Origin of the sequence: Rothia nasimurium, assembly GCF_928381705.1 — a bacterium.
Lineage (GTDB): Bacteria > Actinomycetota > Actinomycetes > Actinomycetales > Micrococcaceae > Rothia > Rothia nasimurium_G.
The window spans coordinates 1-57,671 of sequence record NZ_CAKMSR010000010.1; the positions used below are offsets into that span (position 1 = coordinate 1).

Annotated in this window: 48 protein-coding genes, 1 CRISPR repeat array and 2 riboswitches (1 of these 51 running past the window's edge); of the genes, 17 read left to right on the top strand and 31 right to left on the bottom strand. The window is 61.1% G+C overall.

The window, feature by feature from the left end; all coding sequences use genetic code 11:
* Positions 1 to 21: 21 nt before the first annotated feature.
* Positions 22 to 183, bottom strand: coding sequence for a hypothetical protein (locus L6762_RS12080; protein WP_423817110.1), 162 nt, complete (start codon positions 181 to 183; stop codon positions 22 to 24).
* Positions 184 to 188: 5 nt separating this feature from the next.
* A CRISPR array of direct repeats spans positions 189 to 765; the repeat unit is 28 nt; unit sequence GTGTTCCCCGCGTGTGCGGGGATGAGCC.
* A 273-nt stretch (positions 766 to 1,038) separates the two neighbouring features.
* On the opposite strand from L6762_RS12080, the gene L6762_RS08870 reads away from it, so the two are divergent.
* Entirely contained in the window at positions 1,039 to 2,178 is a 1,140-nt protein-coding gene (locus L6762_RS08870; RefSeq protein WP_237186899.1) for a pirin family protein, read from the top strand.
* 402 nt (positions 2,179 to 2,580) lie between these two features.
* The gene (locus L6762_RS08875) at positions 2,581 to 3,402 is read left to right on the top strand and encodes an NlpC/P60 family protein (RefSeq protein WP_237186900.1); all 822 of its coding nucleotides are present in this window, start codon (positions 2,581 to 2,583) and stop codon (positions 3,400 to 3,402) included.
* A gap of 95 nt (positions 3,403 to 3,497) precedes the next feature.
* On the opposite strand, the gene L6762_RS08880 is transcribed toward L6762_RS08875, so the two are convergent.
* Positions 3,498 to 5,720 carry a ZmpA/ZmpB/ZmpC family metallo-endopeptidase gene (locus tag L6762_RS08880; RefSeq protein WP_237186901.1) on the bottom strand — a complete coding sequence of 741 codons (2,223 nt, stop codon included), beginning with the start codon at positions 5,718 to 5,720 and terminating at the stop codon, positions 3,498 to 3,500.
* Positions 5,721 to 6,020: 300 nt separating this feature from the next.
* Here L6762_RS08880 and L6762_RS08885 point away from each other — a divergent pair, with 300 nt between their 5' ends.
* Genes L6762_RS08885 through L6762_RS08900 form a run of 4 tightly spaced genes read left to right on the top strand, consistent with a single transcriptional unit; the run spans position 6,021 to position 9,506 of the window.
* Positions 6,021 to 7,157, top strand: a complete 1,137-nt coding sequence (locus L6762_RS08885) for a trans-sulfuration enzyme family protein (protein WP_237186902.1) — start codon at positions 6,021 to 6,023, stop codon at positions 7,155 to 7,157.
* Between the two features lie 41 nt (positions 7,158 to 7,198).
* A complete protein-coding gene (locus L6762_RS08890) occupies positions 7,199 to 8,029 on the top strand; it encodes a transporter substrate-binding domain-containing protein (RefSeq protein WP_237186903.1) in 831 nt (276 codons plus the stop codon).
* A 57-nt stretch (positions 8,030 to 8,086) separates the two neighbouring features.
* Positions 8,087 to 8,764, top strand: coding sequence for an amino acid ABC transporter permease (locus tag L6762_RS08895; protein ID WP_185173617.1), 678 nt, complete (start codon positions 8,087 to 8,089; stop codon positions 8,762 to 8,764).
* Positions 8,757 to 9,506, top strand: coding sequence for an amino acid ABC transporter ATP-binding protein (locus L6762_RS08900; protein ID WP_237186904.1), 750 nt, complete (start codon positions 8,757 to 8,759; stop codon positions 9,504 to 9,506). Before L6762_RS08895 ends, L6762_RS08900 begins: the two co-directional genes overlap by 8 nt.
* 137 nt (positions 9,507 to 9,643) lie before the next feature.
* On the opposite strand, the gene L6762_RS08905 is transcribed toward L6762_RS08900, so the two are convergent.
* Positions 9,644 to 9,907: a type II toxin-antitoxin system RelE family toxin gene (locus tag L6762_RS08905; protein ID WP_237186905.1), complete on the bottom strand. Its 264-nt coding sequence runs from the start codon at positions 9,905 to 9,907 to the stop codon at positions 9,644 to 9,646.
* 2 nt (positions 9,908 to 9,909) lie between these two features.
* Complete coding sequence (locus L6762_RS08910) at positions 9,910 to 10,131, bottom strand: DUF6290 family protein (RefSeq protein WP_237186906.1); 222 nt, start codon at positions 10,129 to 10,131, stop codon at positions 9,910 to 9,912.
* Between the two features lie 136 nt (positions 10,132 to 10,267).
* On the opposite strand from L6762_RS08910, the gene L6762_RS08915 reads away from it, so the two are divergent.
* Entirely contained in the window at positions 10,268 to 10,732 is a 465-nt protein-coding gene (locus L6762_RS08915; RefSeq protein WP_237186907.1) for a GNAT family N-acetyltransferase, read from the top strand.
* Here the strand turns inward: L6762_RS08915 and L6762_RS08920 are convergent.
* From L6762_RS08920 to L6762_RS08950, 7 genes are all read right to left on the bottom strand, one after another.
* The gene (locus L6762_RS08920; RefSeq protein WP_237186908.1) at positions 10,729 to 11,502 is read right to left on the bottom strand and encodes a trimeric intracellular cation channel family protein; all 774 of its coding nucleotides are present in this window, start codon (positions 11,500 to 11,502) and stop codon (positions 10,729 to 10,731) included. The two genes, L6762_RS08915 and L6762_RS08920, sit on opposite strands and share 4 nt — an antisense overlap.
* Complete coding sequence (locus tag L6762_RS08925) at positions 11,503 to 11,952, bottom strand: gamma-glutamylcyclotransferase family protein (protein WP_237186909.1); 450 nt, start codon at positions 11,950 to 11,952, stop codon at positions 11,503 to 11,505. It lies immediately after the preceding gene.
* Positions 11,953 to 12,087: 135 nt separating this feature from the next.
* A complete protein-coding gene (locus L6762_RS08930) occupies positions 12,088 to 14,196 on the bottom strand; it encodes an AMP-binding protein (protein ID WP_237186910.1) in 2,109 nt (702 codons plus the stop codon).
* A gap of 315 nt (positions 14,197 to 14,511) precedes the next feature.
* Positions 14,512 to 15,438, bottom strand: coding sequence for a type IV toxin-antitoxin system AbiEi family antitoxin domain-containing protein (locus L6762_RS08935; RefSeq protein ID WP_237186911.1), 927 nt, complete (start codon positions 15,436 to 15,438; stop codon positions 14,512 to 14,514).
* 235 nt (positions 15,439 to 15,673) lie between these two features.
* Positions 15,674 to 16,531, bottom strand: coding sequence for an ABC transporter permease (locus L6762_RS08940; protein WP_237186912.1), 858 nt, complete (start codon positions 16,529 to 16,531; stop codon positions 15,674 to 15,676).
* A 2-nt stretch (positions 16,532 to 16,533) separates the two neighbouring features.
* The gene (locus L6762_RS08945) at positions 16,534 to 17,574 is read right to left on the bottom strand and encodes an aliphatic sulfonate ABC transporter substrate-binding protein (RefSeq protein WP_237186913.1); all 1,041 of its coding nucleotides are present in this window, start codon (positions 17,572 to 17,574) and stop codon (positions 16,534 to 16,536) included.
* An 8-nt stretch (positions 17,575 to 17,582) separates the two neighbouring features.
* A complete protein-coding gene (locus tag L6762_RS08950) occupies positions 17,583 to 18,389 on the bottom strand; it encodes an ABC transporter ATP-binding protein (protein WP_237186914.1) in 807 nt (268 codons plus the stop codon).
* A 4-nt stretch (positions 18,390 to 18,393) separates the two neighbouring features.
* Positions 18,394 to 18,487: riboswitch (SAM riboswitch) on the bottom strand.
* 201 nt (positions 18,488 to 18,688) lie between these two features.
* A riboswitch (SAM riboswitch) is annotated at positions 18,689 to 18,789 on the top strand.
* A 109-nt stretch (positions 18,790 to 18,898) separates the two neighbouring features.
* Between L6762_RS08950 and L6762_RS08955 the strand changes: the two genes are divergently transcribed.
* The gene (locus L6762_RS08955; RefSeq protein ID WP_237186915.1) at positions 18,899 to 20,365 is read left to right on the top strand and encodes an LLM class flavin-dependent oxidoreductase; all 1,467 of its coding nucleotides are present in this window, start codon (positions 18,899 to 18,901) and stop codon (positions 20,363 to 20,365) included.
* 95 nt (positions 20,366 to 20,460) lie between these two features.
* On the opposite strand, the gene cls is transcribed toward L6762_RS08955, so the two are convergent.
* On the bottom strand, positions 20,461 to 21,960 hold the full coding sequence (gene cls / locus L6762_RS08960; protein WP_237186916.1) for a cardiolipin synthase: 1,500 nt from the start codon (positions 21,958 to 21,960) through the stop codon (positions 20,461 to 20,463).
* Positions 21,961 to 22,101: 141 nt separating this feature from the next.
* Here cls and L6762_RS08965 point away from each other — a divergent pair, with 141 nt between their 5' ends.
* Together L6762_RS08965 and L6762_RS08970 are read left to right on the top strand one after the other, a co-directional pair.
* Positions 22,102 to 22,758, top strand: coding sequence for a TetR/AcrR family transcriptional regulator (locus tag L6762_RS08965; RefSeq protein ID WP_237186917.1), 657 nt, complete (start codon positions 22,102 to 22,104; stop codon positions 22,756 to 22,758).
* 110 nt (positions 22,759 to 22,868) lie between these two features.
* Positions 22,869 to 23,831 (top strand): phosphoglycerate dehydrogenase, encoded by a 963-nt coding sequence (locus L6762_RS08970; protein ID WP_237186918.1) that lies wholly within the window; start codon positions 22,869 to 22,871, stop codon positions 23,829 to 23,831.
* A 349-nt stretch (positions 23,832 to 24,180) separates the two neighbouring features.
* Here L6762_RS08970 and L6762_RS08975 read toward each other — a convergent pair whose 3' ends face one another.
* On the bottom strand, positions 24,181 to 25,932 hold the full coding sequence (locus tag L6762_RS08975) for an ABC transporter ATP-binding protein (protein WP_237186919.1): 1,752 nt from the start codon (positions 25,930 to 25,932) through the stop codon (positions 24,181 to 24,183).
* 77 nt (positions 25,933 to 26,009) lie between these two features.
* Here L6762_RS08975 and L6762_RS08980 point away from each other — a divergent pair, with 77 nt between their 5' ends.
* Complete coding sequence (locus L6762_RS08980) at positions 26,010 to 26,630, top strand: hypothetical protein (RefSeq protein ID WP_237186920.1); 621 nt, start codon at positions 26,010 to 26,012, stop codon at positions 26,628 to 26,630.
* Positions 26,631 to 26,721: 91 nt separating this feature from the next.
* On the opposite strand, the gene L6762_RS08985 is transcribed toward L6762_RS08980, so the two are convergent.
* The 10 genes from L6762_RS08985 to L6762_RS09030 form a co-directional block, all read right to left on the bottom strand.
* Entirely contained in the window at positions 26,722 to 27,933 is a 1,212-nt protein-coding gene (locus L6762_RS08985) for an ABC transporter permease (protein ID WP_237186921.1), read from the bottom strand.
* Positions 27,933 to 29,465, bottom strand: a complete 1,533-nt coding sequence (locus L6762_RS08990) for an ABC transporter permease (RefSeq protein WP_237186922.1) — start codon at positions 29,463 to 29,465, stop codon at positions 27,933 to 27,935. Before L6762_RS08990 ends, L6762_RS08985 begins: the two co-directional genes overlap by 1 nt.
* A gap of 150 nt (positions 29,466 to 29,615) precedes the next feature.
* On the bottom strand, positions 29,616 to 31,370 hold the full coding sequence (locus tag L6762_RS08995) for an ABC transporter family substrate-binding protein (protein ID WP_237186923.1): 1,755 nt from the start codon (positions 31,368 to 31,370) through the stop codon (positions 29,616 to 29,618).
* A gap of 253 nt (positions 31,371 to 31,623) precedes the next feature.
* Positions 31,624 to 32,103: a GNAT family N-acetyltransferase gene (locus tag L6762_RS09000; RefSeq protein ID WP_237186924.1), complete on the bottom strand. Its 480-nt coding sequence runs from the start codon at positions 32,101 to 32,103 to the stop codon at positions 31,624 to 31,626.
* 133 nt (positions 32,104 to 32,236) lie between these two features.
* Positions 32,237 to 34,339, bottom strand: coding sequence for a glucose PTS transporter subunit IIA (locus L6762_RS09005; RefSeq protein ID WP_237186925.1), 2,103 nt, complete (start codon positions 34,337 to 34,339; stop codon positions 32,237 to 32,239).
* Positions 34,340 to 34,588: 249 nt separating this feature from the next.
* Positions 34,589 to 37,114 (bottom strand): HAD-IC family P-type ATPase, encoded by a 2,526-nt coding sequence (locus L6762_RS09010; protein ID WP_237186926.1) that lies wholly within the window; start codon positions 37,112 to 37,114, stop codon positions 34,589 to 34,591.
* 92 nt (positions 37,115 to 37,206) lie between these two features.
* Positions 37,207 to 37,983, bottom strand: coding sequence for a heme ABC transporter ATP-binding protein (locus L6762_RS09015; RefSeq protein ID WP_237186927.1), 777 nt, complete (start codon positions 37,981 to 37,983; stop codon positions 37,207 to 37,209).
* Positions 37,980 to 38,972: a FecCD family ABC transporter permease gene (locus L6762_RS09020; RefSeq protein WP_423817111.1), complete on the bottom strand. Its 993-nt coding sequence runs from the start codon at positions 38,970 to 38,972 to the stop codon at positions 37,980 to 37,982. Before L6762_RS09020 ends, L6762_RS09015 begins: the two co-directional genes overlap by 4 nt.
* Positions 38,973 to 39,020: 48 nt before the next feature.
* Positions 39,021 to 40,235, bottom strand: coding sequence for a heme/hemin ABC transporter substrate-binding protein (locus L6762_RS09025; RefSeq protein ID WP_237186929.1), 1,215 nt, complete (start codon positions 40,233 to 40,235; stop codon positions 39,021 to 39,023).
* Between the two features lie 71 nt (positions 40,236 to 40,306).
* Positions 40,307 to 42,463, bottom strand: coding sequence for an HtaA domain-containing protein (locus L6762_RS09030; RefSeq protein WP_237186930.1), 2,157 nt, complete (start codon positions 42,461 to 42,463; stop codon positions 40,307 to 40,309).
* Positions 42,464 to 42,662: 199 nt separating this feature from the next.
* Between L6762_RS09030 and L6762_RS09035 the strand changes: the two genes are divergently transcribed.
* Both L6762_RS09035 and L6762_RS09040 read left to right on the top strand, forming a co-directional pair.
* On the top strand, positions 42,663 to 43,319 hold the full coding sequence (locus tag L6762_RS09035; protein ID WP_237186931.1) for a heme oxygenase (biliverdin-producing): 657 nt from the start codon (positions 42,663 to 42,665) through the stop codon (positions 43,317 to 43,319).
* A gap of 248 nt (positions 43,320 to 43,567) precedes the next feature.
* A complete protein-coding gene (locus L6762_RS09040) occupies positions 43,568 to 44,464 on the top strand; it encodes a hypothetical protein (RefSeq protein ID WP_237186932.1) in 897 nt (298 codons plus the stop codon).
* Between the two features lie 163 nt (positions 44,465 to 44,627).
* On the opposite strand, the gene purL is transcribed toward L6762_RS09040, so the two are convergent.
* Genes purL through purS form a run of 3 tightly spaced genes read right to left on the bottom strand, consistent with a single transcriptional unit; the run spans position 44,628 to position 48,038 of the window.
* Entirely contained in the window at positions 44,628 to 46,946 is a 2,319-nt protein-coding gene (gene purL, locus L6762_RS09045; RefSeq protein WP_237186933.1) for a phosphoribosylformylglycinamidine synthase subunit PurL, read from the bottom strand.
* A 25-nt stretch (positions 46,947 to 46,971) separates the two neighbouring features.
* Positions 46,972 to 47,781, bottom strand: a complete 810-nt coding sequence (gene purQ, locus L6762_RS09050) for a phosphoribosylformylglycinamidine synthase subunit PurQ (protein WP_237186934.1) — start codon at positions 47,779 to 47,781, stop codon at positions 46,972 to 46,974.
* Between the two features lie 5 nt (positions 47,782 to 47,786).
* Positions 47,787 to 48,038, bottom strand: coding sequence for a phosphoribosylformylglycinamidine synthase subunit PurS (gene purS / locus L6762_RS09055; RefSeq protein ID WP_135013794.1), 252 nt, complete (start codon positions 48,036 to 48,038; stop codon positions 47,787 to 47,789).
* Positions 48,039 to 48,520: 482 nt separating this feature from the next.
* On the opposite strand from purS, the gene L6762_RS09060 reads away from it, so the two are divergent.
* Positions 48,521 to 49,507 carry a Fic family protein gene (locus L6762_RS09060; protein ID WP_237186935.1) on the top strand — a complete coding sequence of 329 codons (987 nt, stop codon included), beginning with the start codon at positions 48,521 to 48,523 and terminating at the stop codon, positions 49,505 to 49,507.
* On the opposite strand, the gene L6762_RS09065 is transcribed toward L6762_RS09060, so the two are convergent.
* Complete coding sequence (locus L6762_RS09065) at positions 49,504 to 50,079, bottom strand: TetR/AcrR family transcriptional regulator (RefSeq protein WP_237186936.1); 576 nt, start codon at positions 50,077 to 50,079, stop codon at positions 49,504 to 49,506. The two genes, L6762_RS09060 and L6762_RS09065, sit on opposite strands and share 4 nt — an antisense overlap.
* Before the next feature lie 94 nt (positions 50,080 to 50,173).
* Here L6762_RS09065 and L6762_RS09070 point away from each other — a divergent pair, with 94 nt between their 5' ends.
* Together L6762_RS09070 and L6762_RS09075 are read left to right on the top strand one after the other, a co-directional pair.
* The gene (locus tag L6762_RS09070) at positions 50,174 to 50,557 is read left to right on the top strand and encodes a DUF1304 domain-containing protein (protein ID WP_237186937.1); all 384 of its coding nucleotides are present in this window, start codon (positions 50,174 to 50,176) and stop codon (positions 50,555 to 50,557) included.
* A gap of 55 nt (positions 50,558 to 50,612) precedes the next feature.
* Positions 50,613 to 51,620, top strand: a complete 1,008-nt coding sequence (locus L6762_RS09075) for an NADP-dependent oxidoreductase (RefSeq protein ID WP_237186938.1) — start codon at positions 50,613 to 50,615, stop codon at positions 51,618 to 51,620.
* Between the two features lie 119 nt (positions 51,621 to 51,739).
* Here L6762_RS09075 and L6762_RS09080 read toward each other — a convergent pair whose 3' ends face one another.
* The gene (locus tag L6762_RS09080) at positions 51,740 to 52,840 is read right to left on the bottom strand and encodes a zinc-dependent metalloprotease family protein (RefSeq protein WP_237186939.1); all 1,101 of its coding nucleotides are present in this window, start codon (positions 52,838 to 52,840) and stop codon (positions 51,740 to 51,742) included.
* A gap of 277 nt (positions 52,841 to 53,117) precedes the next feature.
* Between L6762_RS09080 and L6762_RS09085 the strand changes: the two genes are divergently transcribed.
* Positions 53,118 to 55,409, top strand: coding sequence for a sialidase family protein (locus tag L6762_RS09085; RefSeq protein WP_237186940.1), 2,292 nt, complete (start codon positions 53,118 to 53,120; stop codon positions 55,407 to 55,409).
* A gap of 160 nt (positions 55,410 to 55,569) precedes the next feature.
* On the opposite strand, the gene L6762_RS09090 is transcribed toward L6762_RS09085, so the two are convergent.
* The 3 genes from L6762_RS09090 to L6762_RS09095 form a co-directional block, all read right to left on the bottom strand.
* Positions 55,570 to 56,511 carry a 3-methyladenine DNA glycosylase gene (locus L6762_RS09090; protein WP_237186941.1) on the bottom strand — a complete coding sequence of 314 codons (942 nt, stop codon included), beginning with the start codon at positions 56,509 to 56,511 and terminating at the stop codon, positions 55,570 to 55,572.
* Positions 56,512 to 56,841: 330 nt separating this feature from the next.
* The gene (locus tag L6762_RS12085) at positions 56,842 to 57,402 is read right to left on the bottom strand and encodes a phospholipase A2 (RefSeq protein WP_423817104.1); all 561 of its coding nucleotides are present in this window, start codon (positions 57,400 to 57,402) and stop codon (positions 56,842 to 56,844) included.
* A 232-nt stretch (positions 57,403 to 57,634) separates the two neighbouring features.
* A protein-coding gene (locus L6762_RS09095) for an aspartate kinase (RefSeq protein ID WP_237186942.1) crosses the window boundary here: on the bottom strand, positions 57,635 to 57,671 show its 3' portion. Its footprint extends 1,253 nt past the window's final position; only the last 37 of its 1,290 coding nucleotides appear in the window; its start codon lies off the right edge, out of view; it ends in the stop codon at positions 57,635 to 57,637.

The following is a 57,671-nucleotide window of genomic DNA, read 5'->3' on the forward strand; positions in this document are numbered from 1 at the left end:
CATCAAGACTTGGCGGATTCTTCATACGGGGTTTAGGCGGCCGTTGGGGTTGTATGGGCGGGTGTTTGCGGTGGTGCGGGGGTTGGTGTTTTTGGCTGCGGGTGGGACTTTTGAATAAGCCTCATTGATACCACTAGCTAAGGCTTCAATCAACGATAGTTCTTTATCTGTGAAGTTATCCAGTAGTTTTTCTACCTGCGTGTGCGGGGATGAGCCCACGATTTTTCACCCCACCCAACGAAAGAAAAAGTGTTCCCCGCGTGTGCGGGGATGAGCCCACGGTCAGCATGTCAGGCAGCTCGTACCCGAAGTGTTCCCCGCGTGTGCGGGGATGAGCCCGACAGAAACGAAGTGGCGAGAGTCTGGACGTTGTGTTCCCCGCGTGTGCGGGGATGAGCCCGACAGAAACGAAGTGGCGAGAGTCTGGACGTTGTGTTCCCCGCGTGTGCGGGGATGAGCCCAAAGGTTTGGTGGGCCCCGTTCGCTACAGCCGGTGTTCCCCGCGTGTGCGGGGATGAGCCCAAGCGCGTCACCCGCTATCAGCGTGCCCTCTCGTGTTCCCCGCGTGTGCGGGGATGAGCCTCCGCCGGGAGGGCAGGGAGGCCGCCGCCTTCAGTGTTCCCCGCGTGTGCGGGGATGAGCCTTTGGGAAGGTGAAGGTGACATCAATGAAGCTGGTGTTCCCCGCGTGTGCGGGGATGAGCCCGTCCGCCCCCAACCAGTAGACCCCACAGAAGTGTGTTCCCCGCGTGTGCGGGGATGAGCCCCGATGAGGGTGGCGAATTCGTTGTAAGAGTTGGTGTTCCCCGCTGATGTGTACTACTACAGAAAACAGCTCGCATGGGAGAGGCAAGCTCTGCTCTGCATAGGTCTTACCGGCAGCTCATCGAATGCGACTTTGTTTCCCGATAGGACGTTAAAACAACGCCCGCTCGGGAAAAGGAGTCGCATTCGGCGTATCTGCCCCTCTGGCGTCCGCTTGCCCCAGCCGTCCCGTCACACCCACCCGCCCCCGTCCGCCCCGGCGTACACTAAACCCATGAAACTCATTGAGCCTCGCCCCGTGCCCCTGGGTGGGCTGCGCGCCATGACGGTGCGTCGCCTGCTGCCCTCCCGCGAGCGCCGCATGGTGGGTGCCTGGTGCTTCATCGACCACTACGGCCCCGACGACGTCGCCGTCACCGGCGGCATGCGCGTCGCCCCGCACCCCCACACCGGCCTGCAAACCGCCAGCTGGATCTTCACCGGCACCATCGAACACCGCGACTCCCTCGGCACCGTCGCCGACGTCCGCCCCGGCGAACTCAACCTCATGACCGCCTGCTACGGCATCAACCACTCCGAATACTCCACGCCAGACACCACCGTGCTGCACGGCATCCAGCTTTGGATCGCCCTGCCCCGCGATGACATGAACACCGCCCCCGCCTTCGAAAACTTCGTGCCCGAAGCCCTCACCTTCAGCGGGCACGGGCAAGCCAGTGAGCAGGGGAGCGGGCAGGACGCGTCCGCCCCGGCTGCGGTACAGGCCCGCGTCTTCCTGGGGGAGCTGGGTGTGACCGTCGATGAGGAAACCAAGACCGGCTCGTCCCCTGTCACCACCTTCTCGCCCCTGCTGGGCGCGGAAATTCTGGTGGGTGCTCCCGGCTCAGACCCTCGGGCCGACAAGAACCCGGCAGAAGATGCCCCGCGCCGAACCCTCACCCTGACCCTCAACCCCGAATTCGAGCACGGGTTCGTGGTCGATACAGGTGCCCTCCTTATTAAGGGCCAGCGCGTCGCCGCCGACGAAATGCTCTTTATCGAATCCGGCACCGAAGAGCTCACCATCGAGGCCATCGGCGCTACCCGCCTGATCCTGCTCGGCGGCACCCCCTTTGGCGAAAAAATCACCATGTGGTGGAACTTCATCGGCCGCACCCACGAAGACATCGTCGAGGCCCGCGCCGCCTGGAACGCCCAGGTCGAGAGCTTCGAGGCCGTCACCGCCCCGGCGGGTGCCTCTGGTGCTGACATAGTAACCGACGGTGCCCTTGCCGCCGGTCAGAGCGCTACCGCAGATCACCCCCGCTTCGGCGGGGTGGTACTCCTGCCCGGTGAATACGACGAAAAACCCCGCACCTCCGTCATTCCCGCCCCCGACCTACCCAACGCGCGCCTGAAACTGCGCGGCGACTAGCCCCGGGCAAGGGGGGCGGACGGGCGCGCGTCCGCTTGCGCAGTACCTAAAAGTTGTCGGCTGGGTCACGGTTTTCGTCATGAAATCGTGACCTGGCGGCTACCGTGTCGCATATTATGTCGGGAGAATTTGCCCGCACAGGTTACCGACCAGTAACCCACGATGACCAGTCTTAACAGCAGATTCCCAGCACCCTCTGTGCCCCTATTGAGACGTGACATAGAGCAGAAAAATCAACTTTTTATAACGATTCGGTATACATCGTTACCAAATCGTTATAGGCTGTTCAAAGTCCAATCAGCTTCCGAGGGAAGCATGGGAGCCCACAACCCTACGTACGGGCCACCCAGCAGTAGCAGCAACCCGGCTGCGAAATCTCAAGAAGAGACGAAAGGTACAACATTGCGTCGTTCACTCTCAGTAGGTGCGGTAGGTGTCATCCTCTCCGGTGCTGTTCTCGCAGCAGCAAACGCATCGGTAAATGAAGCCCCGCAGACCACCGTAGACAACGGTGCAGCCGTTTCAACCCCCCTGCTCAAGGCATTCGCCGTTGCAGGTGAAGGCAAGGTCGTAAGCTGGGGCGTTCCCGCTTACATCGTAGCTCCCGAAAAGCCCGTTGAAGCAACCCCCGTTATCGAGGAAGCTCCCGTTGAGGAAGCCCCCGTCGTTGAAGAGGCTCCTGTAGAAGCTCCGGTTGTTGAAGAAGCACCCGTCGAAGCTCCCGTTGAAGAAGCCACCGTTGCTGTTCAGTCCGAGACCGTTGAGGTTGTAGAAGCAGCTCCTGCTCCTGCTCCCGTTGAAACCGTAGCTCCTGTAGCAACCCAGGCTCCCGCTCCTGCACCCGCAGCAGCCCCCACTCTTTCCACCGCCACCAACCAGGCTAAGCGCGATGCTGTTGTAGCAGCCGCCCTGGGTGCCGCAGCCGTCAACGCTCAGACCGACTGCACCATGCTGGCAACCAACTCCCTGCGCGCCGCTGGCATCAACTTCCACGGCTGGCCCATGGACTACATGTCACTGGGTACTGTCACCAGCAACCCCCAGCCCGGCGACCTGGTTCTTTACCAGTCCAACGGCTTCGGCCAGCAGCACATCGCCGTTTACATTGGCAACGGCCAGGCTGTACACGGCGGCTGGAACGGTATGGGCACCTCCATCTTCTCGGTGAACCTGCCCACCGCGTCCGCACCGATCTTCGTATCACCCGCTGGCTACAACAGCTAAGGCAACCGCTAACAGCGTCTTTTCTTGAGAAAAGTCCCGCTCCCTCACCAGGGAGCGGGACTTTTTCAGTTCTTCGGGCTCTAACGCTAGGGGTTCTAGAGCTGCATAGCTGCCCGGTAGAAGGAGGCCTTGAGCTCGCGCACAGCGGTCACCGACCAGATGGCGCTGGTAGAGCCAGCTCGGGCCTGCTGCAGGTAGGGCAGGTCGGCGGCTAGTGCCCGGTCGAACTGGGCTCGCAGGTCATCGAGGGAGGCGATGGTCTGGCCGCGGTGGGTGAAGGGGAAGACCCCGGACGCCCCCGCCCGCTCAAGCCCCTGGCGGTAGCGGGCCGCGCGGTCGGCGGCGTAGTCGGCAATGCCGATCTGCCCCATGATGAAGCTATCCGACAGGGCCCCGCCCGCAGCGGCCTTGTACTGGTTAGAGATATAGGGGACCATGCCCTCGTCGTAGCCCTTGTAGGCCAGCAGGTCGAAGGCCTGACGGCGGACGGTAATATCGCCGGGCGCCCCGGTAGCGGGGGTGTAGGCGCCGTAGGCGGGGTCGAAGAGGGGGATGGTGTAGTAGCTGTTGGCCGGTGCGGTGCCGATGGTGCTGATGCCGCGCCACTGGTAGCGGGAGACCACCAGACCCTGGGCGGTGAAGTCCTCCACTGTTGAGAGGGCGGCTGCTTCGTCCACGGTGATGGTGCTGAAGGTGTCGTCGGTGTGGCCGGTGGTGCCGCGCGGGGTCTGGCTCAGGCGGTTGAGCAGGACGGCACGCTCTTCGGCCGGGCGGCGCAGGATAGCTTCTGCCTCAAGGGCATCGAGCAGGTAGAGGGTATCGAGCTGGGAGCGCATGTAGGCTGAGAGGTCCTGCTTGGTGGCGAACTGCTCGGGGTTGCCATTGTGTAGACGGTCGGGGACGGCCGTCCAGTCAAAGTACTGGTTGAAGCCAACGATAGCTGAGGTGGGGCTATCGGGGCCCTCGAAGATACCGCGGGCGATTGTCTCGGGGCCGAAACCGTCGCGCAGGCCGCCGCCGTTGGTGAGCAAGGTGTCGTCAATCAGGTGGGTCATCTCGTGGCCGTAGGTGGTCACGCCGTTAGCAGAGATAGCCTTACCCATGAAGTAGCGCATACCGGTGCCCTCAGCCTGGGCGGTTGCCTGGGTGTAGGGGGCCCAGAGGTTAAGGGGTGCAAAGAAGTCGCTGATTGCCCCGGGGCTGGTCTTAGGTAGCCAGGAAGCGGAAATGTTCTGGGCCTTGTAGCCCTGGAAGGTATCAATCGCCAGGCGGTTGCCGGTGAGTTCACCCGCGTAGGAGGGGGTAAGCCGGGTCCAGAGTTCCACAAAGGCGTTTTGTTCGGCTGCCCGGCGGTTGAGCTCGTCAATAAAGGCGGTTTTCTCGGCCGTACTGCTCCCCGCGGTGGCAGGGTCTACATAGGTGTAGGTGTGGCCGAAGGTGATAGAAGCCGGGGTGGTCGCAACGTATACCCCGTCGGTTTCCTGCGAGAGCAGGGGCAGAATAAAACGTTGGGTGGCAGGGTCTGCCGCCAGCTTGCTGTAGAGCGGGGCGGCGTCGTCCGCAATGATGTCTCCGCTCTGCTCCCGCATCCAGGCATCTAGGTCGCTGGTGCCTGCCCGGTCTGCGATAAAGCTGGTGAGTTCGGGCAGGCGCACCACGGTGCGGTGGGCGGTGGGGGAGTTGCTGAAGGCCAGCACATTGGCTCGCTGGGAGCCGATGTTGAGAATGTAGTCAACCGGGTCAACCCCTGCGATACCGAACTGCTCGGGGTTGGTGATGAGGGCTTCTGCCACGTTCACACCACCTAGCTCGAAAGAATAGAGTGACCGCAGGTAGGCCAGGCCCAGTAGGAACTGCTCCTTGCGCCCGCTCACTTTGTTGGTGATGAGGGTTTCGCGCTCTGCCTCTGAGAGGTGGGCGTAGAGGGGGTTAGCAGCAATGGCGGTGAGGGTATTCTGGGCCAGCAGCTTTGAGACGTTGAACTGCTTTTCAAGGCCGGTAGCCTTGAGCACCTCGGGCTGGAGCTCAGCGCGGGCCTCTGCCTCGGTCACGGAGTTGAAAGGACGCCTGGTGCGGCGAGAAATCTCTAGCCGCTTGTTGGTGATGTCGGTAATGCGAATGGTGGGTGAGAGCGAGTCGTAGACGGTCTGTGACTCGGTGAAGGAGATACCGCCCAGTTCTGCTGCCAGGGTGGCAAAAAGGTCAGCGGACGGCGTTGATGCGGCGTAGGCGGGCACCGCCGAGCTGGCAATGATGGTGGGGGCAGACCAGGCTGCGCCCTGAATGAGGGTGCGGCGATGAATGGGGGAGGTAGGCATAGAGAACTCTTTGTGTGGTGTCTGAGGGGATGTGTGAGGTGGCGGTATCGTCCTCAAGTGATAGCAGACGAAGGGGGCGCAGAGCCCGCACCTCTTCTTTAAGAATACCGGCTGTGGGCGGTTTTGGGGCGGGGCAGTGGGCTTGTGGGGTCTGGGTCACCAAGCCGATGTGCCCTTGGCTATACCTCTTGTGTTTACCCAAGAGCGACGTCATAAACGCGTAACATTAATTCTCTGCCTTGCAGATAGCAGGTATAGGCTCTATAAATACGCTTTTTCTTGATACCGAAAGGAACCACCGTGGCAGGCTTTACCACTCGCGCCATTCACGCCGTCCACTCCAACGAAGAGCAGGCCGTCGTGCCCCCGATCTACACCGCCTCCACCTTCGGCCAGCCCACCGACGGCACCGAAGGCCCCTTCGAATACCAGCGCGGCGGCAACCCCACCCGCTCCAAGGCAGAAACCACCCTCGCCGCCATCGAGGGTGCCGAGCACGCCTTCCTCTACGGCTCCGGCATGGCAGCCACCGCCGCCGCCATGGGAATCCTGGAACACGGCCAGACCCTGCTCATGGGCATGCCCGTCTACGGCGGCAACTACCGCTTCGCCACCATCGAACTGCCCAAGCGTGGAGTCGCACACGAACTGGTCTACGACCTCTCCACCCTCTCCGACGCCCACTTTGAAGGCAAGAACGTGGGCATGGTCTTCATTGAGACCCCCTCCAACCCCACCCTGCGCGTCACCGACATCAAGAAGGTCGCCGAGCTGGCCCACCGCCACGGGGCCCTGCTGGTCGTCGATAACACCGTCATGACCCCCTACCTGCAGAAGCCCCTGGAACTCGGCGCAGATATTGTGGTGCAGTCAGCCACCAAGTACCTGGCCGGTCACGGCGACCTGCTCGCGGGCGTCGCCACCACCAACGACGCCAACCTGGCTGACAAGCTCTTCAAAGCCCAGCTGATCTCCGGCGGCGTGCTCTCACCCATCGACTCCTACCGTCTGCTGCAGAACGTCAAGACCCTGGCCCTGCGCATGGAGCGCCAGCAGGCCAACGCCGAAGCCATCATCGAGGCTGTCGCCGCCCACCCCGCCGTAGAGACTGTCTACTTCCCCGGCTCCTACAGCGCCGAAGAAGCTCAGATCCAGGCCGAACAAGCCGCCGGCAAGGGCGCCCTCTTCTCCTTCACCGTCAAGGAAGGCCACGACATCAATGCCTTCCTCGACTCCCTCAAGGTCTTCACCTTCGCCGTCTCCCTCGGCGGCATTGAGTCCCTGGTCTGCCTACCCACCACCATGACCCAGGGCGCCTACTCCCCAGAAGACCGTGACGACGCCGGCCTCACCACCCGCCTGGTGCGCGTAGCCGTCGGCATCGAGGACGTCGATGATCTGCGCGCCGACATCATCGGCGCCCTCGACGCCGCCTAAAACTTTTCTCTTTTCAAGCACAATCACCGAAAGGTAAACCCATGCAGAACATCACCCGCCGTACCGCGCTCTCCGCAGCTGGCGCGTCCGCCCTCGCCCTCGCCCTGGCCCTGGCCGCCTGCGGCTCCTCCTCATCTACTACCTCCGACTCCTCTGCCGCAGCCGATAAGCTGCAGGCCATCAAGGACGCCGGTAAGATCCGCATCGGCTTCGAAGGCACCTTCGCCCCCTGGAACTACCACAACGAAGCCGGCGAACTCGTTGGCATGGAAAAGGAAATCGGCGACCTGATCGCCGCCGACCTGGGCGTCACCGCCGAATACACCGAAACCCCCTGGGACTCCCTGATCGCCGGTGTCGACGCCGACCGCTACGACATCGTCATCAACAACGTCTCACCCACCGAAGAGCGCAAGCAGAAGTACGACTTCTCCAACCCCTACGTCGCCTCAGAAGGTAAGGTAGCCGTCCTGCAGGACTCCAGCCTGCAGACCATTGCTGACCTCAACGGCGCTACCGCAGCTTCGTCAGAGACCTCCAACTTCCGCACCCTGCTCGAAGAAGCAGGCGCCCAGATGACCATCGTTACCGGCTTCGACGAAGCCATTGAGCAGGTCCTCACCGGCCGCGTGGACGCCTGCGGTAACGACGCCGTCACCTTCGCCTACTACCAGGAGCAGCACCCCGACGCCCCCATCCGCCTGCTCGACGGTGTGCTCGGCGATGCCTCCCAGTCCGCAATCCTGATGCCCAAGGGCGCCACTACCCTGCAGACCGCCATCAACGACTCCATCGCCAAGCACCTGGAGAACGGCGACTTCAAGGCCATCTACGAAAAGTACGTTGGCATCGACCTCAGCCCCAAGGCCTAACCAGGCCCCGGCAAGCCGAACCCCGGCGTCCGAACCGAAAGTAACCCGTAGAACACTATGGACCGCTACCTAGAACTCTGGGCACAATCTCTGCCCTCCCTGCTGCTGGCCACCGTGCAGGTGACCATCCCGCTGACCCTCATCTCCTTCGTCCTCGCGCTGGTACTGGGTCTGCTGGCCACCGCCGCCCGCAACCTCAGCCGCTACAACCCGCTCAACTGGCTAGCCACAGCCTTCGTGTGGTTCTTCCGCGGCACCCCGCTTCTAGTGCAGCTCTTCCTGGTGTTCTACGGGCTACCCCGCGTCGGCATCACCCTCGACACCTGGCCCGCCGCCATCATCGCGCTGAGCCTCAACACCGGCGCCTACGTGGCTGAAACCTTCCGCTCAGCCTACGCCTCAATACCGCGCGGCCAGTTCGAAGCCGCCCGCACCCTCAACTTCACCAAGATGCAGACCCTGCGCCACGTCGTCATCCCGCAGGCCACCCGCATCGCCCTACCCCCGCTGGGTAACGACCTAATCGACCTGGTCAAGGGCACCTCCCTGGTATCGGTCATCTCTATGGTCGACCTCTTCCAGTCCGGCAAGCAGGTCGCCGCCCGCACCTTCGAACCGCTGGCCATGTACCTTGAAGTAGCCGCCATCTACCTGGTCATCTTCACCCTTCTCTCCATCGCCCAGCGCGCCCTAGAGAAGCGCACCAGCCGTTACATAAGGACAGTCAATGCTTAGCCTGAAGAACCTCACCAAAAGCTTCGGCGAGAACACCATCCTGCGTGACATCTCCCTGGACCTCGACAACGGCGAAACCACGGTTATTCTCGGGCCCTCCGGCTCGGGTAAATCCACCCTGCTGCGCTGCCTGAACCTGCTCGAAACCCCCGAGTCCGGCGTCCTTACTATTGAGGGTGACTCGGTAGACTTCGCCGCCGGCCTGACCGACGAGCAGGTACGCACCATCCGCAAGCACTCGGCCATGGTCTTCCAGAACTTTAACCTCTTCCCCCACTACACCGCTGAGCAGAACGTGGCCCTGGCCCCGGTACTCAACGGCAAGATGGGTAAGGACGCCGCTGCCCAGCTCGCGCGCGAACTCCTAGAGAAGGTTGGGCTGGGGCACAAGGCGGACGCCTACCCCGATAACCTCTCCGGCGGCCAGCAGCAGCGCGTCGCCATTGCCCGCGCCCTGGCGGTCGCCCCCGACTACCTGCTCTTTGACGAGCCCACCTCCGCCCTCGACCCCGAGCTTGAAGCCGAAGTCATTCAGGTGCTCATCGACCTGGCCCGCGAAAAACGCTCCCTGGTGGTTGTTACCCACAACATGGCCTTCGCCCGCCGGGTCGCCGACCGCATCGTCTTCCTCGACGGCGGTAACGTGCTCTACAACGGCGCCCCCGAAGCCTTCTTCGCCTCCGACAACGAACGCATCCAGCGCTTCCTGCAGATCTTCGAAATGACGGACTACCGCATCTAAGGCGCTGGGGCGCTAGGGGCGGTCTGCGCTCCGGGAGCCGACTTCACCCCGTCCTTTCTCTCTTCACCCCGAGATAATCACTAGGGTGAAGAGAAAAAGGATGGGGTGATTTTTTAATACCAGAGGAGCTTAGAAGACTATCGGTAAATTGTTGAACGGTGACCAACATCGAGAGCAATAACTTGCATCTGCTGATCTTCAAATTTTACGAGTACTCGAAAATTTCCTACACGATAACGCCACAGGCCAATCTTGTCAGCTGTCAGCGCTTTTCCCCGATCCCTCGGATTATCTAACTGAACTACCTGGTCAAGGTAAGTCTTAATTCTACGAATATCCGGCTTATCGAGCTTTCTAATCGATCGTTCAAACTCTTTTGCCAGCACTAATTGCCAGGCCACATTCAGACCCCGAGCTCATCCCACAATTCCTGGGCGGGGCGGGTCTCACGGCCGTCTGCCTCGAAGCGCGCCAACGCCTGCTGTGCCCATACCTGTTCTTCCTGCTGCTCAAGATAATCAAGTACAGCAGAACGCACTAGCTCTTCGGTGCTCGTACCAAGAGCGGAAGAAAGACTCTGTAGCTGTGCCTCTTCAGTAGCTGTAAACTCAACATGCACGGTCATAGGTTCTCTCCTTACTGTGCTTTCCAGTATGGCAAACGGCTGTACTTTCAACAATAGGATATTGTTCTGGACTTGCTTTCTGTGATGAACAAGCTGGGAGTATTTTCAGGGATAAGTGCACAGTAAAGTTTTGCCCATGAACACTGCTTTTACTTTTTCAGTAGGTCTGGTACCTAGCCAGCAGGAACTGGTAGATCTCTACACCTCTGTTGGGTGGAGCGCTTACACCGACCGCCCCGAAGACCTGGTGCCCATGTGCGCAGGTAGCCTTTACCTGGCGGTGGCTCGCGAGGACGCCACCGGCCGGCTCGCCGGGCTAGTGCGGGTTGTCGGTGATGGGGTCAGCATCAGCTATATTCAAGACCTACTCATCAACCCGGACTTTCAGAAGTCTGGCCTGGGCTCCCACCTACTCGACATGGCGTTGGACGCCGTGGGTGGCGTCCGCCAGGTCTACATCACCACCGACACCCACCCTGGCAACCAGCACGTCATCGACCTCTACCGGGGCAGAGGTTTTGCTCCCGTTGAGGGCTACGGCTGCGTGACCCTGGCGAAATTTACCTTTGATGAGGTTAAAGGGGTGAATGCTGCACCCTAAGACCGCCCCTCGCGGTGGGCTCGGGCTGTTTCTTCGTCAATAATGCGCATCTCCTGGGTCAGCGGAGCCCCGGGAACCCACCGGTCGCGCGAAGCCGGGCGACGGCGTCCTAACCGCAGACGGGGCCGGGGCACCTTGAGCTGAACTGGCTCCGGCAGCTGCCAGCGGCGCCACCGCGCCAAAATACCCATGACTAGGCAGGTCACAATAGAAAGAGCCATGCCCAGCACCTGCTGGTCCCACAAAACCACGCACAGGGCAACCTCAGAAGCCCCCACAAAAGCCACCGTGGCATAGAGCGGGCTCCCGCCCAGAATCGTCGGAATACGGTTGACCATAATGTCGCGCAGAGCCCCGCCACCCACAGCCGTCACCACACCCAGGGCAATCGCCGGCAGCCAGTGCAGACCCAGGGCGAGGGCCTTGATAGTTCCGGTGGCGGTCCAACAGCCCATGCCCAAAAAATCTGCCACGAGCAGGGTACGGTCAGCCCAGCGGGACCCAAAATCCATCAGGTAGGCCAGGGCCGCAGACCCCAGCGCAGCCACCCAGTAGTAGCTATCGGTCAGAGCGACGGGAAAACCGGTATCAAGCAAAACATCGCGAATAATGCCCCCGCCCATCGCTGTAATGACCGAGAAAATAATGAACCCCACAATGTCGAAACGGTGGGCGCGGGCAACCGCCCCACCCAACAGACCGTTGGTGACAATAGCGGCAACATCGATCACACGGAACCAGGTCTCTGGTTCAAAATCAAAAGGGGGCATTTACTCGGTCCACTCGCCGCCAGGCACCAGGGGGTAGCGCTCGCGCAGCTGCGCCTGCTTGCTCACCGGCGGAATATAGACCCAGGCGGTAACCGGCTCACCGGCGTCCGTCACCACCTCGGCCAGCACCCGGTTGTAGAGGTTGCCATCGTGCACAGGACGCGCAGGGTCGGTACCCTCAAGCTCATCGAGGGAGGCAGCAACGGCCTCCCAGTCGGCGGGGTCTACAAAGACCAGGGTGCCGCGCACCACCGGGGCGTCCTGCCCGGCGGCGTCACTGCCGACCGGTGCGGACGCCGGGAGCAAGTAGGGGTAGGAACCGTTCGTGACCAGCTCGTAGCCGGTGATGGTCGCATCGCCCCTGTTGGCATCCGCCCCGCGGAACCAGTGATGATTGCTCATACCGGGGCGCAGGGTGCCGTAAACGAAAACGGGGTAATGGGCTGTCATGCCTCTATCGTACCCACCCGAGGAAGGTACCACCCCACTCAGAAAAACCCATCTAGTTCGTGGGTTTTTCTGATTTAGATGGTACCTATCTGTTTACCTGAGCACCGTCGGCACGAAGCGGCTTAGCGGTCGCAGCTAGCGGGTTGCCAGCACCTGGGCGATAGCTTCTAGAGTTTCCTCGTTCTGCAGGGATGAGGTATCGCCCAGTGACCGGCCCTGGTAGAGCTCCCCGAGCAGGCGGCGGGTAATCTTACCCGACCGGGTCTTAGGGATATCGGCTACCGCAATGACGTCCTTGGGCTTGGCAATCGGCCCAATCTCGTGGCGGATATGCTCGGTCAGCGCCGCCTTCAACTCTTCGGCGCTCAAGGCGCGGCCGGCCTCAGAGAGGGTCACATAGGCAACCGCCTGGTGGCCGGTCAGCTCGTCCTCCACCGGGCAGACCCCGGCCTCCACCACAGCCTCATGCGTGACCAGGGCAGACTCAATCTCAATGGTCGACAGGCGGTGGCCCGAAATGTTAATAACATCGTCGATACGGCCCAGAATGTAGACATCGCCCTCCTCATCGACCTTGGCCCCGTCCCCGGCCAGGAACCAGCCGCGCTCGCCGTAGTGGCGCCAGTAGGAATCCAGGTAGCGCTGCGGGTTGCCCCAGACCGTACGGGCCATGGAGGGGCCAATCTTATCGACCACAATAAAGCCCTGGACGCCAGGCTCAACCTGGTTCCCCTGCTCATCGACCACGCGGGTTGAGATACCCGGAACTGCCCGGGTCGCACAGCCGGGCTTGGACGCGGTGTGGGGCGCGTCGTCCGCGAAGGTGCCAGCGGGCGCGAACTGGGGGTCGTGCGGACGCGGCGAGCAGACGGTCGAGCCCGTCTCGGACTGCCACCAGGTGTCGATGAAGGACGCGGTGCCCCCGCCCACGTGCGTCCGTAGCCACCGCCAGGCCTCGGGGTTGATGGACTCGCCCACCGACCCCAGCAGGCGCACCGACGAGAGGTCGTATTTGCCGGCGGGCGGGCCGTCGGGGAAGGCACCCATGAGGGAGCGAATCAGGGTGGGGGCGGTGTAGTAGTTGGTCACCCCGTAGCGTTCAAGCACCTCAAAATGGCGCTCGAAGGTGGGGGTGTTGGGGGTGCCCTCGTAGATCACCTCGGTGACGCCGTTGAGCAGCGGCCCGTAGATTTCGTAGGTGTGGGCGGTGACCCAGGCCAGGTCGGCGGTGCACCAGTGAACGGTGTTCTCGACCTTGGCGGGGTCGTTGATGGTTGATAGCTCGTCCACGCGGCGCTGACCGCGCTCGTCCTCAATCTCGGGGAGCAGGTCAAAGAGCAGGGCGTGGGTGTAGGCAACCTGGGTCAGGTAGCCCGCGGACGTGTGCACCAGGCCCTTGGGCTTACCGGTCGTGCCCGAGGTGTAGATGATAAAGAGCGGGGTTTCAGCGTCAAAGAGCTGGTAATCGTGGGTGTCGGGTAGGTTATCGACCAGGTCGTGGTACCAGATGTCGCGGCCCTCGATCCAGGGCACAGCGGCGTGGGCTTCGGGGGTGCCCGCGGTGCGGTCAACCACAATGACGTGCTCGATACTGTTCTCACCCGAGCAGGCTTCGTCGGCGGTCGCCTTGACCGGAACCACGGTGCCGCGGCGGTTCTGCCCGTCGGTGGTGATGAGTACCTTAGCGCCGGTATCTTCCACGCGGAACTTCAGGGCCTCAGCCGAGAAACCGCCGAAGACCAGGGAGTGAATAGCGCCAATGCGGGCGCAGGCAAGCGTGAAGATGATGGTTTCGGGAATCACCGGCAGGTAAATCACCACACGGTCACCCTTGCCGATGCCGAGTTTCTCCAGGCCGTGGGCTGCCTTAGCGATCCGGCGCTGCAGCTCGGCATAGGTAATGGCCTCGCGGTCACCGGGTTCACCTTCGAAGTAGAGGGCCACCTTATCGCCCTTACCCGCTTCGACGTGGCGGTCTACGCAGTTGTAGGCAACGTTCAGCTTGCCGCCCTCGAACCACTTAATCTCGGGCACGGTGAACTGCTCGATACCCTCATCATCGGGGCCCAGGCTCTGCGGCTTGGCGAAGGTGTGGGGGTTGGCTTCGTCAAACATCTCACCCCAGGTCAGGCGGGCTTTAGCCTGGTCAGCCCAGAACTCGATTCGGGCTTCGTCTGAGATGAGCGCCGGGTTGGGCGTGGGATTGAAAGGATCGGTGTACACGAAGTCGGCAGGTGCGCCCAAGGGTATCTCCCATCGGTAGCTGGCTGTAGCACCGGCGCCGGTTCTCGCAGGACGCCCGTGGGCGGCTTGTTCGGCGTGGTTGCTGCGATCGTCGTAGAGCCAGGTCTCTCGTATCGCTCTTGATGGACAAAATCTCTTTCAGGGTAAACACCTGCGCTCTACCCTTACTAAACCGTGACGCCCCTTAACGTTTATGACGCCCCGTGACGCGTGTCCGTCCGCCCATCTAACGCGAATGTAATCGAAAGCTTCATCTGCGCGTTCAAAGAACATGCACATGAAGGTTTTGACGACATTCGCCGAGCACACGCCACGTTACCGCACCCCGGCATTGACCAAAAGGATGCGTAAATTTTCCGGGTGATGCACGATGTCTTCCCACTGCACCCTAATGACCCGGTACCCGAGTTTCTCAAGGTCACGGTGGCGTCTTTTCTCAGCGCGGATAGCTGCCCCAGGGTCGCCGTAGGTGCCATCATATTTGACGTAACCGTCGACTTCTAAGATGAGTTTGAGCTCTTCCCACAGAAAGTCGGGGCGGTAGTAGGAACTTCCCACCCAAATGGTTGCCTGTTCCTTGGGCGGGGTGAACCCCCACATCGCAATTCGATAGCGGGTCACCGTTTCCGCAGGAGATTCTGAGCGTTCGCTCATGAGACGGCTGACCTCACGCGCGTTTTTGACCCCTTTGCAACGTAAACCCGTAATGCTACTGGTGAAATCAGAAGCGGCGATGAGTCCTTGGTTGAGAAAAAAGTCCACGATACACAGGGCATCAAGTATGGGCAGAGTCAGCGCACAGTCGACTGCTGTTTGTAGGGGAGGAGTGACAAAAGCTCCTTGATGGAAGACAGCAGATGAGCACTCTGTCTTTCGGGCACGGCTGACATGGACTTTTGGGGTAGAGCGGACGGTCTCCATTGGATGGCTGACCCAAATTTTGCGGGGGAGCCGCAGTAGGGGCGCATCCCACCAGAGTGCTGCAGATACATGACTGAGCACGAAGTCTGATCTGGTTTTGAGAAACCCTACGTGTTGGGCGATGCAGCGGGCGCGGGCGTCCCAGCTGTTCCAGGTGGAGGTCTTGATGTAGGCTCCGTGGCAGATGCGACGAAGGGTTCCGCCCTGACACGCCCTGGTGATGCTTGAGGACGACTTCCCGAGATGGCGTAGCTCCGCAGAGGTTTTTACTTCGGTAAAGAATTGTTCCATGCCATGAATGTCTCCGATAGTTTCGTCCATGACAAGGGGTTATATATAAATTGTGGATAACTCGGGGTGTTTTGTGTGGGTTTATACCTCTATGCGTTTGTATGACGCTTGAAGGGCTGTTTTCCACAGGGGAGCTTCACCAGTGCTGTAGGTAGCCAAAAGCTTCATCTGCGTGTTCAAAGAACATGCAGATGAAGCTTTCGGTTACGTTCACGGACGGTCGCGCCCTCGCCCCTCAACCCGGCGCGTCCGCCCACCTCGTCTTCTAGTTGCTGGGGAACCGGGCCTTGACCCAGCGTTCGAATACACCCAGCAGGGCGTCGGTGATTTTACCCAGGATAGCGAGTAGCACGATGGCCAGGAGTAGGCGGTCGGTGCGGCCGTTATTCTGGGAGTCGGTGAGTAGGAAGCCCAGCCCCATCGAAGCACCGAGCAGTTCGGCGGCGACCAGGAAGAGCCATGCCTGCGCCAGGGCCAGCCTCAGACCCGAGACCACAGCGGGCAGAACGGCAGGTAGCTGCACGGTGGTAAAGAGGTTGATGCCGCGGACGCCGAAGGTGCGGGCCGCTTCAACCAGCTTGGGGTCTACGTGGGCTAGGGCCGCCGAGACGGTGGTGTAGACGGGGAAGAAAGCGCCGATAGCGATGAGGGTGACCTTGGAGTTTTCACCGATGCCGATCCAGAGCAGCAGCAGCGGCACCCAGGCCAGCGACGGTACAGCGCGTAGGGCGCCGATGGTGGGGGCGGCGAGCACCTGGGCCCAGCGGGAGAGCCCTACCCAGGCTCCGAGCACCAGCCCGAGGATAGCCCCGATGCTGAAGCCCAGAACCACGCGCTGGGTTGAGATAGCAACGTGCAGGCCGAGCTGCCCTCGTCCTGCTAAATCAAGGGCAGCGGCAACCACCCTCGAAGGGGCAGGGAGCTGCACCGCGCTAAAGACTCCGGCGGTGCTCAGGTACTGCCAGAGCGCCAGCAGAACCAGGGGAAGCAGGGCGCCGAGCCAGGGTGCCCAGCGGCGGGTGAGCAGGGGGCGGCGGGGTACCTTCGCGGACGCCGGTGTTTCGGTGCGCGCCAGGCGGCGGTGGGTTGCCGGTTGGGTGGTGAGATCAGAGGTAACTGACATGACTACTCAGCCACCAGGGTTGAGATGCGGGCGGGGTCTGCCTTCTGGGCAAAGGTTTCGTTGACGATGCTGCCCAGGGCAGTGTCTACTTCGTCTTGTGAGGCAACGTCGCCGGATTCAACCAGGTAGGGGCCGACCTTCTCCAGTACGGCGAGCTGCTTGTCGCCGGGTACGTTATCGATGTCGAGGTAGGTGCGGTCCCAGACGACCTGGGCGGTTTCGAGTTCGATGCCGGAGCCGTCCGCCAGGATCTGCACGGCCTCTTCTTCGTTGGCGAGTGCCCAGTCGCGGGCGTATTCGTAAACGTTAACGATGGTCTGGGCAGCTTCGGGGTCGCTCTCGATGAAATCCTCGGTGGCGTTTAGGAAGCCGTAGGTGTTGAAGTCGACGTTGCGGTAGAAGAGGGTGTTGCCGTCCTCAATTTCGGCGCTGGCCATGATGGGGTCAAGGCCGCTCCAGGCGTCTACGGTGCCCTGGTTGAGGGCGGTGCGGCCGTCTGCGTGCTGTAGCTGCTCGATGGTGACCTCATCGGGTGACACACCTGCTTCTTCAAGAGCTTGGAGCAGGAAGAAGTAGGGGTCGGTGCCCTTGGTGACGGCTACCTTTTTACCGGCCAGGTCTTTCACCGATGAGATACCGGTGTCGGTGCGGGTCACCAGAGCTGACCACTCGGGCTGGGAGTAGAGGTCAATCACCTGAATGGGGGAGCCGTTAGAGCGAGCCAGCAGGGCAGCTGAGCCCGCGGTGGAACCCACGTCAATCGCACCGGAGCGCAGGGCCTCGTTAGCCTTGTTCGAACCGGCTGACTGTACCCATTCGACGTCCTTACCCTGCTCTTGTAGGGCGGTCTCAAGCCAGCCCTTTTCCTTGATAATCAGGGAGAGCGGGTTGTAGGTGGCGTAGTCGATGGTGACGGTGGTGTCACCCGCTGCGGCAGAAGTATCGGCGGTAGAAGCGTTTTCCCCTGCCAGGCACCCGGTCAGTAGTAGGGTGCCGGTTGCGAGCAGGGCAGAAGTGGTGGTGAGACGAGAAATGAGTGACATGTGTGTTCCTAGTGTTCTTCAACGCCGAGTTCGGCCAAAAGTTCTTTGCGCAGGGACGAGAGCGCGGGGTTGCCGCGGTCGCGCGGGCGGTGGTCGGGCACCTCAACAATGCGGGCAATCGTCGCGGGCGCGGCGGGGTCCGGCTTACCCAGCACAATCACCCGGTCTGAGAGGTAGAGGGCCTCTTCCACATCGTGGGTGACCAGCAGGACGGTGGCCGGGTCGTGGGCATGAATATCGAGCAGCAAATCCTGCATGTTGATGCGGGTCAGGGCATCAAGGGCGCCGAAGGGCTCATCGAGCAGAAGGACGCCGGGGTTCCGCGCCAGCGCCCGAGCCAGGGAAGCGCGCTGAGCCATGCCACCGGAAATCTCACGGGGGCGGTGCTGGGCGTAGTCTGCCAGCCCCACGACATCCAGAAGGCGGGCAACCTGCTCGCGGGCGGCGTCCTTGGGGGTACCCTTGGGCAACCCCAGGGCAACATTCTTCTCAACGGTGCGCCAGGGCAGTAGGCGAGGCTCCTGGAAACCAATAGCCACACGGGAATCGAGACCCCGTACCGGGCTACCGTCAATCGTGACGGTACCGGCGGTCGCTGCCCCCAGGCCGGCAGCAGCCCGCAAGAGAGTCGACTTGCCGCAGCCCGAGGAGCCAATAATCGAGATAATCTCACCGGGGTAGGCGGTAAACGACACGTTTTCAAGGACGGTGCGGGTCTCCCCGCGCTCGCCGATGAAGGTCTTGCCGACGGCATTGAAGTCAATTTCGCAGGCGGTGAGGGTGGTGGGGGTGCGTTCTAGCGTGGGTGCGCTCATGCTTTCTCCATCGTCTCTTGGCGTTAGCACCGACCCCTGGTGTAGGGAGGTTGCTGCGACGTCGTTGAGCCAAGTCTCTCGGTCGCTCTGGATGGTTAACGCTTTCAACGCTAGGGGCGTTTGTTGGAACTGGGCAAGAGTATGACGCGGTATTTCGCCTGGTTACGAGTGTGACGCAGTGGGTGAAACTGACCGGAACTCGCGGCTGAGCGTAACACTGCTCAACACGTGCCACAATGTGAAACGTAGCCTCAGATGCTTGCCTCTTGGCGGGCTGTGAGGGCTACACTAAATCTCAAGATCAAGAGTCCCAACGTCAAGCTCTGGCTAGTTGGGCGGCAACCCTCTCCCGTAGCGGGGTGCCCCAGATGAGGATCAGGCAGTAATGCAAGTACGGCGCAACCAGGCGCCACCTTCGCGAAGGCTCGGCGCCTTTTACTTTTGGGTAAGGACGCCGGTGGCAGCACGGGCGCGAGGGGCCAAGCACCACCTGTGAAAGGGCCCGGTTCATGACCGAGAAGAAGCGCATCGTCGTCAACGCCTTCGATATGACCACCACTAGCCACCAGAGCTTTGGTTTGTGGCGTCACCCCCGCAACCGTGCGGATGAGTACAACACCATCAAGTACTGGACCGACCTGGCGAAGGTCTGCGAGAAGGGCCTCTTTGATGCGGTCTTCATTGCGGATGTGGTTGGTGTTTACGACGTCTACAAGGATTCAGTAGCCCCCGTACTCAAGGACGGTGCCCAGGTTCCCGTGGGTGACCCCTTCTTGCAGATTTCTGCTATGGCCGCTGTGACCGAGCACCTGGGCTTTGGCGTGACTGCCGCTGTCACCTACAACCAGCCCTACACCCTGGCCCGTTCCTACTCCACCCTGGATCACCTGACCGGCGGCCGTGTGGGCTTCAACGTGGTGACCTCTTACCTGCAGTCTGCTGCTGAGAACCAGGGTCTGCCCGGGCAGATTGAGCACGATGAGCGCTACGAGATTGCCGAAGAGTTCCTCGATGTCTGTTACAAGCTCTGGGAGGGCTCCTGGGAGGACGGCTCGGTGCCCCGCGACCGCGAAAACGGTATCTTCGCTGACCCCTCGAAGGTGCACCCCATCCTGCACAAGGGCAAGTACTTCCAGGTTCCCGGCATCGCCCTGAGTGAGCCTTCCCCCCAGCGCACCCCCGTGATTTTCCAGGCCGGTGCTTCGTCCCGCGGTCAGGCTTTCTCTGGCCAGCACGCTGAGGCTATCTTTATCACCGCCCTGCGCCCCCACCTGACTAAGGTGTTGACCGAGCGCATCCGTAATGAGGCTGAGAAGGCTGGCCGTAGGCGCGATGACGTCAAGATCCTGGCCATGCTCTCTGTGGTGGTGGATGAGACCGACGAGAAGGCCCAGGCCAAGTACGCCGAGTACCTCAAGTACCAGAACGTTGAGGCTTCTCAGGGCATTATTGGCGGCTGGAGCGGCCTGGATCTGGATCAGTTCGATGAGGATGAGGCCCTCAAGTACGTTGAGACCGAGTCTATCCAGTCCTTCCTGACCCCCTTCACCCTGCAGGATAAGGAGAAGGAGTGGACCCGCAAGGACATCGCCGAGCACTGCGCCACCGGCGGTATGGGTGCGGTTCTGGTGGGCTCCCCCCAGACCGTTGCCGATGAGCTGGAGAAGTGGATTGACGAGGGCGGCCTGGACGGCATCAACCTGGCCTACCATGTTTCCCCCGGCTCCTTTGAGGACTTCGTTGAGTTCGTCGTCCCCGAGCTGCAGAAGCGCGGCCGCTACCGCACCGCTTATGAGGGTTCCACCCTGCGTGAGAGCCTCTTTGGTGAGGGCAACAAGTACGTGGACGAGCGCCACCCGGCTGCCAAGTACCGCGGCGCCTACGCGGGCAAGCCCTCCGCTGCCGACACCCCGGCCCGTGACTTCCTCAAGCTGGCGCTTGAGAACGCTGAGAAGGCTGAGGCCGCAGGCCACTAGGTCTTAGAGCTGTAAGGACGCCGCCCCGCACCTTCCTGCCAACGGGCAGGGGAGTGCAGGGCGGCGTCCTTATCGTCTTTATGCCGTGCCGACGGTTAGAGCAGGGCGCTCCACAGGCGGCATAGGTTTTCGGCAACCTTCTGGTGGTTGGGGCGGTTGACCCACTCGTCGTAGCGCAGGCGCTTGCAGCGGGAGATGTAGTCCCGGGCTACGCCTTCGAGTTCCTGCACCATAGCCTTGCCCACGATAAAAGTGGAGACCTCAAAGTTGAGGGCGAAGGAGCGGGGGTCCATGTTGGATGAGCCGATGAAGGTGATTTCGTCGTCCACAATCATGAACTTGGAGTGCAGCACGGTGGGGCCGGGGTACTGCTGAATGTTCACACCCGAGCGGAGCAGCTGCTCGTAGTAGGAGCGCTGCCCCATAATCGGCAGGAACTGGTCACCCTTCTCGCAGACAATCAGGGTCACGTCGATACCCGAGAGCGCCATGTTGGTTAGGGCCTGCAGCAGGGTTTCTTCGGGCACGAAGTAGGGGGAGCAGATAATGATGCGTTCTTCTGCGTTGTAAATCAGGTGGTTGATCAGGCGCAGGTTGTTTTCGGTTTCGAAACCGGGGCCAGAAGGCACGATTTGGGCGAGCGGACGCTGGCCCTCCTGCCCTGCCTCATCGTGGGCTTCGATGTCGGCGTCGATTTCATCGAGCAGGAGTTCCTTGGTTTCGGCATACCAGTCGGAGACAAAAACCGCGTTGAGCTCGTGCACGACGGGGCCGGTGCAGAAGAAGGAGAGGTCCTTCCACACTAGGCCCTTTTTGATGTTGCCCTTGAGATTGTAGGTGCTATCGATAGCATTCTGGGAGCCGGAGAAAGCCAGCTCGCCATCGATGACCACAATCTTGCGGTGGTTGCGCAGGTCGGGCCGCTGCCACTGGCCCTTCCAGGGCTTGAGGGGCAGCATGAGCCGCCAGGGTACCCCTGCATCGTTGAGCTTGCGCTGGAGTTCCTTCCAGCGGGGGTACTTGCGGGACCCGATATGGTCGATGAGCACGTGAACCGCTACACCGCGCTGGTGGGCGCGCACCAGGGCATCCCAGAGGGGCTCTGTGGTGCTATCGAGGGCGGTGATGTAGAACTCGAAGTGAACGTACTTCTTAGCCTGGTCGATTTTCTCGGCGATTTCCTGCAGGGCCGCATTGTTGTCGTGGCGTAGCTCGAAGTCGTTGCCGCCAATCAGGGGCAGGGCACCGAGCTTGTAGTTGAGGTTAGCTGCCACCCGCGCAGGCTCAGAGAGCTCCGGGTCGCCCAGCACGGCGTCGTCCCCCTCGATGGAGTCCTTAATAATCTGGTTCATGCTGCGCTGGCGGCTGCGGCGGTGCCGGGGCACCAGGTTGGAACCAAAAATCAAGAAAGCAAACAGGCCCACGAAGGGAATAAAGAAAATCGCCATCAGCCAGCCGAGCGCGACCACCGGTTTACGGTTGTAGGGCAACCAGAAAATAACGGTGATGCGGATGAGGATATCGATAACGACCAGGGTTATCGAGAGCCAATCCGGCAGGTTCGTGATATCGAGAAAAGGTAGGCTGAAGTTCACCTTTCTAAGTCTACCCGGGGTCCGAGTGCGGGGTGGGGCTTGTCCACATAGTCAGAAAGCTCTCTACGCGCGATGCTCGTACCCTGCCCGTAATATCTCACCTAGCTTAGGTTCTCTGCACCTCTGCAATAGACTGGTGGTGTGAAGAAACCCGAGAAGTCCGTGCGCCAGCAGCGCCGGGAGCGAACCCACACCGCGATTCACGAGGCCGCACTCAAGCTTGTGCTTGAGAAGGGCCTCAAAGCCACCACTACCGACGAAATCGCTGAAGCTGCCGGGGTCAGCCCCCGCACCCTCTTCAACTATTTCGCCAGTAAAGAGGACGCTGTGCTCGGCCTGCGCGCCCCCGTCATTACCGATGACATTCTGCAGCGCGATGCTGCCCGCCAGGACCTCTATATTTTTGAGCGCGTCGCCCACCTGATGCTCGACATCATGGTCGCATCGGTCGACAGCCCCACCTACCCGCAGGTGCGCCCCCTGGTGCAGGAATACCCGGAGCTGCGCTACCGCCTGAAAACCCACCATATCGAGTGTGAAAAGACCCTGGCTGACCTGCTGCGCACCGTCAACTGGGTGGAGTTCAGCGCGAGCGGACGCCGCGGCCCCTGGCCCTACCTGCCTGAAAGTGAAGCCGGAGAAGGGGCCTCAGAACCCCGCCTGCGTGCAGCCCTTTGTATCACTTCGGCCCTGCTCCGCTATATGGACTACACTCGCGGTGTGCCCGAGAGCACTGAACGTGATGAGATAATCCGCGAGGCCGTGCAGACCTTCCGCCACCTGCTGCGCGAGGACTAGCCGCGGCCCGTCCGTCATGCTGCGTCACGGGTAGAAACAGCAGTGCCCTGCGGGGGTAAAGTGGCTAGTGGGTGCCCCCGCGCCTAACACTTGGAACAAAGGAGTACACCATGAAGATTCTTCTGCCCACATCAATCACCCTTGACCAGAGCGCCCTGGGCGCTGAAGCCGGCGACGAGCTGGTCAGCTACGACCCCACCGTCAATATCGCCCCCGAACACCACGACGCCGACGTACTGGTGGCATGGGGGAACACCAATGACCAGCTTAAGGACGCCGCCGCCCACCTTCAGCAGGTAGAGCTGGTCCAGGCGCTGCTGGCAGGCCCCGACCAGGCCCGCGCCGCGGGCTTCCGCCCCGAGGCCGTCATCGCCTCCGGCAGCGGCCTGCACTCAAAGACCGTTGCCGAACACACTCTAGCCCTGGCCCTGAACTTTGTACGCTTCCTGCCCACCCTGGCCGAGCACCAGGCACAGAAGAACTGGGCCACCGAACTCGGCGGCCCCCAGGAACTCCACCCCGCCGACCAGGTCACCACCCTGCTCGGCGCCAAGGTCACCATTTGGGGCTTTGGCTCTATCGGCCAGGCAACCGCCCGCCTCTTCGACGCCTTCGGCGCCGAGGTCACCGGTATCGCCCGCTCAGCAGGTGAGCGCGCGGGCTTCCCCGTGGTCGCCACCGACGACATCGACTCGGTCCTAGAAACCACCGACATCCTGGTCATGATCCTGCCTAACTCCGAGGAAACCAAGAACTCCCTCGACGCCGCTCGCCTGGCCAAACTGCCCCAGCGCGCCTACGTCATCAACGTGGGCCGAGGCCCCACCGTCAACGAGGCAGACCTGATTGAAGCCCTCAACTCAGGCAGCATCGCCGGCGCCGCCGTCGACGTTGTAGTCGAAGAGCCCCTACCCGCCAGCGACCCCCTGTGGGATGCCAAGAACATCATCATCACCCCCCACTCAGCGGGCGGCCGCCCCGTTGAGCCCGAGGCTCTCATCAAGCAGAACCTGCAGGCCCTGCGCGATGCCCGCGCGGGTAAGGACGCCGACTGGCGCAACAAGATGAATTAGAGATTCAGGGTCGGGGTAGGGCGAGTAATGCAGTGCCCGTGCTAGCGCCAGCTGACCCTCTCGGGCTCGCGCTGAGGCGCTCGCCCGATTCACGCCAGCCCCAGCCAGCTGGCTTCTAGCACGGGCACCGCATTACGCCTGTCCCCTCGACATCTTCAAGTATGCGGGCAAAGCAGGCTCACAGCGAAGCTGTTGGCTCGGGGCTGGCGTGAATCGCCCGTGAGCGCTAGCGAACCGGCGAGAGGGTCGGCAGCGAGCGTGAGCCTGCGAAGCCCCGCAAAACTTTATTGATCTCTGGGTACACAAAAGGAGCTCCACCAGAATCTGGTGGAGCTCCTTTTAGTTGTCTTTAGCTGACGACGTGGCCGGTTTCGTCCAGCAGCTTAGCGCGCAGTTCGCGGCGCTCAGCCTGGGCGTCCGGGTCGGGCAGCGGCACAGCGGCCAGCAGGCGCTGGGTGTAGACCTCGCGGGGGTGGCGCAGGATCTGCTCGCGCGGCCCCTGCTCTACGATTTCGCCGCGGCGCATCACCGCGATGCGGTCTGCCAGGGCGTCGATGACTGCCAGGTCGTGGGTGACGAAGAGGCAGGCGAAGCCCATTTCTTCCTGGAGCTCGCGGAAGAGTTCCAGCACGCGGGCCTGAACCGAAACGTCGAGTGCTGAGGTGGGTTCGTCCGCGATGAGTAGCTTGGGCTTGAGGGAGAGGGCGCGGGCGATGCCGACGCGCTGCTTCTGGCCGCCGGAGAGCTCGTGCGGGTAGCGGTTGCGGTAGGAGCGGGGGAGCTCTACTCGGTCGAGGAGCTCTTCGATGCGCTTCTGCAGCTCCGCACCCTTGGCGACGCCGGCCAGCATCATGGGCTCACCGATGGATTCGCCGATGGGCAGGCGGGGGTTGAGGGAGGATGAGGGGTCCTGGAAGACCATACCCACGTGCTTGCGTACCTCGGCCAGGTCCTTGCGGCTGGGCTTGCGCATGTCGACGCCGCAGACGTTTAGCTCACCTTCGGCTACCTGTAGGAAGCCGACGGTTGCGCGGCCGATGGTGGACTTACCGGAGCCCGATTCACCCACAAGACCCAGCACCTCACCGGCACGGATTTCGAGGTTAGCGCCGGTGACGGCGCGGAAGGGGCCAACCCGCCCCTGCTTGGGGTACTCGAGGGCGACGTCCTTGAGGGAGAGGATGACGTCGCCGGTGCGCTGGGGGGCTACCTGCTCTAGCAGGGCGGTGGCCGGACGCTGGTTTTCGGCGGCGTCGTCGATGGCGGCGTTCACGTCGATTTCGTCGCCACCCAGGTGGAGCACGGCACCGAGTAGGGCTTGGGTGTACTCGTGCTGGGGGTTGTTGAAGACCTCGTGAATCTCGCCGGTTTCAACGATCTGGCCGCGGCGCATGACGGCAACACGGTCGGCCAGGTCGGCGACCACGCCCATGTCGTGGGTGATCAGGATGATGGCTGAGTTGAGCTTCTTCTGCAGGTTGCGCATGAGCTCAAGAATTTCTGCCTGCACGGTCACGTCGAGTGCCGTGGTGGGCTCATCTGCAATGAGCAGTTTGGGGTTGGTGGAGAGCGACTGGGCGATCATGGCGCGCTGGCGCTGGCCACCGGACATCTGGTGGGGGTAGGAGTTGAAGGCTTTGATGGGGTCGGGCATTTCGACCATCTCAAGCATCTTGATGGCTTCTTCTTTAGCCTCTGCCGGTGAGACGTTCTTGTGCAGGCGCAGGGTTTCAACGATCTGGTCGCCCACGGTCATGACCGGGTTCATGGCGGTCATGGGTTCCTGGAAGATTACGGCGACTTCTTCACCGCGCACGCTGAGCAGCTCGGTGTTGGTCAGGCCGATGAGTTCGCGGCCGTTGAGCTTGACGGAGCCGGTGACGCGGGCGTTCTTGGGCAGCAGCCCGATCATACCCATGGACGAAACGGACTTACCTGAGCCGGATTCACCCACAATGGCGAGGACCTCACCGGCATGCACCTCGTAGTTGAGGTTCATGGCGGCGGGAACCCAGGTACGTTCGACGCCGAAGTCAACGCTGAGGTCGCGGACTTCGAGGACCGGCTGGGCGCCGGTTGGCTGAGTGGTTGGTGTATTCACTGGTTTTCCCAACTCTTGGTTGTTTCTGTAGAAGATTGGTGTGGTTGAGCTGTCTCATCTGAGAGAATCGAGAGACTATGAAGTCTCAGTATTTGCAGAACCCTCCGGTTACCTTTCGCGTGAAGACCGCCCCTTTTTACACCTGGTGCGCTGTGCTGGTTGCAGCGAGCGTGCTGGTGGCCTTAGCTATCAGCGGTGGCCTTTCGGCCCTACTGACCGGCGGCTGGGGCGTGCTGTGGATGGCCTATACCGTCTGGTACGTGCTGGGCCGATCCCGCCTGGTTGCTGGTGCTGACGACATCACCATCTATAACCCCTTTGTAACCCACCGGGTCAATTACGCTGCCCTGATTGATATTTCAACCAAGTACCATCTGACCCTGGTGACTCCCACCAAGCGTTTTCAGGCTTTTGGTTTGCCGTCAAGCGGTATGGTGGCGTCCCTTTCTGCCCATCGTCAGGATCTTGAGCGTTTGCCCGCTATCACCTACGGTGCAGAGCGGTCAGTGCGCGCTTCGGATCTTCCGAATTCGGCGGCTGGGGCGGTTGCCCTGGTGCTGCGCGGCTACTGGCAGGAGCTGGTGGAGGACGAGGCCCTGGGGGCGGTTGAGCCCCTTCAGCAGTCGCGGGTGGACGCCCGTGGGTTGGCTATTTTCGTCCTTTTGCTTCTGGCCGCTGTGGCTGGCTTAGTCTTCTAAGCTTTCGGTAGGCCGGGAGGTTCTGCCTTCTCTATTCGGTTATTAACGAGGCGGTGAGTGCTGGTGCGCTCACCGCCTCGTGCGATGAGAGCTACTTGTTCTGGGGTGAGCCTGCCGGGCCGTCCAGGTCCTGGTCAAGGGAGTCTGAGGTTCGGCTGCTGGCGGGGGTCTCTACCTCCGAGGCAATGGAAGCGTGCACGGTGGCGGTGCCAGCTCCGGCAGCGGCTGCTGCGGGAGCGGCTACAGAACCGTCGATGCCCACACCGTTTTCGGCTGAGTGGGCGGTGCGCTTGGTTGCCTTCTTGGGGTTGAACTTCTTCTGACGGGGGTCAAAGGCGTCACGCAGGCCATCGCCCACAAAGTTGACGGCCAGTGAAATCACCAGGATGAAGAGGCCGGGGAACCAGAAGAGCCAGGGGCGGGTGGAGAAGGCTGACTGGTTAGCTGAAATCAATGAACCCAGCGACCAGTCGGGGGCCTTAATACCGAAGCCCAGGTAGGAGAGCGCGGTCTCGGTCAAAATGGCGGAGCTCATCATCAGCGACACGTTCACGGTGACCACGCCGATGGCGTTGGGCAGGATGTGCTTGAAGATGATGCGCAGGTCCGAGGCACCTGCCAGACGGGCGGCGTCCACGAATTCGCGTTCACGCAGTGAAAGGAATTCCGCGCGCACCAGACGGGCCAGCGATGACCAGAAGAGCAGACCCACGACCACACCGAACATGATGGTGTTCCAGATGCCGTGGAAGTAGCTACCGGCTAGCTTACCGAGCACGGCGGTCAGCAGCATCAGGGGGATGATGATGACCATGTCGGTAAAGCGCATGATGACGGCTTCAATCCAGCCGCGGTAGTAGCCTGCCAGGCCACCGAAGAGCACGCCAAGGAAGCCGGCGATGCTGGTAATCAGGATGACCACCAGGAAGGTGTTCTGCACACCGCGCATGGTCATGGCGAAGAGGTCACGGCCGGTGGCGTCCTGGCCAAACCAGTGCTGGGCGTTGGGGGCTGCACCGTTGACGATGGGGTTCATCTCGGTGTAGTTGTACTTCCACCAGCCGGGGATGGGGCCTACGCCGATGGAGGTAACCGCCAGCAGGAGCACGGCGATAAGAATCGCCAGGGAGATAACCGCACCGGTGTTCTGGCGGAAGCGCTTGCGCACAATCTGGCCCTGGGTCTTACCCACGGACTCTTGAGCGCGGATATCGACGTTGGTTTCGACGGAGCGTAGTGCGGTGGTTTCGGTGGTGGGCTCCTTAGTGGGCCCTGAGCTGAGGTTCTTGTCGTTGGTGCTCATTATGCTTTCACCCTCACACGCGGGTCGAGGGCTGAGTAGAGAAGGTCAGCCACAAGGTTGAAGACGAGCGCCAGGATGCCGGTGAGCAGGAAGACGCCCATAACGGGGTTGGGGTCGGTGTGGGCCAGCGAGTCGAGGAAGAGGGTACCCATGCCCTTGAAGGCGAAGATACGCTCGGTGATCGCTGCGCCACCGATGATGCCGCCGATGTCCATGGCGATGATGGTTGCCAGGGGAATCAGGGCGTTGCGGAAGGCGTGCTTCATGACGACGGAGCGCTCTGAGACGCCCTTGGCGCGGGCGGTGCGGATGTAGTCCTGGTTCATGATTTCGAGCATGGACGCACGTGAGTAGCGTGAGTAGGAGGCCAGTGAAATCAGGGTTAGGGCGATGGTGGGGAGCAGGATGTGGGTGAGGGTATCTGTGTTCAGAATCCAGAAGTCACCCTGCAGGTTGGGGGTAGAAGCGTTGGCGGTGGGGATAGGACGGCCCTTGATACGGCTGTTGCTGATGTAGGCGGGCCAGGCCTGCATGAAGCGGTCGGCGATAATCAGCAGGGCCATGGCCAGGCCGGTGAGCATACCGACGCGGGCACCCTGGCCCTTATCGTAGCCACCCCAACCGAGACCGACAATCCAGCCCAGAGCCATGAAGGCCAGGGTGATGAGGACGACCATGAGCATGGTGGCCAGGTCGAGCAGGTCCTGTAGGGGGAAGTAGGCAGCTAGGCCAGCGACGACCATGGTTAGACCTGCACCCAGGGCCCGGCGGTTACGCAGGCCGGAGACCAGGATGGTGAAGATGATGGCGGCGCCCAGGCCCAGGGGCAGCATGAAGGGGATGCCCAGGAAGGGGGTGAGGAACCACTTAGTGGTGGAGACGAAGATGATAGCGCCTGCGGTGATGGCGAAGCCCAACAGGCCCATCAGGTAGCGGGTCTTCTGCTTGCCGAAGGAGGCGGAGTACCAGAAGAGGCCTGCTAGAACCGATATGAGCAGGGTCGTGGGTATGGTGACCACCGGGTTTCGGAGGAAGTCGTTGAAGCCGATGGCAACGAATTCCTTGAGCAGAACTGCAATCCAGAAGGAGGGCAGAGAGAAGAAGAGGAAGCTGGCGAAGGTCACGGTGTAGTCCAGGCCTGAGTACTGGCGCAGGGCTGAGATGATACCCAGGCTGACACCGATCAGGATGGAGAGCACGGTGGCTGCTACGACCAGGGTGAGGGTCTGGTAGACAGCGTTGGAGAGAAGCTGGGTAACGGGGGTACCTGCCAGGTTCTGGCCAAAGTCGCACTTACCTGCGAAGCAGCCGAGCACACCGCCGAGCCACTTGAAGTAGCGCAGGGGGGCAGGGACATCGAGATCGAGGGCATCGATGCGCTGGGCAATCAGTGCTTCTTTGTTGGGGGAAGTTGAGGTGCGTAGTTCTTCGAGGGGATCGCCCGCGATAGCTACGAGGTTGTAGATGAGGAACGATGCACCGAAGAGAATGAACACTGCGGTGATCAGGCGCCTCACGGAGTACATGAGCATGATGAATCCTGATGGGTAGGGGAGTACACCCTGGGAATAGGAGGGTGCTCTCAAAACAGCCAGAGGCGCGGACGCTCGTGAGCGTCCGCGCCGTAGGGCAGTTACAGATTGTTAGTTGCCATCTGTAGCGTGACTAGAGCGTAACTGTACTTACTCTGCGATGTCCCACTCTTCGATGTTCCAGGTCAGGGGCTGCTGACCGGGCTTGGGCTCTACACCGGTGATGGTGTCTGAAACCGAGGTAACAGCGATGGACTGGAAGAGGGGCAGACCGTAGCCGTCCTTGAACAGTTCGCCGTCTGCCTGCATCTTCAGTTCTTCGATGCGGGCGGTGTCGGTGGTGGTCATGATTTCATCAGCTGCTGCGTCAACGGTTGCGTTGGAGTAGCCGGTGAAGTTGGAGGATGAACCGGTCTTGAAGGTCTGGCCCAGTGAGGAGTTACCTACACCTGAGGAAACCCAGCCGAAGATGGATGCCTCGTAGTCGCCACCGCCCAGCAGAGATGACCACTGCTCGCTACCGGCGTCAACAACCACGAAGCCTGCCTTCTCAGCGGATTCCTTGATCATCTGGAAGGAGTTGATGCGGTTGGGGTTCTTGTTGTTGTAGAGGATGCGGATGGTGGGGGTCTGGCCGCCCAGCAGTTCCTTAGCCTTCTCGATGTTGGCGTCCATGTCGTCTGAGGGGTAATCAGAGGAGTTGTTGGACTCAACGGTCTTGGCGTAGTTCTCAGCGTCGGAAGCTACGTAGAGCTGGGAGTTCAGAACCTCAGCGTTGGCGTCCATGGGCTTGATCAGCTTGTCAACGATGTCCTGGCGGGGAACGGTCAGCAGGAAGGCCTTACGGACGTTCTCGTCAGCGAAGGGTGAGCCTTCCTTGACGTTCAGGTCGAGGTGGTCGTAAGCCTGGTCGGGCTGGGTTTCGGTGACAACGCCGCTCAGAGCTTCAAGCTGGGAGACGGTGTCGATGGAGGCCTGGGGGGCAACGGCGTTGACTTCGCCGTTCTGCAGAGCCTGAATCTGGGTTGCAACGTCGCCCTGAACCTTGAGCACAACTTCGCCAATAGCGGGCTTCTTGTCACCCTGGTAGTTGGGGTTGGCGGTCAGAGTAACTGACTGGTTCTCTTCAACGGCGGTGACCAGGTAGGGGCCGTTACCGACGGTGAGAGCCTCGTTGGCAGGCATGGTGGTGGTGTTGTAGCCGGTGTTCCAGGCATCTGCAATCTTGCGCAGCTGCTCGTTTTCTTCACCGGGGGTTGCGGTCTCGATAGCTTCGATGAGCTCGTCTTCGGTCATGCCGGCCAGCTCAGCGACAACGTGGGCAGGCTTGTCGATGTCGTAAGCGATTTCCCAGTCAGCGAAAGCCTTGGGGTAGGTGAAGGAGATGGAGCGGCCGTCTTCGCTCACAACGGGGACCTCTGCGCCGCCGAGGCCAGCGGTTTCACCTGCGAAGTCGAAGTAGGTGAGTTCGCCGTCTTCGCTGTCGAAGTGGCCTGACTGAGCAGCCCATGCCAGGAGCAGGTCGCCCTTGTCGATGTCGTTGCCATCTGACCACTTCTGGTCGTCGTTGACCTTGTAGTCAACCTTGATGCCTTCGCCCTCTTCAGTCATGGAGTAGGTGCCGAACCACTCGTTGTGGCGGATGTCGAAGGTGTTGGTGATGGTGTAGAAGCCACGGTTGGTCATCTGAGCGATGATGCCGTTGGTGTCTGAGTTACCTTCAGCGGTGCCTACGTTCAGTGAGGAGAAAACGTTGGTGATAGCAATTGAAACTGACTTGTCTGATGCAGCTGCGTCGGAGCCTGAGGTGCTGGAGGCGCCGGTGTCGGAGCTGGCGCAGGCTGAGAGAGCCAGGGCAGCTACAGCTGAGAGGCCGAGAGCTGAGGAAATGCGGGTCTTGCGCATTAGTGTCTCCTTGCTGAAAAGGGGAAATGTATGTTGTGGTCCGCGATCTTCACCCTGTGTGTGCGGGGCGGCGCAAGCCTTCCCAACTCTTGGGTGTGGTGAATCACACGATGTGTAATGTATATACTAGGTCACTTTTGGGGAACTGCGCCACAAAAACCCCTGTTTATATGTAAAACTCTTCAAAAAAATGTAAAAAATACGTTACAGCGTCTTTTTAGCTCATGAATTTGGCGTAGCTTTTCTTCTTTTGCTATCGCTCGATGGGGCGCACCATGTGCACGTGCTCGATACCCGCTTCCAGGTAGGGCTCCCCCACAACTTCAAAGCCTGCCGCCCCGTAGTAGCTCTCTGCTAGGTAGGCCTGGGCGCTAATAGAGATGCGTTCGGCCTCAGTGTTTTCTTCAATCCAGGTCAGTGCCTCATTGAGTAGGCGGCGGCCCAAGCCGGTGCCGCGGACGTCCGGATGTACTGCCACCCGACCCAGCGTCCAGGCACCGGGATCAGCCGGGTGGGACTCGTCCGAGAATGTCGCCAAATCGAAAAGCCGCAGATAGGCCAGCACCTCACCGCGCTCATTGGCGTGGAAGAAGTGCAGGGCCTGCCGGTCTGCCCGGTCGATTTCGTTCTCTTCGGTAATCTTCTGGCCCACCACAAAGACCAGCCCGCGCAGCAGGTAAATCTCGTTGAGTTCATCAAGAGTCAGGTCATAAAAGGATTTCACGGTAAACATACAGTCATTCTAAAACCCGTTGAACTGCGCTTACTACCGGGCAGTAACTATGAGATTTGCTTAAAGGCATAGAAAGCCGCCCCGCACCGTCCGGAAGGACGATACGGGGCGGCACACCTAGGCTGCGGCGGGATTACTTGGTGGTAACCTTCAGCAGCTCAGAGCCGGGCTGGACGGCGCCGGTAGCGCCCTCAACCTCAGCGAAGCGGTTGGTATTGGTGACCAGAACGGGGGTTACCAGGGAGTAGCCGGCGTTCTTGATGATCTCGGGGTCGAAGGTCAGCAGGATGTCGCCGGGATTGACGCGCTGGCCCTTTTCAACCTTCACGTCGAAGCCTTCGCCGTTCAGGTTGACGGTGTCGATACCCACGTGAATGAGAAGTTCTACACCGTTGTCGAGCTTCAGGCCTACAGCGTGGCCGGAGGGCATAGTGACAGAAACCTTACCGGCTGCGGGTGCTACCACGGTGTTGCCGGTGGGAACGATTGCCGCACCCTTGCCGAGCTTTTCGGCGGCAAAGATGGGGTCGGGGGTCTCAGACAGGGGAACTGCCTGGCCTTCGAGGGGGGATGCCATGGTCAGGACGGTGCCTGCTGCGGGTGCTGCTGCCTCTTCAGCGGCCCAGGGGGTAGCTGAGGTGGTGGCGGCGTCCGCTTCGTTGCGAACCTCGGTGGCTGCGGGGGTAGCTGCCTCGGCAGCGGACTCGCCGATGCCGGTTTCTGCAACGGCTGCGGCCTTGGCGGCAGCTTCAGCCTTCTGGTCCTTGGACTCGTAACCGAAAATCAGTACACCTGCCATAGCGCCGAAGAAGGCGATGGCCAGACCAATCATGTAGAGGTACCAGGGCTGCATTGCGGGGATAGAAATCAGCGAGGTGAAGGCGAAGGCGTAGGACTTAACACCCAGGGCTGAGATGGTGGCACCACCGATGATGGCGGGGACCAGAATCAGGGGGAAGACACGCTTGTAGCGCAGGACGATGCCGTAGAGGGAGGGCTCGGAGATACCACCGAGCAGACCCGAGGCGGCCGCACCGACAGCGGTCTGGCGCAGTTCCTTGTTGCGGCGAGCCACAATAGCAACACCGGTGACAACGCCGAAGACGGCGAAGTTGTAGGCGCCCATGGGGGACTGGATGAAGTCCACACCGTCGGTCTGCAGGTTGTTAATCATGACGGCGTTCAGGGGCCAGTGCAGACCCAGGGGAACCATGAAGAGGTAGAGACCGGCGATGAGGCCGCCGACCAGCCAGGGGGCGATTTCGTTAACGCCGCCGATGAAGTCAGAGATAGCCAGAGCGAACTTGATGCCGATAGGGCCGATCAGGAAGGCGGTCAGGGGTACCAGAATCATGACGGAGAGCATGGGCACGAACACCATGTGCAGCATGGTGGGGATGACCTTCTTCAGGAAGCGCTCCAGGGGAGCCAGCAGGGCTGCTGCGAAGAGGGGCGGGAAGATCTGGCCGGTGTAGTTCATGACGTACAGGGGCAGGTCGAGACCCAGGAAGGGGACGCGGACGACGCCGTCCACTGCGATGTCTGCAAAGCCCTGGAAGGTGCCGGTCATGAGGGCTGCGGGGATAGCCGCACCGACCCACATGTTGGCGCCCAGGCGCTTAGCTGCGGTTGCGCCCAGCATGATGGGCATGAACTGCAGGACTGACAGGGAGGCTGCCAGCATGATGAACCAGAAGGGGAAGGCTGCGCGCCACTCGTTGAGCATGGCGGCTGCGGCATCGGCGTCGGCCAGGCGGGGGCCGTTGACGATGTCGATGTTAACGACCTGGCCGGTGAGGTCGGTGTACTGACCGAAGTAGCCCAGCTGCTGCAGGAAGACGATCAGGGTCAGAATCATAGAGGTGCCCAGCAGCGCCCAGAGGATGGGGCGGAAGGAGTCTGAGAGCACGTCGAAGACGCGGGTCAGGGCGCCGGCCTTCTTCTCGTCGGTGGCTACTGCGCCCTTGGAGGAGCTTTCGCCAACGGAGCTCATGCCGGGCAACTTGACCATTTCGTTGTAGACCGATTCGACCTTGTCGCCGAGGACGACCTGGGTCTGGCCGGACTGCTCGATGATGGAGAGCACACCGGGGATGTTTTCGATTTTGGTGCGGTCGATGGCGCTGTTGGACTTGGGGGTCACGCGCAGGCGGGTGGCGCAGTGGGTAAAGTGCGAGATGTTCTCGGGGCCGCCCAGGCCTTCGAGGATCTTCTCGCCCATCTGTGAGTTATTCACGGGTGGAACCTTACTGGTGTGTGCGGATTGCTAGCTGTTAAGACGAAAAAGACCCGAGTTGCTTATCGAACCGTGTGCCCTGATGAGGGTAGACGGGTGCTCACAGGTAGGGCGCGTGTGCGGGTGCACAGGTGCCGTGGTGAGCTGATAGCAACTCAGGTCTTGCCTGCTTAACCAGTAACAATCCTGATGATTGACTACATAGAGTGGGGCTTTCACCCCGTTCGTGGTCAAGCGTACTCCCAGAGCTTAGCTCTGCGCAAGTACCTGGGGGTGTTTAGCTCGTAGCCAGGCGGTGTGCAGGCGCAGGTTGATTTCGATGGCGAGGCAACCTAAAAAGGCTGACGCCAGGCTAGCTAGTAAATATGCTCCACTGGGAATGATGAACTGGTGGTACCAGAGCGAGGGCGGCAGAAGCAGAACCAGGGCTAGGCCTGCGTACATGGCAGCTACAATCGCCAGGCGGACGCCGCGTACCGGTCGCACGACCGTGGTGATGTTGTAGATACCCATGAGCACAAGGGCAATGAAGGTGGCAGTCTGAATTTCTGACCTGGTTACCCCGGCGAGACTACGCCCGTAGCCGTTGACGAAGACCAGCACCGCCGTAATGATGACGGCCGCCGGTAGGGCATAGTGCAGGGCCCTGCCCAAGAAGCCGCTGACGTAGCGGCGGGTGTTGGGCAGCATGGTCAGGAAGAAGGCAGGCCCACCCACAATGAGCAGGTCGGCGGTGGAGTACTGGCGCGGCAGGAAGGGGAAGTTCCAGCAGAGTACACCCAGGGTCAGACCTAACAGGATAGCGAAGGCGGTTTTGGTGAGGAAGAGGTTGGTGACCCGCTCGATATTGGCAATAATCTTTCGCCCCTCAGCCAGTACGCCGGGCAGGCGGTCAAAGCGGCCATCGAGGAGCACTAGGCGGGAGACCGCCTTGGTGGCGGGAGCCGCGTTACCCATGGCAATGCCCAGGTCGGCATGCTTGAGGGCTAGGGCGTCGTTAATGCCGTCGCCGGTCATTGCCACCACGTGGCCGGCTTCTCGCAGGCCCAGAACCATGTTCTTCTTCTGCTCGGGTGAAACGCGGCCAAAGACGGCGTGGGTGCGGGCAGCGTCTATCAGCTCGGGGCCGCTCTCAGGCAGGGTTGAAGCGTCCACCGCACCGGCTGAGACGTCCATACCGGCGGCTTGAGCTGCGGCCGCTACCGTGCGGGGGTTATCCCCAGAGAAGACCTTCAGGTCGATGCCCTGGCTTCTGAAGTAGGCCAGGGTTTCGGGGGCCTCAGAGCGCACCTGCTCCCGGAAGATCACCAGCACCTGGGGCTCAAGCCCGGCGGGAACCCGGGTGGCTACCTTGCCGGAGGGCTCGCGGGTCAGAGCTGGGGCGTGGGCTAGCACCAGCACGCGTAGTCCGCTTTCAGCTAGGTCACCGGCAAGTTCTCGCGCGGGGGAGTCTGTAGGCAGGAGGGCTTCGGGGGCACCGAGCAACCAGGCCCCGGTGCCGCTGAATTCCACCCCGCTAAAGCGCAGGGTAGATGAGAAGGGTAGGACGCCTGTGGCAGCCGGGGCGCTAGCACCGGCAGGGGCTGCGGTGCCCGCTGCCTCTGCAAAGGGCTCCTTCAGGGCAGCAGCGGTGGGATTAGCGTTCTGGTCAGCTCCCAGCCAGCCCAGGGCGGCAGCCCAGCCGTCCTTACCCTGCCAAGCGGGAGCGGCGGCGTCCTGATGCCCGGTCTCTGCCCAGAGCACCTGCCCGGTTAGGGAGCGAACCGAATCAAAGCGCACCCCGCCCTCGGTCAGGGTGCCGGTCTTATCGAAGCAGACGGTATCAACGCGGGCCAGCACCTCAACGGCGGGCTGCTCCTGAATCAGCACCTCGGTGCGGGCCAGCTTAACCGATGCCACGGCAAAGGAAATCGTGGTCATCAGGGCCAGGCCCTGGGGAATCATGGAGGCCACCGACGAGACAGAGGTAATCAGGGCATCACGCCAGGCCCCGGAATCAAGGGCCAGCTGCCAGCCGCCGGCGGCCTGCATCTGCCCGTTGAGCACAATCGCGATGATGGGAACCAGGGCCCAGGTAATCCAGGTGACCACCCGTTCCATACCCGCCCGGAGCTCTGAATGGATGGTGGTGAACTGGCGGGCCTCGGCCGTAATCTTCGCGGCGCGGGAGGTCGCCCCCACCGCTGTCAGCCGCACCTTGCCCGACCCGCCGATCACGGATGAAGCCGACAGGACGCCGTCCCCCGGCACCTTGCCGACGGGGTCGTTTTCGCCGGTGAGCAGGGATTCATCAAGATCCAGGCCGTCGCTGGTGAGTACCACGGCGTCGGCAGGAACCTGGTCCCCGCGCTTGAGCAGCACAACGTCGTCAAGAACCAGCTCATCGAGGGCAACCGGCACCAGTTTGCCGTCGCGTAGGGCGGTGGCGGGGTCGCGGCGTAGCAGGGCAATGCGATCCAGCTGACGCTTCGCCGAGAACTCCTGGGTGAAGCCGATGACCACGTTGGCAATAGCAGCCAAAAGGAAAAGGGTATCGAGCCAGGAACCCACCAGAATCACCGCCAGCCCGCAGAGCCCCAACACCAGGTTAAACATGGTGAACAGGTGGGTGCGGATAATGGTCGCGGTAGAGCGGGAGGTCGCATTATTCTGCGTATTCACTAACCCAGCAGAGGTGCGCTCAGCGACCTGCTCGCTGGTGAGCCCACCGGCCTCAAGGACGCTGTCTGGAGAGGTACTCACATTCACGCGGTGGGCAGGCGCGGTGTGAGACATAGGGGCTCCTTGGGCATTGGGCTGGTCAGGGTAGTAACCAGTCTAGTGGGAGAAGCTGAGTGCGCACGTCCGTCTCAAGGATGAAAACGGCCTCAGTCGCGGGCAGGAAGCACCAGCAGGCGCCCGGTCACCGGGTGGGTGAGCACCTCAATGGGGTGGCCGTAGACCGCGCTGAGCCGCTCGGCGGTGCAGACCTGCTGCGGGCGTCCTTGCGCCACCGCCTGCCCGCCTGCCAGCAGAACCAGCCGATCAGCGTAGGAGGCTGCCAAATCCAGGTCGTGCAGAACCACAATCACAGCTGCCCCCGACCGGGCATAGGCGCGGGCTCGAATCAGGGTCTGCTCCTGGTGCAGAATGTCGAGGGCTGCGGTGGGCTCATCGAGCAGAAGCAGAGGAGTGCGCTGGGCAAAGACCCGGGCCAGATGAGCTCGCCCGGCTTCACCGCCCGAGAGGGTGCGCACGTCGCGGTCAGCCAGGTGGGCAGTATCGGTATCGGCAAGAGCAGCAGCAACAATCTCATGATCCTGTTCCGCCTGGGCAGTGCCCCGCCAGGGTGCCCTACCCATCTGCACCACCTGCCGTACGGTGTAGGAAAAAGCTACGGAGGTCTGCTGTAGCAGCATGGCTCGGGTGCGGGCTAACTCTACCGGCCGGTAGTCTGCCAGCGGACGTCCGCCCAGGGTAATCTGCCCCGAGCTGGGAGCAGCGTCCCCTGCCAGTAGGGAAAGCAGGGTGGATTTTCCTGCCCCGTTGGGGCCGATAAGGGCCAGCACCTCTCCGGGAGCGACATCGAGGGAAACATCGTGCAGAATCTGCCGCCCGTTCACCCGGTAGCTAACCGAATCGGCGACGAGTAAAGGTGCGGTCACAGGGCCCCCTTGGTTAGGGTTCGGCGGAGCAGGATAAAGAAGGTGGGGCCGCCCACCAGGGCGGTGAAGATGCCGATGGGCAGGTCGGCGAAGCTCACCAGGGTGCGGGCGGCGAGGTCGGAGGCCGCAATGAGCAGGGCACCGCCCAGGGTCGAGGCGGGTAGTAGTACCCGGTTGGAGGGCCCCACCACCATGCGGAGCAGATGCGGCACAATCAGACCCACAAAAGCGATAATGCCCGCGTAGGCGACCGCGGCCCCGGTGAGCAGGGCGGTGCAGACGATAGCTGCCAGGCGTAGGCGCTCTACATGAACACCCGAGTGGGCAGCGGCCCGCTCACCCAGGGCGAGCAGGTTGAGCTGCCGGGCCAAGAGAAAGCTACCGATAATACCGACACTCACAATCGGGGCACTGGTGGCTACCGCCGCCCAGGTCGCCCCATTCAGGGAGCCCATCTGCCAGAAGATAATCTGGTCGCGGCTGGCATCATCGGCGATAAAGACCATCAGGGCAATCAGGGCGTTAGCCACGGCGGTGACGGCAATGCCGGTCAGAATCATCGACAGCACTTCTGCCCGCCCGCCGGAGCGGGAGAACAGATACACCAGGGCGGTGGTGGCTAGTGCACAGGCAAAAGCGCAGAGGGGTACGGTGAACATGCCCAGGGCATTTAGCCCCAGCACAATAGCCCCGCAGGCCCCCACCGCAGCACCGGCTGAAATGCCGATGACGCCCGGTTCAGCCAGCGGGTTGCCGAAGACCGCCTGCATCAGGGCGCCGGACGCCCCCAAAGCGGCACCCACCAGCAGCCCCAGCAGAATGCGGGGTAGGCGGATATTCCAGAGGGTGGCGTCTGCCAGCTGCATGGCAGGGTCGGCGGACGCCAGCCCCAGGTTGCGCAGGATACCCCCGGCAACCTGGGGGAGGGGAATCTCAAACTGGCCCAGGCTAGCTGATATGAGTACCGTGCCGAGCAACAGGAGGGGCAGGGCAGTAAAGACCGCCGTGAGGGTAGAAGAACGTACCTGCACAAGAACCTACTGCTGGGTGTAGATAGCGGTGGCCAACGACAGCAGTACCGCCGCACTGTTGGGCCCGAACGAGAGAATCTGGCCGTCTGCCATGTCGACCACGCGCTGGTTGGCGCCTGCGGTCGTTTCAGCTACCCCGGGGCGGGCAAAGAAGGCCTCGATACCGCCGGTGGACTCCACCCCGCCGGTCATGGTGAGGATCAGATCGGGGTTAGCCCGCGAGAGCGCTTCAGCGTTAGCGGGCACGGTACCCGAAGCCCCGCCCTCACTGGCCACATCGCGACCGCCCAGGGCAGTAATCAGCTCATCGGCCCCCGAACCGTCACCCAGGATAAAGAAGACACCGGCAGTACCCCGAACGTAGAGGAAGGCCATGCCCACCTTCTGCGCCGAATCCTGCGGGGCAACCTCGGCAATGGTAGCTAGCGCCGAATCAATCTCAGCCTGCACCCGGGCACCCAGCTGGGCGCCGACGTCCGGAACTCCCAGAGCCTGCGCAACCGCCTCAATCTGCGGCACTACCTGGTTCAGGGAACGCGAGGGGTCAAAATGCACCACGGTCACCCCGGCGGAGCGCAGCTGCTCGGTAATTTCGAGGGGGCCGTTGGTGGTGTCCATGAGCACCACGGTCGGGGCGAGAGAAAGAACCGCCTCAGCCGAAATATCGTGGCCGTTCTGGGTCACCAGGGGCAGGTCTGCCAGGGTCGTTTCGGTCGAAGACGTGACCCGGCCTACCAGGTTGTCACCCAGCCCCAAAGCGACGACAGTCTGGGCTAGGGTGCCGTACATATCCAGGGCCAGAATACGGTCGGCACTGGTCACGGTCACCTCGGTGCCCTGAAAATCGGTGACGGTCACCGGCAGCTGCGGGGCCTGCGGGTTCTCAATCGGCAGCACATCGGGCACGGACGCCGCCGTCGCCAGACCCGTCAGGCTCTTGGGATTCTCTACAGCATTGGCTTTGAGGTAGTCCTCGGCCTGCTGCAGGGCGGTGCGGTGCACCTCTTCACTGGCGGGAGCCTCAATGCCCCCGGCCGTTGCCGACGACTGAGCCCCGCCCTCAACCGACGTAGAAGCTGCCCCTGCTTGGGAGCCTGTAGCGGCGGCGTCCGCACCGCTCTCTGCTGACCCGGTACAGGCCGTCACCGCCAGAACCAGGGCAACACTCAGAACAGAAAAACCCCGGCGCAGGGGCAGAGAAGAAAAGGAGTGTGTGAGCACCAGAACCTCCGAGAGAAACAAGAGGGTGGGAGCCGGTTACAGCCCGGCTCCCACCGTGAGACGGATGAGAATTAGGACGCGCGACGGCGGGCTACCACCACAGCACCGGCAGCCAGCAGGGCTGCACCCACAGCCAGCAGGGCACCGACCGAAGCGCCGGTGTTCGCCAGCTTGCCACCCTGGGCGGCAGCGCGGGCAGCCTCAGCCTTCCGCTCTGCCTCAGCGTTCAGGGCATCGCAGTTAGCACCGTTCTCTGAGACATACTGGGTCTTCTCAATGGTCTGAGAAGCACCGGTGACGGTCTTTGAACCCAGGGTACCGGTGAAGCTAATGGGGTCAAGGGCTTCACCTGCCTGGTAGAAGCCAGCGAAGGCAGCTTTGCCCTCAGCAGTTAGGGTGGCAGAAGCACTGCTGACGCTAATGCTGGATCCGTTAACAGTCAGGCCAGCCAAATCGACATTGGCGAAGGGCACCTCACCGTGGTGGGTTGTCTGCCCCTTCATGTCATTAGAACTTACGGTCAGGTAGAGGGTGCCGGTAGAACCGTTGATCTCAAGGCGGGGGTTAGCCATCAGAGTGTTCAAGGTGCCGCCGTGGCCGGTGAAACGGACAGAGCCCTCGAAAGCCACAGAGCCCTTGCCGTTAGCGTAGGTGCCTGTACCTTTGGACCAGCCAAAGGCCTGGTTAGCGTAGGTAACGCCGTTCAGTTCCCAACTACCCTTAGCGATACCGCCACCAATGTAGTTACGGAAGGAGGAGCGCACGCCCCAGTCGAAAGTAGCAGCTGAGACGGTCCCGTCAGCCTGAGTAGTGGTTGCACCGGGCACGGTTTCGGTCACGGTCACCGGCACGCACTGGGGCGCCGGATCAGCAGGGTTAGCAGAGGGCTGGGCTGAGGGAATGACGGTTGGCTCAGCGGTCGGCTGGGCCGAGGGTGCTGCCGTCGGTTCAGCAGAAGGCTGGGGTGAGGGGGCCACGGTCGGCTGGGTGGTGGGCTCTGCGGACGGGCTCGGGGCAGGAGCCGGGGTTTCGCTGGGAGCCGGGGCCGGTGCGTCCTCAACCACGGGGGCAGCAACCCGCAGGTACAGGGGGTCAAAAGCGGTTCCCTCTGCATAGCGGGCCCCAAAAATGCTGGCGGCATGAGCCGTCGCAACAGTCGGCACGCCCTCCAGAAGCAGGTTGCCCGCTGAATCGGTAGTCAGGGCGCTCGCGTCAAAGCTGGCGATGGGCTGGTCGGTAATTTCACCGGTGTTGGCCGAGGTGCCGGTGGCGTAGATGTAGCCGTTTGCACCGTCGGTAACAACGCGGAAGCTATGCAGGTTGATGTTGAGCACCCCGCCGTGGGCGACCAGAGAGAAACTACCCGGAACACTGATGGAGTAGCCGGTATCAGTCTTCTGGGCGGTAGCACCGGCAAAGACGAAGTTGTTGCCTTCAAGACTGGTGTGTTCGCCAGGAGTAACGGCTTTCTGGGCAATCAGGTAGTTAAGGAAGGAATCCTTGATGCCCCAGGTGACGGTGCCCGCTGCATTGGTGACGCCGTCAGCGGTGGGCTCGGGTGAGGGGGCCGGGGTCTCTGCGGGCTTTTCAGCCAGGTCAGCCGAGAAGGTCAGGGGTGAGAGAGCGTCACCGGCCTTGTAGAAACCGGCGAAGGCGGCTGCGCCGTCGGCGGTGAGGGTAACGGGGGCATCGGTGGCTGATACGGTGCCGTTGGCGAAAGTGACGCCAGAAAGGTCTACGGTTGCGAAGTTAACGTTGGTGGCATCGATATCGGGGGATCCGTTGTAGCCCTTGGACTTCACATCAGCTACCAGGGTGCCCTGGTTGCCGTTGATGACCAGCTTGAGGTTGGCGTAGGTGATATCAAGCTCACCCTTATGGGCAGTGAAGTGGATGGTGCCGGGGTAAGAGATAGTGCCGTTTGCACCGGTGAACTCACCCTCGGCCCCCTGCCAGGAGAAGGCGGAGCCGTTGAAGCTGGGGCCACCGGTTACCTCGACGCTACCACCGGCAAAAGCGCCGGTGACGTAGCGGATGAAGGAGTCCTTGAGCGACCAGGTCAGCTGGGCATTGCTGGCGACGTGAGTTGCGGACGCGGCAGCGACGGTGCTGCTGGTGGCGTCCGCTGCGTCGGCTACGGACGCGGTGGCTAGGGTCATGCCTGACAGGGTGAGTGCGGCGGTGGCTAGGAGGGCGCAGGAGCGCCGGGCGCTGTGCTGGGGAGACATGGGCATCCTCGTGAAAACTATGTGGTGTAGGGTGGGCACATTTCGTAACATGCCCTGCCTTATTAAATTTAAGGGCATGCCTAAACTAGCATTAAGGCAACCCTAATAAAAATAGGTTACAAGTACTTGACTTAATTCTTTCTTGGTGACAGTCTGTCAATAAATAGTGTTAATCTAGCCCTCAACCAAGGAGGACCCCATGACTACCGCTCTCGCCGACACCGAGCGTCCTACCTTCTCAGCCCGCCTTAAGGCAGAAACTGCTGCCCGCCACGATCAGGCAGAACACTCCAGCTTCATGGCCGACCTGATGGGCGGCAAGCTCGACCGTAAGGCCTACCGCATGCTGCTGACCCAGTACGTCTATATTTATGGGGCCCTCGAAGAAGTAGCAGCCGGCTTCCGCGCCCACCCCAACCCCATCACCGAACCCTTCGTGCTCGAGGGCCTTGACCGGCTTGCTTCTATCAAGGCTGACCTAGCTGAACTGGGTGGCCCCACCAGTGACCAGCCCTTACCGGCAACCGCTGACTATGCGGCAGCTATCCGCGCGACGGCGTCCGCCCCCGAACGCTTCTTGGCCCACCACTACCTGCGCTACCTGGGTGATCTGTCGGGCGGGCAGGCCGTGGCTGCCCTGGTCGCCCGGCACTACGGTGTGCCCGCTGAGGCTCTGAGTATGTACCGGTTTGAGGCACTCCCGAAGCCCAAGGTATTCAAGGACTCCTACCGGGGTCTTCTGGACGATGCCCCGCTGACGGACGCCCAGCGTGACGCCCTGGTTGATGAGACTCTAGCTGGGTTCGACTGCAACACCCGTGTGTTCGCGCAGCTGGGTGAGAGCCTAGTCTCATAGGCGTGTAGCTAGGGGCCTCCATGCTGTGTGCAGGTTTCTTGGGCTGTGTGCAGGGTTTTCTCTGCACACAGCCCAAGAACCCTGCACAGGGTTAAGAAAGAAGGATGCTCCCCGGGTCGGTAACTGCCACGCTAACGCACCCGACTTATCCACAGGCCTGGCTGCTATATGACCTGTTTGTGAACCAAAAGAGCCTGCGATGTTCACACCCCTTGCAAGAGGTGAACGGGGTCGGTGACACTGCCCTTATGAATGATGTTGCAGAGATTTACCAGCAGGTGCGCTGCCTTAAAGATTTACAAGATATCGGTGTAAGCCCCTCCCTAGCTTCGACCCGTTTTAGGTCTGGTTACTACACCAAAATTAAGCAGGGGATCTATGTCGAGACCTCTATATGGAACCAGTGGGGCACTCGTCAGAGGTGTTTGGCCCACCACGCTGCGCATATCAAAACGGTGCCGAGCGGGGTGCTGAGCCACCAGTCGGCTGCGCTTTGGTTAGGGGCTCCACTCCTGACCCTACCTAATAAGGTGCATATGAGTTTTGCGTCAGCTTCTGTGCAGCACCGCCCTTCAGTAACGGCACATCGAGGACGCACGGACGTAGTTCCCGAGTCTCGGCTGGTGGCAGGGGCCCGTATCACTGCACCAGAGCAAACTCTGTGCGATGTTGCTCTGTCTTTACCTCGTGTTGAGGCGCTGGTGGTTGGTGATTATTTTCTGCGGCAGGGCGTTATATCCGCAGCATCGGCACGAACTGTTTTGGCTGAGGCGGGTGGAATTGCGCTTGCCGTGGGACAGAGACTGAGTGCTTTAGCAGACTCTCCGGCTGAGACGATCGCGCGCGACCTTATTTATGAGTGGAATCTGCCTCTACCTCAGGAGCAGTTCGAGGTATTCACCCACTACGGCCGTGTCTACCGTGCTGACTTCGCTTGGCCTGAGCTCGGGGTCATTCTTGAGGTTGACGGTGAGGTGAAGTATTCGGGAGTCTATGGCCGCGCTGACGATGTAGTTCAGGCGGAACATCGGCGGCATCGCGAATTAGAGATGGCTGGCTGGAAGGTGGTGCGTACGCGCTGGAAGGAGCTGATGTCGCACCCTGCTACTCTCCGGCAGCGGCTGTGGGAGACCGGTGTCTGGTGAGCCAGACTGGAGGTGTGCAGGTTTCTTGGGCTGTGTGCAGGGTTTTCTCTGCACACAGCCCAAGAACCCTGCACAGGCTAAGACAGAAGGACGCCGCCACGCACCTGCCTGCCCGAAGGCAGGGGAGGGGCGCAGCGGCGTCCTTACACCGTGTAGCTAGAGACTAGCTGGGGGCAACCTCACCGAAGTGGCGGGCGAGGGTACCCTCGTGAGCCTCGCGCAGCTCGTCCAGGTCGATAGCGACCTCACCCTGAATATCCAGGGCGTTAGAGGCGGCATCGACCACGCCGATACGGGCGAAGGGGTAGTCGCGGGCGGTACACATGTCCTTGAAGCGAACTTCCTCGGAGCGGGGCACAGATACAACCACGCGGCCCAGGGACTCAGAGAAGAGCAAGGTGAAGAGGTCGATACCGTCGCGCTCAGCAACCTCACCCAGGCCAACGCGGGCACCGACGCCAAAGCGCAGGCAGCCCTCAACCAGGGCAGCAGCCAGGCCACCGGCAGAGACGTCGTGGGCAGCATCAATCATGCCGTCACGGCTCATGTTCACCAGCATGTCGCCCAGCAGCTTCTCGGCAGCCAGATCAACCTTGGGGGGCAGGCCGCCCAGGTGACCCTTAAAGCGGGCCCACTCGGAGCCGTCTAGCTCATCGCGGGTGGTGCCCAGCAGGTAGAGGGCCTGGCCATCGTGCTCAGGAGCCCAACCGGAGGGGGTGCGGCGGGTGACGTCGTCCATCACGCCCATCATGGCAACCACGGGGGTGGGGTTAATGGCCTTGCCGCCGGTCTGGTTGTAGAGGGAGACGTTACCGCCGGTCACGGGTACGCCCAGTTCCATACAGCCGTCGGCGATACCGCGCACGGCCTCAGCGAACTGCCACATGATGTCCGGGTCCTCGGGGGAACCAAAGTTCAGGCAGTCAGAGACAGCCACGGGGCGGGCGCCTACGGTAGCCACGTTGCGGTAGGCCTCAGCCAGGGACGCCTTCGCACCCTCATAGGGGTCGAGCTTGGTGAAGCGGGGGTTAGAGTCGGTTGCCAGGGCAACACCCAGGCCGGTCTCTTCGTCCACACGAATCACGCCGGAGTCATCGGGCATAGACAGGGCGGTGTTGCCCTGAACGTAGCGGTCGTACTGGTTAGTAATCCAGGACTTGGAGCACATGTTGGGGGCCGCCATAAAGGCCTTGATAGCCTCGCCCAGCTCAGCGCCGGTGGGGCGGGCGTCGTCCGCGCCAGAACCGGTGAACTTGTCGGCCTGCAGGGAGTCCTGCCACTCGGGGCGGGCGTAAGGACGCTCGTAGGTGGGGCCGTCGTGAGCAACGGTCTTGGGGTCCACATCGACGATGATCTCGCCCTGCCATTCGATGGTCAGGCGGCCGGAGCCGGTAACCTCACCCAGAATGGAGTACTCGACGTCCCACTTCTTCATGATGTCTTCGAAGCGGCTCAGGTTCTCGGGGGTCACAACCGCCATCATGCGCTCCTGGGACTCAGACATGAGAATCTCGCCCGGGGTCAGGGTGGGGTCGCGCAGCAGAACCTTGGTCAGGTCAACGTGCATACCGCCGTCGCCGTTGGAGGCCAGCTCGGAGGTGGCGCAGGAGATACCTGCGGCGCCGAGGTCCTGGATACCCTCAACGATGGAGTTCTTAAAGAGCTCCAGGCAGCACTCAATCAGTACCTTCTCAGCGAAGGGGTCGCCCACCTGCACGGCGGGGCGCTTGGAGGGCTTGGTGTCGTCGAAGGACTCTGAGGCCAGAACGGAAGCGCCGCCAATGCCGTCGCCACCGGTGCGGGCGCCAAAGAGGATCACCTTGTTGCCGGTACCTGAGGCGTTAGCGGTGCGGATGTCCTCGTGGCGCATGATGCCCACAGCCAGGGCGTTGACCAGGGGGTTTGCCTGGTAGCACTCGTCGAACTCGACCTCGCCGCCGATGTTGGGCAGGCCCAGGGAGTTGCCGTAGCCGCCAACACCGGACACAACGCCGGGCAGGACGCGGGCGGTGTCGGGGTGGTCGATGGCACCGAAACGCAGGGGGTCCATGACGGCCACGGGGCGGGCACCCATCGAGATAATGTCACGCACGATACCGCCCACGCCGGTCGCTGCACCCTGGTAGGGCTCAACATAGGAGGGGTGGTTGTGGGACTCAATCTTGAAGGTCACAGCCCAGCCGTTGCCAATGTTGGTCACACCGGCGTTCTCGCCGATACCAACCATGAGGTCCTTCTTCATCTCGTCGGTGACCTTGGCCCCGAACTGCTTGAGGTGAACCTTAGAGGACTTGTAGGAGCAGTGCTCTGACCACATGACCGAGTACATGGCCAGCTCGGCTGCGGTGGGGCGGCGGCCGAGAATCTTCTTGATGTCCTCGAACTCGTTTTCCTTCAGACCCAGCTCAGCCCAGGGCAGCTCGGTGTCGGGGGTGGCAGCGGCGTGCTCAACGGTATCGAGGTTAAACTTCTTTTCGCTCAAAATTCTTATTCCTTATGCGAGGCGTTTAGGCCGAAACCAGCTGGTTGAGTACGGAGGTGAAGACGCCCAGGCCGTCCGCGCCACCGCGCAGACCCACGGTGCCAAAACCGGAGGACGAGGGACCGAAGCCGGGTTCGACGGCGTGTTCGGGGTGGGGCATGAGGCCCACGACGTTGCCGCGCTCGTTGGAGATACCGGCGATGTCGTTGCGAGAGCCGTTGGGGTTAACATCCACGTAGCGGAAGACCACGCGGCCTTCAGCTTCAAGCGCCTCAAGGGTCTTGGCGTCGGCAACGTACTGGCCGTCCTGATTCTTGAGGGGAACCACGATGTTCTGGCCTGCTTCAAAGTCGCCGGTCCAGGCAGTCTGGTTGGTTTCAACGCGCAGGGTCTGATCACGGCAGATGAACTTGCGGTGATCGTTCTTGATCATGGAGCCGGGCAGCAGGTGGGTTTCGGTCAGAATCTGGAAACCGTTGCAGATGCCGAGCACCGGCAGGGGAGCGGAGCCGGAGGTGCCAGCGGCGCTAGCTGCCTCAACGACCTTGCTCATGACCGGGGCCTTCGCTGCGATAGCGCCTGCACGCAGATAGTCACCATACGAAAAACCGCCGGGCACAATCACAGCGTCTACATCGTGTAGAGCTGCTTCATCGTGCCACAGCGGTACGGGGGTGCCACCAGCTAGACGGACGGCGCGGGAGGCATCGCGGTCGTCCAGGGTGCCGGGGAAGGTGATGACGCCGACGCGCACATCAGCCAGGGCGGCATCGGGAGTGTTCTGAGAGAAGTCGCCCACCAGGGGGACTTCGGTTGCTGCGAGGGATTCTGCCACGTCTTTTAGTCCTCCAGAGCTTCGACGTTGACGACGTCTTCAATCACGGGGTTAGACAGCAGCTCTTCAGCTGCCTGGCGGGCCTGCGCGAGCAGTTCTTCGGTAACTTCACCATCAACGGTCAGTTCAAAACGCTTACCCTGACGAACATCGGTGAAGTTGTTCAGACCGATACGGGGAAGCTCGTGAGCGATAGCCTTGCCCTGGGGGTCGAGGATTTCGGGCTTGAGCATAACGTCAACAACAATACGGGCCATGAATGGGCACTCCTTGGGTGCTGGAATCTATATAGAGCCAGGTCTCATTTTACCGGGTTGGGGCACCGCATGCGCCAAAGTGAGACGGTGGGGCGCGGGGCTTTTCTGCCGGAGGTGTTGGCGGCGAGCGTGCGTTATATCGCCGAGCGTGCGGCTGATGGGTGCACGCTCGGCGATATAGCGCACGCTCGGTGCTTACGAGAAAATACTGGGAAAATAAACCATGATTTTCTATGTAAACAACTTAATGGGAAAATTGAGGTACATTTTCTCAAGAGAGACTCGCAGGAGGCAACATGCAGGGTTGGCCATCTCTTACATATACAGAGCGCTTGTGGGTGCACCGTGACCCCTTGGCCTCTCGTCGGAGCCAGCGGAAAAATCGAGGTACTTTTCAGGTGCCGCACGCTCCATATATTTCTGAGGCTCCTGTAAAGCTCAGTGCAGATATACTGGCTAGTGCATCTGCGGCATCAGTGGCTATGACAAGGTTCGATCATGAACAGGCATCATTTGCTCACTTCCCATTCGCTACGGTGCTTTTGCGTGGAGAATCTGCCACAAGTTCGCAGATTGAAAATCTGACGGTAAATGCTCGAAAACTCTCGCTTGCTGCACTTGGTGCGCCGGTAGGAGGCAATGCCGAACTTGTCGCCCGCAACGTCCGCGCCATGAAAGCTGCAATCGACGTTGCCCACGAGCTCAGCATCGACGCTTTGCTGACCATGCACGAAGAGCTTACGGCGGGTGTTCAAGATGACGCCGGTGAGCTGAGAAAAGAATGGGTGTGGATTGGGGGAGAATCCCCTGTCACAGCCAGGTACGTAGCACCTGCCTGGGAGGATGTGCCTGGGTTGCTTGAAGACCTCGTTGTCTTTTTGGGGCGCCGAGACCTTGATCCTACCGTGCAGGCAGCTCTTGCTCATGCCCAGTTTGAAACTATTCACCCTTTTACAGATGGGAATGGGCGTACCGGGAGAGCGCTCATCTCATCTCTATTAAAGGCGCGCGGAGTGACGCAGCATGTGGTGGTTCCCCTGTCGAGCGGTTTGCTCTATGACCTTGAGGGGTATGTTTCTGCCCTGGAGGCGTATAGGCGCGGGGATATAGAGCCCATCATCCTGTGTTTTGTGGATGCCATTGAATCATCGCTGGCTAATACTCGTTTGCTTGCCCAGGACATTGAACAGTTTTATGAGCAGATTCTTGCCTCGCGCCCGAGAGTGACTGAAGCGGTGCGTAAGGTGGCAAGGTTCTGCTGCTCAGAGCCAGCTTTCACGGCTGGAATGCTAGAAGAACACGCCGGAATGGCTAGATCTACCACCTATCGCATTATTGATTCCCTGGTAGAAACCGGTATCTTGCGGCGGGAGCAGAAAGTGCGCGGGCAAAATGCCTGGTCTGCCCCTGCCTTGACGGAAGCGCTTGACGCGTTTGCCCAGCGGGCGGGCCGTCGGCGTTTTGTTTAGTCCTTAGTTGCCAGGAGCGCCTGCGCCGCCTGCAGGTTGGCTAGGGCAAGGGTTTTGTTGGTGCGGGCAAGGGCCAGGGCTGAGATGGTGAGGGCAACGAGGGTGCGGGCTTGGCCGTCCTCTTCGGCCTCGGTGAGGTGCGGACGCGCCCTGCCCAGCCCCGCACGGAAGGCGGCAAACAACTCGTCGTAGTAGCCGCTGACGGCTGCGCTGACCACTGGGTCGGTGCCCACCGGGGCGTTAGCTGCCGCTATGAGCAGGCAGCCGGGGTGGGTGTCCGCGGTGCGGACGGACTCCGCCAGGGTTTCAAAATAGGTAGCCAGGGCATCTGGGGTGGCACTCTCATCGGTGATGCGGGCAAGAAGAGGGCGTACCTTCTCTGTTAAATAGTTCTCAACTACCTCATCAAAGAGCCCTTTTTTGGAGCCGAAAGCGTGGTAGAGGCTAGAACGCTTGAGCCCTGTTATGCGCTCAAGGTCAGGAATGGCAGTGGTTTCGTAGCCCTGAGACCAGAAGAGGTCGCGGGCAGACTCAATGACGTCTGCCCGGTCAAATGTGGCCGTGCGCCCCATGGTGTGCCTCGTTTCATAGCTAACAAAATTGTGTACTGACCATTCTAGTATATATTGGAATAAGCGTTACAAAAACCTATGAAAGGATTTTCCCATGACCGTCGCCGGTATCATCGCCCTACTGCTCGCCGTTGCCCTGCACGTTTTTATCTTCTACCTCGAATCCTTCGCCTGGACCACCCGAGCCCTGCCCGTCTTCGGCATGAGCCGTGAATCAGCCGAACAGACCAAGGAAATGGCCTACAACCAGGGCTTCTACAACCTCTTCCTGGCAATCATCGCCGCCGCCGGTGCCGTGGCCCACTTCGCCGGTGCCCCCACCGTGGGCCTAGCCCTCATGCTCGCCGGTACCGGGTCAATGCTGGCCGCCGCAGCCGTCCTCTTCATCACCTCACCCGACAAGCGCTCCGCCGCCATGAAGCAGGGTGCCTTCCCGCTGCTCGCCGTCCTTCTGCTCGCTCTGGGCGCAACCCTTTAACAAACGCCCTTTGACAGGCGTAGAACTGGTTAAACAGCTTTCGAAAGGAAACATCATGACACAAGCACGTGAAATCCGCCTTGCTTCCCGCCCCAGCGGCTGGCCTACCTCCGACAACTTTGAATTTGCCACCGTTACCCTGTCTGAGCTCGCTGATGGCCAGGTACGCGTTCAAAACGAGTTCATCTCGGTTGACCCCTATATGCGCGGACGCATGAACGACGCTAAGAGCTACGTAGCCCCCTACAACCTGGGCGAACGCATTACCGGCGGAGCTGTCGGACGCGTTGTTGAATCGCACGATGAAAGCCTGCCCGTAGGTACCCTGGTCTCGCACCAGCAGGGCTGGGCAGACTACGCCCAGGGCGCCGCTCGCGAGTTTACCGCCCTGCCGGAACTGCCTGCCGGGGCGCCGTCCTCGCTTTACCTTGGCATGCTGGGCATGACGGCAATGACCGCCTACGCAGGCCTGACCCGCATTGCCCACCTGAAAGAGGGCGACGTCGTGTTCGTCTCTGGTGCAGCGGGCGCCGTGGGCACAGCCGTCGGGCAGATCGCTCGCCTGCTCGGCGCCTCCCGCGTTGTCGGTAGTGCTGGCTCTGCTGAGAAGGTTGAGCTGCTGACCAGTAAATACGGCTACGATGCCGCCCTCAATTACAAGGACGCTCCCGTGCGGCAGGCCCTGCCCGAGCTGGTTCCAGATGGTGTAGACGTTTACTTCGACAACGTCGGCGGCGACCACCTCGAAGCCGCTCTCGACGTGATGAACCGCGGCGGCCGCCTGGCGCTCTGCGGCGCGATCTCTGCCTACAACACCAGCGAGACCACCCCCGGCCCCGACAACATGACCAACATGGTCAAGCAGGGCCTGACCATGCAGGGCTTCACTCTGGGGGAGTACCTAGACGTCGTCCCCGAGTTCCGCGAAAAGATGGGCCGCTGGTTTGCCGACGGCAAGATCGCCTATGACGAGACCGTCTACGAGGGGCTCGACTCCACCATCGAAGCCTTCATTGCCATGATGCAGGGCGCGAACACCGGCAAGATGGTGGTCAAGCTCTAGGCACCGGCAAGCTGAATAGGCTGAAAGGGGACCGCAAAACCTAAAAGGGACCGCATACTACGCGGTCCCTTTTAAGTTTTGCGGTCCCCTTGGGTGTGGTGGGGGAGAGAAAAACGTGATTACTCGGCAGGCAGGTAGCCCAGCTGGCGGGCCAGATCTGCCGTCATCTCGTTATTCTCAATCTCAGGTTCCTGCTGCTCATAGGGCGAAATGCCGGGGGCAGAGGACTGGGCCTGGAACTTGAGGGTCATCAGGTCATTCGGGGCGGTGAGCTTACCGATGGTGCCGTCGCGGTTCACATCAATCTGCTGGGCGGTAGTCTCCACAACGCCGTCCTGATCAAAGTCGATACCCTGGTGGGCATTCCAGTAGCGGTTGCCGTAGTGAATGGAGAAGCCACGGGCAGCGTTACCGGCGCCCTTAGACTCAACTACTGCGGTCTCATCAATGGTCATACCCGCGCGGGTGGAGTAACCGTAGTAGACCGACCCGTCGGTGCGGCGCACACCTTCCAGCTGGTACTTGTAGTTCATGATGCTGGTGTAGTTGGGCTTGTAGTTTGTGCCGTCGGTGCCGCCGTGGTTCAGGCCCAGGTTGTGGCCGAGCTCGTGAATGAAGGTGCCCACACGGATAGCGCTACTTGCCTTGCCCCAGTGGGTGGGGCCTACGGTCACCATGAAGGTGCGGCCAGGGTAGTAGCCTGATCCAGAAGACCCGCCGGTGCCGTAGTAGTCGCCCCAAATCATGTAGTGGAAGACGCCCGCACGTGCCGGGTTGGAGTTAGTACCCCGCAAAGTATTCACGTCGCCCAGGCCATTAAAACCCTGGTGGGGGATCTCGTTGCCGCCGCCCAGGTCGTAGGCGGGGTAGATGCTGCCGGCGTCCAGGTGGATGGTGATGCCGGTGGTACCGTTGGGGTTCCAGACGGGCATGTCGGCGAAGGTCTGGACGATGGTGCCCAGCTCAGCTTCGCTGGCGAGTAGGCCGGGCATGTAGTCCATCTCAACGAAGAGGTCTTTGCGGTAGGGGTCTGCGCCCATGGCAGCGAAGTCGATGTCGATGACACCGTCGTTGTTGTAGTCGTAGCCCTCGGTTTCCCAGACATCGAGCAGCTTATCGCCGTCGGTGTCCATGGTGACTGCTGAAGCGATCGGGGCGCTCAGCCCGGTAAAGGCCATGGCAGCAACCGCCAGGGTGGCAAGCTTGTGGGAAAAACGCATGGATGTGTCCGTTTCTGTGATGTGTGGTTTAAGGAGGATTCTAAGGCATAGACCCGCCCTCGCCACCCAACGACTGGCCTTTCTACCCCCCAGCAGTCTCTTCATGCGGAAAAATCTACCCCGCACAGGTAAAAGTGGACTCCACCCCCGCAGATGAAGAGAAGTTTACCTGTACAGTATGGTTAGGTGATGAAACGCATGGGCTCAAATTTGTCCCTTAGAGGCCCACTCGATTTCTTACTCCAATCACACCGCACTTTTAACTAGAGAGAGAACTATGCCTATTCGCTTCCGCCGTCTCCTGGCTCTCCCCGTTCTACCCGTGCTCGCACTGGGTATGAACTCCGCCACCGCGGCCCCCGCCCCCGTCTACGGATCCACTGGCGGCCCCGGTACTTACACCGAACAGAATATTGGCTCCACCTATGTAGGTGGTGCAGCCTCCTATCGCATCCCCGCCCTGGCAGACCTGGGCGATGGCATCGTCCTGGCAGCCTGGGACGGCCGCCCTGGCAGCGCAGCAGACGCCCCTAATCCTAACTCCATCGTGCTCCGCCGTTCCACCGACTACGGCACCACCTGGAGCGACTACACCCATATCAAGAAGGGCCACCTGGGCGACGCCACCACCCAGAAATACGGCTACTCCGACCCCTCCTTTGTCGTAGATTCTGTCACCGGCGCTGTTTACGCCTTCTTCGTCTACTCCAAGGACCAGGGCTGGCACTACAGCCAGTACGGCAACGACATTACTAAGGACCGCACTATCACCGGTGCCGTTGTGGTCGAATCCAAGGACAAGGGCCTGACCTGGAGCGAACCCCGCGATATCACCCCCATCGTCAAGCCCGGTACCAGCAAAACCTCACCCAAGGCCGGTGACGTCAAAGCCGTCTTCGCCACCTCCGGCGAAGGTATCCAGATGAAGTACGGTCAGTACGCAGGCCGTCTGGTCCAGCAGTTCGTGGGCAAGGTCCGCACCGCCGACGGCAAAGAGGTCGTCCAGGCTTACTCCGTCTACTCCGACGACCACGGCGTCACCTGGAAGCGGGGTGACTTCGTGGGTGCCTCCATGGACGAAAACAAGACCGTAGAACTCTCCGACGGCCGCCTCATGCTCAACTCCCGTGACTCCGCTAACTCCGGTTATCGCAAGGTCGCCATCAGCTCCGACGGCGGTCAAACCTGGGGCCCTATCACCCTGGACACCGAGCTTCCCGACCCCACCAATAACGCAGCTATTACCCGTATGTACCCCAAGGCTCCTCATGGCAGCGCGGACGCTAAGAAGCTCATCTTCACCAACTCCAACAACAACGCCAACTACAACCGCGTCAACCTATCCGCCCGTGTCTCCTGCGATGACGGCCAGACCTGGCCCGGCCTGCGCCAGATCAAGTCCGGCTTTGGCGCCTATTCCTCCACCACAGCCCTCTCCAACGGCAAATTCGGTGTGCTCTATGAAGCTAGCTACGGCAACGACATGCGCTACGGCACCTTCGACGAAGCCTGGCTGAACGTGGTCTGCGCCCCCATGAACGTTGACAAGCTCACTGTAGCTGCCGGCCAGACTGCCTCCGTACCCGTCACCATCACCAACCAGGAGGACCAGGCCGTTACTGGCACCATCACCCTGGCAGATACAGGTTCCTTCACCGGTGCCACCAGCGAAAAAATCACCCTAGACGCCGGCCAAACCCGCACCGTCAAGGTCAACCTGACCACCGCCGCAACCGCCAGCACCGGCAAGGTGGATGCCGTATTTACCGCAGAGAACGGCAAGCAGTCCCGCTTCACCTTCCCTGTAGAAGTAGGAGCCAGCACCACTGTCTTCGGCGCAACCGTCCACAGCGCCTCCGCCCTCGCCCGGGATATCGCAACCAGCCCCTACACCGTCGGCGAAAAGATCACCTACACCTTCTCCGTCACCAACACCGCTGACGAAGCCGTATCCGTGGTCCCCACCGCAGGCAACTTTGACGCAGCAGGCTACCTGCCTACCAGCACCCCCAATTGCCGCTACCTCAACCTGGCGGCCAAGGGCACCTACACCTGCTCCACCGCAACCCACACCGTCACCCAGGAGGACATCGACCGTGGTTACTTCACCCCCGAGATGACCTTCACCGTGACCTCCCGCGCCAATGATGCCCGCACCACCACCGTCACCCACACCGGCGAGAAGATCCTGCTCAAGCCTGCCCGCCAGGCCCCCAGCATCACCGTCACCGGTAGGGTAGGCACCACTGCCGCAGGGTACGCCGTGGGCGACACTGTGGGCTACACCTTCCGTGTCACCAACACCTCCCCCTACGTCACCACCGTGACCCCGGTATCCGGTAGCTTTGACCGTGGTTTCATGCCCACCAGCGCCCCTAACTGCCGCTGGCGCAACCTGCCCGCTAACGGTGCCTACAACTGCACCACCGCCCAGCACCTGGTCACCGCAGAAGACTTGGCCCGCGGCTACTTTATCCCTACCGCAACCTTCTCCGTGGTGGATAATGAAACCGGCGCCAAGACCGAGGTAACCTACACCGGTGACCAGGTAGCCCTGTCCCGCCGCTAAAGGTCCTGACCGGTGACTGTCCTCCCTGCCAGGCCTCCTGCGCTGCGACCCTGGCTCAGGCACACATAACTAGATAAAAACCGCCCGGCCTGCCCCCCCTGCACAGGGGGAGGGGCAGGCCGGGCGGCTTGTATGTTTGTGGTCTTGAGGTTGGGGATGCCTATTCTGTCTCGGTCTGGCCCAGGTGCCGGTCTAGTTCTGCCAGGAGCCGCTGGCGCAAGAGGACGGACCGTTCTGCAAAGCCCCGTTGCTGACGCACATATTCGGCTTTCCCCTGCGGGGTTTCAATGGCAACCGGCTCGTAGCCCCAGTCCCTTAGGTCGTAGGGGGCGGCTTTCATGTCGAGTTCGCGCACGTCCCAGGCCAGTTCGAAGCAGTCCATGACCAGGTGCGAGGGCACCAGGGGCAGGAGCTTGTAGGCCCACTTGTAGATATCCATGTTGGCGTGCAGGCAGGCGGGCTGCTCCAGGTCGCGCTGCTGCTCACGCGTGGGTTGCAGCTCGTTCATGGGCACCGCCTGGGGCATGAAGAAGCGGAAGGCATCGAAGTGGGAGCATCTGATTTTATGGCTCTCAACCACCCTGTCGGTGCCCTCTGCCCCCAGGCGCAGTTCTAGGTAGTCGTGGCGGATGTTATTCTCCACCGACTTATAGGCCATAGCCCACTCGTGCAGGCCAAAACAGCCAAAGAAACCGGGCTTGGCCGCGGTTTTACCCAGGATAATCCGCGCAAAATCAATGGCTGAGGCGCGGGCCTCAGCAAACTTTTCGGTATCGACAAGGACGCTGGTGCCCGCCTGCTTCGCCGCGGCGGCTTCGGCAGGTGGCAGGCCTGCCTCTTCTAGCTCCTGCTGGGTAGCGGCCCGGTAGAACTTCCAGTCTGCCCGCTCGCCGGCGTCCTGCAGAATGACCCCCGCACCGGGGTGCCAGCGCATAAACTGCCCGGGTTTTAGGGTGTAGTAGGTGAAGAGGAAGTCTTCAACGGGGTGGGCTTGGCCGCGCTCGCGGCGGCGTGCGAAGGGTAGGGCGTAGCGGCCGGAGCGTTCTTCATGGGCGCGCGCGATTGCGCGCCAATCGTCCGGGGCAAGGAGGGTGAGGGGCATGGGGTCTATTCTAGTGGGCAAAAGCCGGGCCCCGGGCCAGCAGCGTGGTGCTGCCAGCCCGGGGCCCGAGCGTCCTCGCGGACGAACCTAGTTACCCCTGTGGTGGGGTTGGTTATTCATCATGAGTAGTAAGGCGTACTGCCCATATGACAAGAGTGCAAGCGGTTAAAGCGATACTGAGTAGGCCAAATTGAAGGGCGAGAACTCCTGCGCCGATGTAAGCTTCGCTGTTAATGTGTGCGATAAATGCGAATATAGTTGTAAAAATATATGTAGTAAAGCATAGAATTACTAGAGTTTTCGGTATTTTGCTCAGTTTAAATATTTTTATCATGAGGGATCGCCGGAGCCTTTGTAGTGTGGTCGCCCAAATGTTCTTACCGCCCAGTAATAAACATTCGATTCATTAAGGCAGCTTATATTTTTGCTAGAATGCGGTGAGTATAGAAAATTGCATATAGAGCGCATTGAGCTATAGAAGTTATTGTCACACTCTGCGCGTGATCGCCTAAAATTATACTGTGCGGAATAACAGTAGTCATGAGTGTTGCACGCTGGGAGAAATGTTTGTTTGTATGATGACCAGGATCGGGGATCTGAGCATCCATTGGGAATGTAGTTTGATGCTGGGGTTAGGCTATTTTCTTCTAATATGTAATTCTGTGTGAAAAATTCTTCAAAATTTTTTACCTCTTGACTGGTGTACCCTGCGTGGGAGGCTGCCTCAATAAACTTTGAGTATGAATATGGGTCAGGAAAGCTTGAAATGTGGGATGGGCTGGAGAATTGAGGTCCTTTGGTGAGCGCAACAGCGCTAGGAGGTGCGAGTGTGGTTAGGGTAAATGTTATTGCTAACAGGGCAGTTGCTGTAATATTTCTTACTTCGCGCATTGATATACTCCTTTAGTGCTTGACCAGCCAGTTGGCTGAATTTGGGGGTAAAGAAGATGTGATGTATAGCAATACTATATTGGTCTACATGTTCCCGACAAGTCTTTGGGTGGGGAATATAGACAATTTTTTATAAGCCCTTGAAATGGGCAAAAGCCGGGCCCCAGGCCAGCAGCGTGGTGCTGCCAGCTCGGGGCCCGGACGTCCTCGTGGACAAACCTAATTCACAAACCTAGCGGCCGGTACCACCGTAAACGGTAGCCTCACCC

Coding starts and splice junctions, on each gene's coding strand:
- L6762_RS08940 (WP_237186912.1), bottom strand. CDS start 16,531: ATGTCAGTTACCTCTGATCTCACCACCCAACCGGCAACCCACCGCCGC.
- L6762_RS09000 (WP_237186924.1), bottom strand. CDS start 32,103: ATGTTTACCGTGAAATCCTTTTATGACCTGACTCTTGATGAACTCAAC.
- L6762_RS09065 (WP_237186936.1), bottom strand. CDS start 50,079: ATGGGGCGCACGGCCACATTTGACCGGGCAGACGTCATTGAGTCTGCC.
- L6762_RS08890 (WP_237186903.1), top strand. CDS start 7,199: ATGCAGAACATCACCCGCCGTACCGCGCTCTCCGCAGCTGGCGCGTCC.
- L6762_RS08980 (WP_237186920.1), top strand. CDS start 26,010: ATGAAGTCTCAGTATTTGCAGAACCCTCCGGTTACCTTTCGCGTGAAG.
- L6762_RS09070 (WP_237186937.1), top strand. CDS start 50,174: ATGACCGTCGCCGGTATCATCGCCCTACTGCTCGCCGTTGCCCTGCAC.
- L6762_RS08970 (WP_237186918.1), top strand. CDS start 22,869: ATGAAGATTCTTCTGCCCACATCAATCACCCTTGACCAGAGCGCCCTG.
- purS (WP_135013794.1), bottom strand. CDS start 48,038: ATGGCCCGTATTGTTGTTGACGTTATGCTCAAGCCCGAAATCCTCGAC.
- L6762_RS12085 (WP_423817104.1), bottom strand. CDS start 57,402: ATGCGCGAAGTAAGAAATATTACAGCAACTGCCCTGTTAGCAATAACA.
- L6762_RS08910 (WP_237186906.1), bottom strand. CDS start 10,131: ATGACCGTGCATGTTGAGTTTACAGCTACTGAAGAGGCACAGCTACAG.
- L6762_RS09090 (WP_237186941.1), bottom strand. CDS start 56,511: ATGCCCCTCACCCTCCTTGCCCCGGACGATTGGCGCGCAATCGCGCGC.
- L6762_RS08895 (WP_185173617.1), top strand. CDS start 8,087: ATGGACCGCTACCTAGAACTCTGGGCACAATCTCTGCCCTCCCTGCTG.
- L6762_RS08900 (WP_237186904.1), top strand. CDS start 8,757: ATGCTTAGCCTGAAGAACCTCACCAAAAGCTTCGGCGAGAACACCATC.
- L6762_RS08915 (WP_237186907.1), top strand. CDS start 10,268: ATGAACACTGCTTTTACTTTTTCAGTAGGTCTGGTACCTAGCCAGCAG.
- L6762_RS09075 (WP_237186938.1), top strand. CDS start 50,613: ATGACACAAGCACGTGAAATCCGCCTTGCTTCCCGCCCCAGCGGCTGG.
- L6762_RS09030 (WP_237186930.1), bottom strand. CDS start 42,463: ATGTCTCCCCAGCACAGCGCCCGGCGCTCCTGCGCCCTCCTAGCCACC.
- L6762_RS08985 (WP_237186921.1), bottom strand. CDS start 27,933: ATGAGCACCAACGACAAGAACCTCAGCTCAGGGCCCACTAAGGAGCCC.
- L6762_RS09060 (WP_237186935.1), top strand. CDS start 48,521: ATGACAAGGTTCGATCATGAACAGGCATCATTTGCTCACTTCCCATTC.
- L6762_RS09085 (WP_237186940.1), top strand. CDS start 53,118: ATGCCTATTCGCTTCCGCCGTCTCCTGGCTCTCCCCGTTCTACCCGTG.
- L6762_RS08950 (WP_237186914.1), bottom strand. CDS start 18,389: ATGAGCGCACCCACGCTAGAACGCACCCCCACCACCCTCACCGCCTGC.
- L6762_RS08870 (WP_237186899.1), top strand. CDS start 1,039: ATGAAACTCATTGAGCCTCGCCCCGTGCCCCTGGGTGGGCTGCGCGCC.
- L6762_RS09040 (WP_237186932.1), top strand. CDS start 43,568: ATGAATGATGTTGCAGAGATTTACCAGCAGGTGCGCTGCCTTAAAGAT.
- L6762_RS08955 (WP_237186915.1), top strand. CDS start 18,899: ATGACCGAGAAGAAGCGCATCGTCGTCAACGCCTTCGATATGACCACC.
- L6762_RS08935 (WP_237186911.1), bottom strand. CDS start 15,438: ATGGACGAAACTATCGGAGACATTCATGGCATGGAACAATTCTTTACC.
- L6762_RS08920 (WP_237186908.1), bottom strand. CDS start 11,502: ATGCCCCCTTTTGATTTTGAACCAGAGACCTGGTTCCGTGTGATCGAT.
- L6762_RS08995 (WP_237186923.1), bottom strand. CDS start 31,370: ATGCGCAAGACCCGCATTTCCTCAGCTCTCGGCCTCTCAGCTGTAGCT.
- L6762_RS08925 (WP_237186909.1), bottom strand. CDS start 11,952: ATGACAGCCCATTACCCCGTTTTCGTTTACGGCACCCTGCGCCCCGGT.
- L6762_RS08990 (WP_237186922.1), bottom strand. CDS start 29,465: ATGCTCATGTACTCCGTGAGGCGCCTGATCACCGCAGTGTTCATTCTC.
- L6762_RS08880 (WP_237186901.1), bottom strand. CDS start 5,720: ATGCCTACCTCCCCCATTCATCGCCGCACCCTCATTCAGGGCGCAGCC.
- L6762_RS09010 (WP_237186926.1), bottom strand. CDS start 37,114: ATGTCTCACACCGCGCCTGCCCACCGCGTGAATGTGAGTACCTCTCCA.
- L6762_RS09080 (WP_237186939.1), bottom strand. CDS start 52,840: ATGCGTTTTTCCCACAAGCTTGCCACCCTGGCGGTTGCTGCCATGGCC.
- L6762_RS08945 (WP_237186913.1), bottom strand. CDS start 17,574: ATGTCACTCATTTCTCGTCTCACCACCACTTCTGCCCTGCTCGCAACC.
- L6762_RS09035 (WP_237186931.1), top strand. CDS start 42,663: ATGACTACCGCTCTCGCCGACACCGAGCGTCCTACCTTCTCAGCCCGC.